Below are 56,302 nucleotides of genomic sequence, written 5' to 3'. Positions count from 1 at the left end.
AGGCGAACATCGCAGTCGCCGGAATGCCGTGGCACGCCGGGCTTGCCGCCTTCGAGACGCGGCTGGCGGAGCGTGACGCCGACACGGTGGCGCTGCTGCGGCAGGCGGGGGCGGCAATCATCGGCGTTCTCAACATGGAGGAAGCCGCACTCGGCGCGAAAACCGACAACCCGCATTTCGGCCCCGTCCACAACCCGCACCGGCTCGGCTATTCGCCGGGCGGCTCGTCAGGCGGGAGCGGGGCGGCGGTGGCGGCGGGGCTGTGCGATGCGGCTCTCGGCACCGACACGATGGGCTCGATCCGCATCCCGGCCAGCCATTGCGGGGTCTACGGCTTCAAGCCCGCCACCGCGAGCGCCAGCCAGCAGGGGCTCGAACCTGCCGACCTGACGCTCGATGCGATCGGGCCGCTGGCGCGCGATCTCGACACGCTGGAACGGGTGGCGCGCGTGATCTCGGGCTTCGGCGACGATTCGCTGGAAGGCCCCGGCGCGACGCTGACAGAGCACGGCGTAGAGTTGCATCCGGACGTCGCCAGCGCCTTCGCGGCGGCGCTGGCCGCATTGCCCGAGACGCCGGCGCGCGCCGTGCTCAGTCACCCCCTGTCCCGCATCCGTTTCGCCGGGTTCATCGGTGTCTCGCGCGAGATGGCGGCGCATCTCCGGGGTGTTGCCACGTCGGAACGGCTCGCCCGGCTCCTGACCTACGGCCCGCGCCGCAGCCTTGCCGACTGGGCCGAGGATCGCGCGATCCTCGAGCGGACCGCCGCCGAGGTGCGCGCTGTGGTGGAGGAGCACGGCTTCCTGATCCTGCCGACTGTCCCCAACCCGCCGTTCCCCCACAGCGATCCCGAGCCACCCGCGCAGGCCGATTTTACCTGTCTCGCCAACATCGCCGGCCTGCCGGCGCTGAGCATGCCCGCCGGATGGACCGCCGACGGCCTGCCGACGGGTGTGCAACTGGTGGGCAACGCCGGCGCGGAAAGCGGCCTGTTCGCGCTCGCCCGCCAACTCGACGACAGATTGCGGGCCTATCGCCCGTCCCAGCACCAGCAAGGAGCCTGACCGATGCGCATCATCTGCCTGTTCAACCTGAAGCCCGATGCCAGCATTGCCGAATACGAGGCATGGGCAAGGACCCGCGACATCCCGACGGTGAACGGCCTCGGCTCAGTCACCAGCTTCACCGTCCACAAGGCCACCGGCGTCTTCGGCGACGATGCCGCCACCCCGGCCTACCAGTATATCGAGGTGATCGACATCACCGGCATGGACGCCTTTGTCGCCGACATCTCGACCGCGGACTTCCAGGCCGCCGCCGCGCCCTTCCAGGGCTTTGCCGATGCGCCGCAGTTCATCCTGACCGAGGATCTGTGACATGACAGCCAGCTTCGCGGGCAAGACCATCGTCGTCACCGGATCGGGCAAGCAGAAGGGGCTGGGGCAGGGCATCCTTCAGGCTTTCGCCGATGAAGGCGCCAACTGCGTCGTCTCCGACCTTGCGATCGATGCCGAGGCCCTGGGCGTCGCCGAGGATCTGCGCGCCCGCGGAGCGGCGGTCGCGACCATCGCCTGCGACGTCTCGAAGGCCGACCAGTGCCGCGCCCTCGTCGATCAGGCGGTGGAGCGTTTCGGCGGCGTCGACATCCTCGTCAACAATGCCGGGATCGGCTTCAAGATGAAGCCCCTGCTCGAGGTCGACACCGCCGACGAGTGGGACCAGGTCATCGCCGTCAACCTGTCGGGCGCGTTCTACTGCACCCAGGCCGCGGCGCGGGCGATGGTGGCGGCCGGCAAGGGCGGGCGGATCATCAACATCGCCAGCCAGGCCGCCAAGACCGGCTTCCCGCATCTGCCGGCCTATGTCTCCTCCAAGCACGGGATGGTCGGGCTGACGCGGGCGAGCGCCGTGGAACTCGGCGCGCACAGCATCACCGTCAACGCGGTGTGTCCCAACCATGTGACAACCGGCCTCGGCGCGCAGCAGAACGAATATTTCTCCAAGCTGCTCGGCTTTGCGAGTGTCGAGGACTATCTCGCCAACATGGCAGCCAAGAACCCGATGGGCCGCCCGGGCCTGCCCTCCGACACCGCCGCCGCCTGCCTGTGGCTGGCGAGCGATGCCGCTTTCTACGTCACCGGCGAGGCGCTCAACGTCTCGGGCGGGGAGGAGATGCACTGATGCCGCTCACCGAAGAGAGAATGGATTGGCCGGGCGGGGCGAAGCTGGCGCTCTCCGTTGTCGTCAATGTCGAGGAAGGCAGCGAGATGACCATTGCCCGCGGCGATCGCGGGATGGAGCCGGTCGACGAGCTGGGCGTCTTCGTCAAGTCGAAGATGCGCAATTACTCGAATGAATCCAACTACCTCTACGGCATCAAGGCGGGTGCGCCGCGAATCGTGAAGCTGCTCAGGCGCTACGATATCATGGCGAGCTGGACGGTCGCGGCCATGTCCCTCGAGAACCACCCCGAGATCGCCGCGGCGATCCGCGCGCTCGGCCACGAACCCGTCAGTCACGGCTGGCGCTGGGTCCACCAGTTCAAGATGGACGAGGACGAGGAGCGCGACTTCATTCGCAAGGCCGTCACCAGTATCGAGGCGACCTGCGGTGTGCGCCCCTACGGCTGGCTCTCGCGCTACCTCCTCACCGACAACACCCGCCGCCTGCTGTCGGAGGAGGGCTTCACCTATCACATGGACGATTACAGCGGAGACGTGCCCTTCTGGGACCGCGACACTGTGCCGGGAAGGCCCATGTGCATCGTCCCCTACCAGCTCGACAGCAACGACATGAAGATGTGGACCGACCCGGCGCTGACCCCGCACCAGTGGCTCGACTATGCCAAGGCGAACTTCGACCAGCTCTACCGCGAGGGCGAGGAGGGCTTCCCCAAGATGATGAGCCTCGGCCTGCACCTGCGCATCATCGGTCGCCCCGGGCGGATCTGGGCGCTGGAGGAATTCTTCCGCCACGTCCGGGCGCACGAGGGCGTGTGGGTGACGACCCGCAAGGCCATCGCCGATCACTTCATGGCGGCCCACCCGGCATGAGCCTGCGCCTGACCCGCGAAGGCGCCGTGGCGCGCCTGCTGATCGACCGCGCCGACAAGCGCAATGCCTTCGACATGGCCATGTGGGAGGCGCTCCCCGCGCTGGTCGCCGAGGCGGCCGCCGATCCGGCGGTGCGGGTGCTCGAGGTGCGCGCCGCGCAGCCGGGCACGGCGTTCTGCGCGGGCGCGGATATCCGCGAACTGCTCGCCAACAAGGACGATGCCGCGTGGCGCGCGGCCAATCAGGCGGCGATCAACCGCGCGCAATGGGAGCTCGCGCGGGCCGAGGTGCCGACCATCGCCTTCGTCGAGGGCGACTGCGTGGGCGGGGGCTGCGGGATCGCGATGGCCTGCGACATCCGCGTGGCAACCCCGGCAGCGCGGTTCGGGATCACGCCCGCGAGGCTTGGCCTCGTCTACCCGCTGCACGATGTGAAGCTGCTGGTCGATCTGGTCGGGCCCGGGCAGGCGAAGCGGATGCTCTACACCGGCGAACTGCTTGCCGCCGAAGAGGCGCAGCGGATCGGGCTGGTCGAGATCATCGCCGGAAGCAGCGATGAAATCGCTTCCCGGATCGCCGCCGCCTCGGGCAGCAGCGCGCGGGCGATCAAGGGCTTCGTGCGCCGGGTGCTCGACGGGCAGGTGGCCGACGACGCGGAGACGCTCGCAACCTTCGCGGCGGCCTTCACCGGGCCGGACTTCGCCGAGGGCACCGCAGCCTTCGTGGAAAAGCGCCAGCCGGATTTCAAGGCATGACCATCCCGCACGGCACCATCCTCGGCGGCCTCTCGACCATCCCCGACCTTGCACAGGGCATTGCGGCCTATCACGGCGTGCTCGGGCTGGAGCTGTTGGAGGAGGGCGCGCTGCCTGCCGATCTCGCCGCAGGCTGGGGCTGTCCGGCGAGCGCAGGCGCGCCCTATGCCGTCCTGCGCCCGGCGAGCGGCGCGCCGTGCTGGTTCCGGCTGGTCGAGCAGCCCGCGCAACCCGCCTTTCGCCCGACCACCACCTTCGGCTGGGCCGCGTTCGAGACCACGGTCGAGGACGTGTGGCACTGGCCCGACGCCCTGCCGCCCGATCTGTGGGAGATTGTCGGCCCGCCGAAGAAGCTCGAGAATGTCGCGCCCGCCTTCATCCCCATGCAGGCACTGGGGCCGGGGCGCGAGATGATCTATCTCAACCAGGTGCTGGCCGACATGGGGGACACCGATCTGCCGCGGGCAGCGGCGCCGGTCGACCGGATCTTCATCACCGTCCTTGCCGCGCCCGATCGCGAAGCGGCGCTGGCGTGGTATTGCGATGCGCTCGGGCTGGAGCGGGGCGCGGACTACACGCTGCCCTATTCGATGATCAACAAGGCCTTCGCCCTGCCGGCCGACACGCAGACGACGATCTCGATGGTCAAGGCGGGACGGATGCCGATCGTCGAGGTGGACGATTACCCCGCCGCCGCCACCGTGCGTGCCCGCCATGAAGCGATGCTTCCGCCGGGCAACGCGCTCGTGACGCTGGCGGTGCGCGATCTCGATGCCTGCAACGCCCGCTGGATCGCACCGCCGGTGGTGCGCGAGGGGGCGCTCTACGAAGGCCGCCGCAGCGCCGCCGCCATCGGCGCGGCGGGCGAGCTGGTCGAGTGCGTCGAGGTCGGCGGGTGATGCTCTTCGCCTTCCGGTACCGTGACGGCGCGAAGGGCGCGGCGCTCCGGGCGGAACTGCTGGGGGCGCATCTCGCCCACGTCGAGGCGCATATCGATCACTATGCTGTCGCCGGGCCGCTGAGGGACGGGGATGTGACGGTCGGATCGCTGCTCGTGATCAAGGCGCGCGACATGGCCGAGGCGCGCGCGCGGTTCGAGGCCGACCCCTATTTTACCGGCGGGCTGTGGCAGTCGGTCGAGGTCGAGGAGTTCCGGGCTGTCGCCGGGGACTGGGTGGGCGGCGCGGCGTGGAAGCGGTGAGTCCGGCTTAGCGGGCGTCGGTCGCGTCGGGCGCGAGATTGTCGATGTCGCGCCACAGCAGCCACTGGCCGCCCTTCCACTTGTAGACCAGCATCGAGCGGCCCGCGACCGAGACGGGCGGCTTGCCGGGGAAGGTGATCGCCATCGCATACCGCGCGGTGACGAAGCCGTGCTCGCCCTCGGCGCGCGCTTCTTCGGGTGCGAAGTCGATCGTCGCGCTGCCGCCGGCATCGCGCACCCGGCGCAGATGGGCAATGATCGCGTCGGCGCCCATCAGCTTCGGGGTGCCATGCGTCATCAGCACCGCGTCCTCGGCATAGAGGCGCCGCAGCGCGTCCCAGTCGCCGGCTTCGTAAAGCGCCTTCCAGCGCGCGCCCGCCTCGACCAGCCCGGCTTCTCCAGCCTCGCCGGTCGGCGGCGGTGTGTCGGCGGCCGAGCAGCTGCCCTGCATCCAGCGAAGGTTGATCCCCACAAGGCGCGCATCGGGCGAGGCCCAGGCATAGCTTTCGGCGCGCTCGGGATCGTCCTTGTGGACGTAGAGCACCAGCGAGGGCTTGTTGCGGCTGCCCTTCGCCCAGGTGACGTTGCGCAGGCGGATCGAGAGGTCGGGAGCGATGCCTTGCCCGGGGATGGCGACCCGTCCGCCCTGATCGAAGCTCGCCAGCCCGCCGGCGAAAGTCCAGTCAGGCGTGCCGTCGGGCTTGGCGGCGAACTTGCGCACCGAGACCCAGCAGGTGAAGGGCTGCGCGCGGCGGATCTCGCTGCCCGCGATCTGCCAGCCCGAGCCGCCGGCGCGCGGTGCAAGTCCGGGAACCGGGCCGCGCTGCCATTCGCCCTTCGGCGCGCCGAAGGCATCGATAGGGCGCCAGCGCCCGTCCTCGCCGACCTCGACGAGAACCGGCTCGGGCCGCGCACGTCCCTCTTCCTCGGCGAAGTAGGCGTCCTCGGTGTTCGTCCAGATGCCGGCGGGCAGGGTGTCCTGCGCCCGAGCGGCGAAGGGCGCGGCGACGACGAAAACGGCGGCAAGTGTTCGAAGGCGGCGCATGGTGCTTGCCTAGAGCAATGCGGCATGGTTGAAAAGATGTCCGGACAAATTGGGGGGCGGGAGACGGGACATGCGCGGGATCATGGCGGCGGCGATCATCGCTCTGACGGGCCTGTGGAGCGGGCCGCTGCATGCCGAGCCGTCCCCGCCCGGGCCGCGCGCGATCGTCGAGCGCGCGGTCGCGGCGCATGGCGGTGCCCTCTGGCTCGATCCGGGGACGCTCGAACTGGCGGGGACGGCGACCTTCTACGACCCGCAAACCGGCGCCGTGCGCGCGCAGGCGGACGATTATCGCATGTGGCGCACCTTCGAGGAGGGCCGCACCGCCGCGCACGAGGCCTCGGGCAAGGTGCGGATCATCGCGAGGGCGGGCGACAGGGTGATCTTCGAGGTCGGCTATGACGGCGAGACCACCTGGACCGAACGCGGCATCATGCCCCGCGCCGAGGCCGACGCCTACTGGGCGAGCAATTTCGGCTTCGGGATCATCCGTTCCGCGCTTGAGGACGGCTTTGCCCTGCACAACGCCCCGCCGCGCGACATCGCCGGCCGCCGCACGACCATCGTGCGCATTCTCGACCCCGGGGGCGCGCAGACGCTGTTCGGCTTCGATGCCGAAAGCGGCTTCGTCACCTACATGGCCTTCACCACCCCGCGCGGCTTTCACGAGCGGTTCTATGGCGATTTCGTCCGGCTCGAGAACGGCTGGGTGCAGGCGCGGCGGGTGACGCTGGCCTATGACGGGCTCATCGCCAACACCGTGTTCTGGCGCGAGACCCGCATCGGTGCGCCGCTCGATCCGTCGCTGTTCCGCCCGCCCGCGCCCTGACCGCAGCGCGTGTCGCAAGATTGTCCAGGATTGGGCAATCTTCGGCCCGGAAGTGGCTATTCCTGCACATTCTTCGTTCCAGCAGGGGGATCATCATGGAACTTGATTGGGCAACCATTTCCGCCGCGGTGACAGGGGCCGCATTGCAGATCGCGGCGGGCTTTGCGCTCTACATGATCGGGCGCTGGCTGATCGGCTTCGCGATCGGGATTCTCGGCCGCGTGCTGACAGCGCGCAACTTCGATCCCACGCTGCAACGCTACATCGCCTCGATCCTCGCGGTGGTGCTCAACATCGTTCTGGTGGTGGCGATCCTCGGCTTCTTCGGGATTGAGACGACCAGCTTCGCGGCGCTGCTCGCCGGCGTCGGCCTCGCGGTCGGCGCGGCATGGTCGGGCCTGCTCGGCAATTTCGCGGCCGGGGCCTTCCTCATCATCTTTCGCCCCTACAAGGTCGGCGACTACATCGTCGGCGGCGGTGTCGAGGGCACGGTGACCGAGATCGGCCTGTTCAACACCGTCATCACCAGCCCGGACAACGTCCAGACCATCGTCGGTAATTCCAAGGTCTCGGGCGATGTGGTGAAGAACTTCTCGACCCACGCCTACCGCCGGGTCGACCGCACCGCGCAGCTCGCCTTCGGGGTCGATCCGCTCGACGCCATCGCCCGCCTGAAGCCGGCGCTGGCGGCCATCCCCAATGTGATGGCCGAACCCGCGCCCGATGTCGAAATCCTCGACTTCAACGAGCGCGGCACGGTGCTGGCGGTGCGGCCCTATTGCCATACCGACCATTACTGGCAGGTCTATTTCGACACCAACCGGCTGATCGCGCAGACCTTCGGCGAAGCGGGTTATGCCGCGCCGTTCACGGTCGAGTGCAAGACCACCGCCTGACACCCGGCCTGGGGCTTTCGCGCAACACCCGCTTGATCGGCGGTGCCATGCCGATAAGGTGGCGCAGGGCAATGATAATCTGGGGGCAAAGGGTGGCAAGACCGGTCTGGGCACTGGTGCCGGCGCTGGCGCTGCTTTCGGGCTGCGCGACGCTCGGCCCGGATTTCGCCCTTCCCGACGAAGACCGCTGGGCCGAGGACTGGCGCAGCGAAGCGCTTGTCCGGCTGCCGCAGGCGCCCGCGCCGGCTGCCCTGTGGTGGGAGCAGTTCGACGACCCGGCCCTCAGCGCCATCGTCGCTGCCGCCGAGGCGGGCAACAACAACGCCAAAATCGCCGGCCTCAGGGTGCTCGAGGCGCGCGCGCAGCTTGCCGGGGCCGAGGCGCTGCGCCTGCCGCAGCTGGTGAGCGGGACCGCCGGTGCCGGCTATGCCGCCGCGCCGCGCGGGCCGCTTGCGGTCGGCGATGCCGATTTCCTGTTCGGCAATGTCGGCGCGCAGGTCGGCTGGGAGCTCGACCTTTGGGGCCGCTTCCGCCGCGCCATCGAGGGTGCCGAGGCGCTGTGGCTCGAAAGCGAGGCGACGCGGCTCGACGTGCTCGTCATCGTCCGGGCCGAGGCGGCGCGGCTCTACCTCCAGCACCGCACGCTCGAGGAGCGCCTCGCGGTGATCCGCGACAATGCCGAGCTGCAGAAACGCAATGTCGCGATCACCGGGACGCTGTTCCGCGAAGGCGCGGCGAACGAGCTCGATCTACAGCAGGCCAAGGCCCAGCTGCTCGCCACCGAGGCGGCCATTCCGGCGCTCGAGGCGGCGATCCTCCAGACCCGCAACGCGCTGTGCGTGGTGCTGGGCAGGGCGCCCGGCGAGGTGCCGGAACTGGCCCTGTCGTCGCCGCGCCTGCCTGTCGTTCCCGAAGCGATCGCCGTCGAGGTGCCCGCCGACCTGCTGGTCCGCCGCCCCGATGTGCGGGCGGCCGCCTTTCGCGCTGCGGCCCAATCGACCCGCATCGGGCTGGCCAAGGCCGAGCTCTATCCTGCACTGTCCTTCGGCGGGTCCTTCCAGCTGACCCGCACCAGCCCTTCGATCGGCAACGGGATCGACCTCGGCATCGGCCCCGCTATCCGCTGGAACGTCTTCGATTTCGGGCGCATCCGGGCCGATGTCCGGGTGCAGGACGCCCGCTTTGAACAGGCCGTCTTCGCCTATCGCGACAAGGTGCTGCAGGCCGCCGCCGAAGTCGACAATGGCGCGATTGCCTTCGCCAAGGACCGGCAGGAGGACGCCCGCCTCGCCGAAGCCCGGCAGACTGCGCGGCGCGCGCTCGATCTGGCGAACCTGCTCTACCGCGAGGGCATGATCGATTTCCAGCGCGTGCTCGAGGCGCAGACGACGCTGCTGCAACAGGAGGAACGGCTCGTCGCCAACCGCGGCGAGATCGCGATCAGCCTCGTGCAGCTCTACAAGGCGCTCGGCGGCGGGTGGGTGGCGCCGGCCAGCGCCGATCCGGTCGATCCCGCCGCGCGCGAGCGGATGCGGGCGCGGACCGACTGGGGCAGGCTGCTCGACATTGCGCAAGGGGACGGCGATGACACAGAACGATGATGCGCCCGAAGCGGCCAAGCCCGCGCGCCCGGGCCTTGCGGCGCGGATCCTGCTGGTGGTGCTGGCGGTGCTGCTGGGACTGCATCTTCTCGGCGACCGCCTCACCCCCTTCACCTCGCAGGCGCGGGTCCATGCACGGGTGGTGCCGATCGCGAGCGAGGTTGGCGGACGGATCGAGGCGATCCATGTCCGCAACGACCAGATCGTGAAGCCCGGCGACCCGCTGTTCACGCTCGACGACAGCAGCTTCCTGATCGGGGTCGAGAAGGCCGAGGCCGATGTCTCGGCGACCATGCGCGAACTGGCGGCGCAGGATGCGGCGATCGACCTCGCGCTCTCGCAGCGGCGCATCGCGCTCGAGGAAAAGCGCAAGGCCGATCTCGACTGGGCGCGCCACCAGCGCATCCGCGCAGAGGATGCAGGCGCGATCTCGGAGCGGCGGATGGAACTTGCCCGGGCGAGCGCGATCGAGGCCGCGGCGCGGGTGGCGGCTGCCGATGCGCAGGTCGCGCAGGCGCGCGCGGCGCGCGGCCCCACCAGCGATGCCAACGACCGGCTCATCGCGGCGCGCAGTGCGCTCGCCAAGGCCGAGCTCGACCGCACCCGCACCACCGTGCGCGCGCCCGGACCCGGCGTCATCACCGACCTCAAGATCGAGCGCGGCCAGGTCGCCAATCCGGGCAGCCCGATCATGAGCTTCATCAGCCTCAACGACGGCTGGGTCACCGCCGACATGACCGAGAACAACCTCGGCCTGATCCGCCCCGGCGCACGGGCCGAGATCGTGCTCGACGCGCTGCCGGGACAGGTGATCACAGGCAAGGTCCGCTCGGTCGGCTACGGCGTGGCGAGCGGCGGGCGCAGCCAGCCGGGCGGCCTCACCGAGGTCGGCAACAACCGCGATTTCCTGCGCCAGTCGCAACGCTTTCCGGTGATCATCGACTTCGAGCGGCTCGATCCGGCCACCCTGCGCCAGCTGCGCGAGGGCGGGCAGGCGGACGTCATCGTCTATGCGGGCGAGAACACCGTGATGGACGCGCTCGGGAGCCTCTACATCCGCGCGATGGCCTGGGCCTCCTATGCCTATTGAGCGCGAGCGGCGCGCGACCTTGCGGTTTGCCGCCGGACTCGCGCTGGCGGCGCTGATCGGCTGGGGGCGGGGCGGGCCCTTCGCCTATGTCCTGCCTTTGCTGGCGCTGCTGCTGCTCGCCCCCGGCACGCCGCCGCCGGCGCCGCGCCAGGCGCTCGCGCTGCTGGTGATTACCGGCCTGTCCTGCATCTGGGGGCTGCTGCTCACGCCGCTCCTGACCTATGCGCCGCCTGCCGGTATGGCGGTGATCCTCGCCGGCGTCGCGCTGTCGTCCTTTCTCGCGGGGATGAGACCGGGGCTGGCGGTGCCGCTCAAGCTGTTCATCGTCGGCAACACGCTGATCGCGGTGGTGGCCTTCCATTCGCAGGCGCTCGCGCAGTTCGTGGCGGTGCAGATGGGCGTCGACATCGTGCTGGCGGTGGCGATCGCATGGGTGGTGGCGGTGCTGCTGCCCGACCGCCGCGACGAGCCCGCGCCGGTGCCCCTGCCGGTCCCCGAACCGCTGGCGGCCCCGGCCGCGGGCTGGGTGGGGCTGCGTTCGGCGCTGGTAATGGTGCTGCCGGTGGTGCTCGCGCTGCAGAACCCAGGCCTGTTCCTGATGACGCTGATGAACGGCGCGCAGCTTGCCCAGCAGCCCGATGCGCAGCGCCTCCACCAGAACGCGCTGGCGATCGTCACCAGCACGGCGGCCGGCGGCGCGATGGCGCTCGGCTTCTGGTGGGTGCTCGGCTTGTGGCCCGCTCTCCCGCTGCTGGTCGGCGGGATCGCGCTGGCGGCGCTTGTCACAGGGCCGTGGCTGCACGGTCCCGCCGCCAGCGAGACGAGCCGCCAATGGTGGCCGCCGGCGCTCTCGACGATGATCCTGGTTCTCGGAAGCACGGTCGCCGACAGCGACATGGGCACCGACATCCAGGTTCTGACCATCCGCCGCATCGCGGTGATGCTGGCGCTGGCGCTGCTAGCCGCGGTGCTGGTGCAGGGGCTCGACACATGGCGGACGCGCAGTTTCGCCAGACGACAAAAAACTGGGGCAATGGGGTAAAACAATCATGCAATTCAGCGATCTGCTGGTGATCCTTCTGATCACCGCCGGGGCCACCAAGGCGGCCGCCTTCTTCGTGGCCCAGGCCCGCGACATGAGCCGGCCGGAAAAGCTCACCGTGGTCACCCGCGCGCTCGCGATCCAGGCCGTGGTGCTCGGGATCTTCGCCCTGCGCGGCGAGAACATCCTCGACTTCTTCCACGTCTCGGTTGCCGCGCTCGAGGTGGCGGGCGGGCTGGTGCTGCTGCTCTTCGCGCTCCAGCTGGTGCTGGGCGAGGATCACGGCGACGAGCACGGTCCGCCGCCGGGGGTCAGCATGGCGGTCTACCCGCTGGGGATGCCGCTGCTGGCCTCGCCGCAGTCGATCGTCGCGGTGACCATCGCCTCGACCCGGATCAACGAGGCCGGCGGGAGCACGGGACCGCTGTGGCTGGCGCTGGCCATCGTCCTCGGGCTGAATGCCGCGATCCTTTACGGGATCGTCTTCCTCGGCGGGCGCAAGCAGCGCACCGAGGGCGGCTTCTCGGTCGCGCCGGTGCTGCTGCGCGTGGTTGCGCTGCTGCTGTGCGCGCTGGCGATCGAGATCATGGCGCTGGGGCTGCGCGGCTACGGCGTGCTCCCGCCGATGCCCGCAGCACAGCCGCAGGCCGCCGCCACCCACTAGCCCCCGGTCACGAGGGCCTGTGCCGGTGCCCTTGCGGGCGGCCGGCGCCGGGCTTGCGGCTGCGGTGCGGCTTGCCACCGGGCGCGCCGGAGGACGAGGCGGGGCGGTGCGGCTTGCGAGCGGCGCCCTGACCCACGGGCTTCGCCTTGACGAAACCCGCATCGGCATTGCTGCGCGAGGGACGGCGCTGGCGGTTGCTGCGCGCCACCTCGCGCGGGCCGGTGTCCGACCGGGCGATCGCCAGCGCGGCTTCCTCGCCCTCGGCCTCGCCGGTGCGCGCCGCGGCGGCGGCGAAGCGGTCGGCGATGGCGCGCGGAATCTGCACGAAGGTCTCGTGCTGGCCGATCCGGATCGCGCCGATCTCGCCGCGGGTGACATGGCCGCGGCGGCACAGCAGCGGCAGGATCCAGCGCGGATCGGCATTGTCGGCGCGGCCGACGTCGAGCCGGAACCACACCGTGTCCTCGAAGCCGGGGCGGTGATGCTCCTTGCCGGGCTCGCGGGTGACGGCGGTGAGCTCCTCCGGCTCGGGCAGGCGCGCGCGGTGGGTGCGCACCAGCATCGCGGCGATCTCCTCGGCTGGACGCTCGGCGAGCAGTCGCGCGGCGAGTTCGCGGTCGGCCTCGTCAGCCTCGACCGGCGCGAGCAGCCGCGCGAGCAGGCGCTCCCGGTCGCGTTCGAGGATCGCCTCGCGGTCGGGCACCTCCTGCCATTCGGCCTCGATCCGGGCGTGGCGCAGCATCGATTCGACCCGCCGCCGCCGCGCGAAGGGCACGATCAGCACCGCGACGCCCTTGCGCCCCGCGCGGCCCGTGCGGCCCGAACGGTGCTGGAGCGTTTCGGCATCGCGCGGGATCTCGACATGGATCACGAGGCTGAGGCTCGGCAGGTCGATGCCGCGCGCGGCGACATCGGTGGCGACGCAGACCCGCGCGCGGCGGTCGCGCAGCGCCTGGAGCGCCTGGTTGCGCTCGCCCTGCGAATGCTCGCCCGACAGCGCCACGACCGCAAAGCCGCGCTCCTGCAGGATGGCGTGGAGATGGCGCACATTGTCGCGCGTGGCGCAGAACAGGATCGCGGTCTCGGCCTCGTGGAAACGCAGCAGGTTGACCACCGCGTGCTCGATCTCGGTGGGCGGGACGGTGACGGCCTGGTAGGCGATGTCGCCGTGGCCGCGTCCCTCGGCGATGGTCGCGATGCGCAGCGCATCGTCCTGGTAGCGGCGGGCGAGCGCCTCGATCGGGCGCGGCATGGTGGCCGAGAACAGCAGCGTCCGGCGCCCGGGCGGGGTGGCATCGAGGATCGCCTCGAGCTCCTCGCGAAAGCCCATGTCGAGCATCTCGTCGGCCTCGTCGAGCACCGCCACCGCAAGCTGCGACAGGTCGAGCGCGCCGCGTTCCAAATGGTCGCGCAGGCGTCCCGGGGTGCCGACCACGATCGCCGGGCCCTGTTGCAGCGCGCGGCGCTCGGCCGAGGGGTTCATGCCGCCCACGCAGGTCGCGATCCGCGCGCCGGTGCGGCCATAGAGCCAGTCGAGCTCGCGGCTGACCTGCAGCGCCAGTTCGCGGGTGGGGGCGATCACCAGCGCGCGCGGGCTGCCGCCGGGCGCGATCCGCTCGCCGCCTTCGAGCAGTTCGGCCGCCATCGCGAGACCGAAGGCGACGGTCTTGCCCGAGCCGGTCTGGGCCGAAACCAGCAGGTCGCGCCCGGCCGCCTCGGGCCGCAGCACCTCGGCCTGAACCGGGGTGGCGGCGGCATAGCCGCGTTCGGCAAGCGCGGCTTCGAGCGGGGCGGGCAGGGCGGGGAATGTCATCGTCGGGGGCTCGTCTTCAGGAAATGCGCCGATGCGGCGCGGCGAACGCGGCTCGGGGGGAGCATGGCATCCGGCAGGAAGGGGGGCAGAGCCTGAGCGGCTGTGCGGGGGCGGTTCGCGCGCCCATACGCCAAAAGGCGGCATCGCGCTCGCGAAAAATGCGCAGGGGGCGCAGCGCGGGCTTATTGCCCGTCCGTGCGAGCCTCGTCGCCCTCGGGCGCCGCCGTGTCCCCCTCGTCGTCGGCGATGCGTTTCGCGACGGTCTCGGCGATGGTGCCGAAAGGGTCGAGCACGAGATCCGCCCCGGCAGCCTCGAACATCGCGACATCGGCGGCGTCGAAGGCGGTCATCGCCAGCTTGCCCTCGTAGCCTTCCATGTCGAGCACCTTCAGCAGGGTCCGGCGCGGGTCGGGTTCGTTGAGATTGGGGCCATGGTCCTTCAGCGCCGAGATGATCCATCGCGCCGTCGGCAGCGGCAGGCCGGCGAGATATTCGGGATCGCCGACATCGCCATAGAGCGCGTCGATGCCGCGCTCCTGCCATGAGCGCACGGTCGCCGGGTCGTGATCGACCCCGAGCAGCCGCACCCCGCGTGCCGTCAGCCTCTCGGCGATCATCCCGCCGGGTCCGCCGAGGCCGAACAGGATCGCCTCTGGCGGCGCGTCGTCCTCCTCGCGCTCGTCCTTCTTCTCCTGCTTGGGGTCGGCGCGCTCGAAGGGGCCGAGCCAGGGCTCGAACAGCGGATAGAGGTGGTGGGAATAGGTGATCATGTAGGTCGAGGCGGCGATGGTGATCAGCCCGACCAGCGTGACGAGGCCGAGCTCGCTTTCGGTCACGTGCCCCAGCGTCACCCCCATGCCGATGAAGATCAGCGAGAATTCGCTGATCTGCGCGACCGTCAGCCCGGCGAGAAATCCGGTGCGCTTGCGGTAGCCCAGAAGGCCCATGATCGTCAGCACGATCAACGGGTTGCCGATAAGCACGAAGGCCGAGAACACCAGCGCCGCGCCGACATTCTCGCCGAGGATGTCGAGCTCCAGCTGGGTGCCGAGCACGAGGAAGAAGAACAGCAGCAGGAAATCGCGCAAGGTCGCCAGCCGCGAGGCGATGGTATCGCGGTAGGGGGTCGAGGCCAGCGCCGCCCCGGCGAGCAGGCCGCCGATCTCCAGCCCCAGCCCGAGATATTCCCCCAGCGCCGCGAACAGCGCGGCAAGGCCGAGCGAGAACAGGATCAGCAGTTCCTGGCTCTCGGCGAGGATGCGCGTCACCGGGGTCGCGGCGAAGCGGATGATGAGGATCACCACGCCGACGAGGATCGCGCCCGCGGTCAGCGCGCCGGTAACGGACAGCCCCTCTCCCTCCGCGGCGGCGCCGACGCCGATGGTCGACAGCACCACCATCGACAGCACGACGACGATGTCCTGCACGATGAGGAAGCCCAGGGCGACCTTGCCGTGAAGGTCCTCGAGCTCGCGCTTGTCGCTCAGCAGCTTGACGATGATGATCGTGCTCGAGAAGGTCAGGGCAACGGCGATGTAGAGGCTCGCGACGGTGTCGAAGCCGAGGGCGAGGGCGATCAGGAAGCCGAAGCCCGAGGTGAACAGCACCTGCCCCAGCCCGGTGGTCAGCGACACCAGCCCGAGCGAGCGCACGAGGCGGTAATCGAGCTTGAGCCCGACGAGGAACAGCAGCACCGCGATCCCGAGGTCGGACAGCAGTTCGAGCGGCCCTTCCGAGCGCGCCAGCCCGAGCACCGAGGGGCCGGCGATGATCCCGACGATGATGTAGCTTACCACCAGCGGCTGCTTGAGCAGGTGGCCGGCAAGGCCGACCACGCCGGCAAGGATGAGGAGGCTGGAAAACTCGGTGAAGAGCGATCCGGTCAGGAATTCGAGCAAGGCAGGCTCTCCGCTGGGAGGAGAGCAAACCTGCGGGGCGGGAGGAATGTTGCTGTAACTCGCCGAGTGGGGCGGGAAATCGGCTGAACGACCCGGCGGGCGGGCTAGCGCGAGTTCAGCACGTGGAGCTGGTAGTAGCCGAGCGGCCCGCGGGTGCTGGCAAGGCTCAGGCCGCGCGCGGCGGCGATGCGGGCGGCGGCTTCGGGCAGGGCGGTGCGCGGTTCGACGTGGAACTTCGCCAGCCACGCCGTGAGCAGGTTCTGCAACGGACCGGGAAGCCCCTGAAGGTCGCCGAAATCCACCACATGGAGCGATCCGCCCGGCGCGAGCTTGTCCGCGGCGTGATCGAGCGCGCCCTGCCAGTCGGGGATCATCGAGAGCGAATAGGACAGCACGATCCGCTCGAAGGCGGGCTCGCCGAGCAGCGCCTGCGGATCGAAGGCGCAGGCATCGCCCTCGCCCAGCCGCGCCTCGACGCCCAGCGCGGCGCGCGCGCTCTTGAGCATTTCCGAGGAGATATCAAGGCCGTAGAGCCGCACCCCCGGCCAGGCCCTGCCGACCTTGGCAAGGTTGCGCCCCGTGCCGCAGGCGACCTCCAGCACCCCCATCCCCGGCCGCGCGGCCAGCCCCGCGATCAGGGTGTCGCGCCCGAACAGGTAATACTTGCGCGTGAAATCATAGATGTGGCGCTGGCCCCGATAGACCTCGTCCATCAGCGCGGCGTGCGAGGGGCGGGGAGAGGACGCCATCACGCCAGCTCGTAGACGTGGACGCCGCCGTAGATCGACGAGCGGTCGCGGCGGGTGAGATCGGCGGAGACCTCGTCGAGATAGCGCCATTTCGAGAGGATCGCATCGTCGAGCCGTCCCGGCAGCAGGCTGGGCTCGGCGGCGGTGCGGAACAGCACCCGCGCGCCGGGGCGGCTGGCGCGGGTGATGCGGTTCCACAGCCCGTCAAGTTGCTGGTTGTTCATCCAGTCCTGCGCGTCGAGCAGCACGAAGCGGTCCATGCTCGCTTCCTCGCGGCCGCCGATCCAGTCGACCATGTTGGCGCGAGTGACATCGAGCCGGTCGATCCGCTCGCGCATCGCCTCCCAGTTGGCGCGCTGGAGATAGGGGGGAAGGGCGGCGTTCTCCGAGCGGTTGTAGCCGCGCCCGAATGCCTGCCAGGCGAAGTAGTTGTCCTTGACTTCGAAATCGCAGGCGAGCTTTTCCAGCCGGCGGCGCAGCACCTCGGCCATGCGTTCGTCGCCCGCAAGATGCTCGAACTGCGCAGGCGGGATGCCGAGGCCGAAGAGCGAGGCGGGCTGGTCGGTCAGCCAGCGGATGAACTTTTTCTCGAAGACCGGGGCAAGCTCGCGCTCGAACACCGCGCGCTGTTCCTCCAGCGTCTGGGCTTCGAGCAGCTTGGCGAGGTCGATCTTGTAAAGCTTGGCAAAGACGTGCGCCAGGCCGATGAAATTGCCCAGCAATCCCTGCCGGTAGATTCCTGAAGTGAAGTAGCTGATGCGCCGCCGCCCGCGGATGTCGCGTTTTTCCCAATAGGCGCGGCTTTCCGCGTCGAGATGGGGGGCGATCATCGTCCGGTAGACCTCGGCATTCTCCTTGTGGTCGGCATGGGCGAAGAAGCGGTGGAACCGCTCGTAATTGGGCAGGTGCCGGATCGCCGCGATCTTGAGACGCCCAAGCGCCACATGGGCGCGGTTGAGATCGACCGCCGTCACGCTCCCGGGGCTCGCGGTGAGATAGGACAGTGCGTTGCACGAGCCCGAGGCGATGCACATCACCCGGCTGTCGGGCTGGATCGCGAGGCCCTCCATGTCGACCACCGGGTCTTCCCAGATCTGGGCATAGACCAGACCCTTGAAGGCGAGCGCGAAGGCCCTGTCGAGCAGCTTGTCGCCGACCTTTGCATCCTTGCGGACCACCGCGTCTTCGATGATCCGCTTTGCCTGGGTAGCCATGGGGGAGGAGCGTCCTTACGTTACGTCAAGCGCTTGTCGTATTCGGCTCGCGTTTCGTCAATGTGACGGTTTCCACAGCTATCCGCTGGCCGCGATCGTGGCGGCATAGGCGGCCGGGTCGGCATTGCCGCCGGTGATCATGATGACGGTGCCCGCATCGACCGGCACCTTCCCCGCCAGCGCCGCCGCCAGCGCCGCCGCGCCGCCGGGTTCGACCACCAGCCTGAGGTTGGCGAAGGCGAAACGCTGGGCGCTGCGCACCTCCTCGTCGGTCACGGTGACGCCCGGCTCGGCGCGGCCCGAAAGGACGGCAAGGTTGATCGGCTTGGTGACGGTCGGCTGGAGCGCGTCGCAGATGGTCCTGGGCGCGTCGGGCGCTGCGTGGACCAGCTCGCCACTCGCCATCGCCTGACCGACCATGTCCCAGCCCAGGGGTTCGACCGGGTGGATCGCGCTCGTCGGCGCACCGAGCGAGAGGCCCGCCGCCAGCCCGCCGCCACCGCAGCAGGCGACGATCCGCGACGGCGCGCGGCCCAGTTGTGCAGCGATTTCAACGGCTGCGCTGCCCTGACCTTCGATCACCCACGGGTCGCCGAAGGCGTGGACGAGGGTGCCGCCGCGTTCGGCAATCAGCTTCGCCGCCACTTCGTCGCGGTCCTCTCCGGGACGCTGGTAAAGTACCACCTCGGCCCCCAGTGCCCGGGTATTGGCGAGTTTCACCGCGGGCGCGTCATGCGGCATGACGATGGTCGCAGCGATGCCGAGCCGCCGCGCAGACCATGCAACGCCCTGCGCATGATTGCCCGACGACACCGCGACGACCCCGCCACGCCGCTCCGCTTCCGACAGGTTCGACAGCCGCCACCACGCACCCCTGATCTTGAACGATCCGATGGGCTGGAGATTGTCGGCCTTGACCCAGGCCCGCACCCCGTCGAACTCCACCGGCAGCAGCGGGGTCGGGGGCAGGATCGCGGCCACCGCGGCGGCGGCGGCGTGCACGCCTTCGGTGGTGGGCATTCTGACATCGGGCTGGATCATTTGTCCCCTGCTCTGCGTTGCATTAAGGGCGTGCGCAAGATTCGCATCGCTTCACGAAAGGTTCCTATCATGTCGGCAGCAAAGTCCAGCACCGTCCTTGTCATCGGTGCGGGCGGGGTGAGTTCGGTGTGCGTCCACAAGATGGCGTTCAACCCCGACATCTTCCCCGAAATCCACCTCGCCAGCCGCACCAAGGCCAAGTGCGACGCGATCGCCAGGAGCGTCAAGGAACGCTGCGGGCGCGATATCGCCACCTACGAGATCGACGCCGAGGAAGTGCCGGCGATGGTCAACCTGATCCGCAAGACCGGCGCAGGTCTGGTGGTCAACCTCGCGCTCCCCTATCAGGACCTGCCCATCATGGACGCGTGCCTCGAGGCCGGTGTCGACTACCTGGACACCGCGAACTACGAGCCCAAGGACGAGGCCAAGTTCGAGTACAAGTGGCAGTGGGCCTATCACGAGCGTTACAAGGATGCAGGGCTCATGGCGCTGCTGGGGTCGGGCTTCGATCCGGGCGTCACCAGCGTCTTCACCATGTGGCTCAAGAAGCACAAGCTCAAGACCATCCGCCAGTTGGATATCCTCGACTGCAACGGCGGCGACCACGGCCAGCATTTCGCCACCAACTTCAACCCGGAAATCAACATCCGCGAAGTGACCGCGCCCGCGCGCCACTGGGAGAACGGGGAGTGGGTGGAAACCCCCGCCATGTCGAACAAGGTCGCCTTCGACTTCGAGGCGGTCGGCCCCAAGAACATGTACCTGATGTATCACGAGGAGCTCGAAAGCCTCGCGAAGTTCGTCCCCGAGCTGGAGCGCGCCCGCTTCTGGATGACCTTCGGGGACCAGTACATCACCCACCTGACAGTCCTGCAGAACGTCGGCATGACCTCGATCGAGCCGGTCAAGTACCAGGGTCGCGACATCATCCCGCTGCAATTCCTCGCCGCCGTTCTCCCCAAGCCCGAAACGCTGGGCGAGACCACCAAGGGCAACACCAATATCGGCGTGATCGCGACCGGCGAGGCGCTCGACGGCAGCGGCGAGAAGACGTTCTACATCAAGAACATCTGCAGCCACGAGGCGGCCTATGAAGAGACCGGCAACCAGGCGGTCAGCTACACCACCGGCGTGCCCGCCATGATCGGCGCGGCGATGATGGTGCAGGGCCACTGGCAGGGCGAGGGCGTGTTCAACATCGAACAGCTCGATCCCGATCCCTTCATGGCGATGCTGAACGAACACGGGTTGCCGTGGACGGTCGAGGAAATGGCCGGGCCGGTGGAGTTCTGATAGAGTTAAGGGGGTTTCACGCAGAGGCGCAGAGGAAGCAGAGGCGCGGAGGGGGTGTGCTCGTGGATATTGATCACATCTCCGCTGCCGTCGTTGATGAAGCCATTGCGATCCATCGCGAGCTTGGCCCCGGTCTGTTCGAGAGTGTTTATGAAGCCGTCCTTGCAGGACGTCTTGAAGCACGCGGCTTCGAAGTCGTCCGGCAGTTTCCGGTTCCGCTGATTTTCGACGGGCAGACATTTGACCCCGCATTCCGGGTCGATATTCTCGTCAATCAGAGTCTAGTTCTGGAGATCAAGGCGACCGACCAGCTCAGCAAAGCACACGCCAAACAATTGCTGACCTACCTTAGATTGCTCAAACAGCCCGTAGGGCTGCTGCTCAATTTCTCGCAAGAAACGATGAGGGACGGCATTCGCCGCGTCGTGAACGATTACCGCCCGCACTGATCCTCTGCGCCTCTGCTTCCTCTGCGCCTCTGCGTGAAACAACAAAAGGCACCAGTTTCCGGATGCGATCGATACGTCATTTTGAAGTAAGGCTGAGCGCGATTGCAGCAGCCGTTATTGCGCTTGCGGCCTGTGATGCTTTCGCGCCGCCGTCCCAGGATGTGCCCACGCTGGCGGTCGACACCGGCTGGCCGACGATCCCGGCGGGCGCGACATTCGGGGAGGTCAGCGCGGTCGATATCGATGCGCAAGGCAATGTCTGGGTGCTTCACCGCGCCGGGCGCAAGTGGGAGGAGCCGTTCCCCGTCGAGCCGATCGCCGACCCCACCGTGTTCAAGTTCGCGCCCGACGGCACCCTGCTCGCCAAGTGGGGCGCGGGGCTGTTCGTCATGCCGCACGGCATCTCGATCGACCCCGAGGGCAAGGTCTGGATCACCGATGTCGCGCATGAACAGGTGTTCCGCTTCAGCCCCGAAGGCCAATTGGAACTCACGCTTGGCGAGAGGGGCGTCACCCGTCAGGACGCGGGCCATTTCGGCCGCCCTGCCGACGTCGCCTTCTTGCCCGGCCGCGTGCTGGTCGCGGATGGCTACGTCAACACCCGCATCGCCGAGTTCTCGCCCGAAGGACCGTTCATCCGCGACTGGGGCGCGTTCGACATCGCCCACGCCGTCGCCGTGGACGACACCCGCATCTACGTCGCCGACCGCGAGAATGCGCGCATCCAGATCTTCGACCATGGCGGAAAGCTGGTCGAAAGCCGCGTCTCGGCGGCGGGCAACCACACCTACAGCCTCAAGCCGCTCGCCGGAGGGCGGCTGCTCGCGGTCGAGGGGCGCGACGGGGCCGACCGCAAGGGCGCGGTGATCCGCCTCTATGCCGAGGACGGCACGATCGAAGCCAGCCACGACATCAGCCTGCCCGGCAAGGATGCAAGCCTCGGTCACGACCTTGCGATAGGGCCGGACGGTCATATCTACGTCACCGACGTGGCCGGCGGCCGCGTGGTGCGTTTCTCTCTCCCCAGCAAGTCGGACAAATAGCCATGCAGACCAAGGCCGGTGATCCGGGCGCCTTTGCCCATTTCGATCTGTCGCGCGTCGACAGCCCCGCCTTCGTGGTCGATGCCGCGAAGCTGCGCGCCAATTGCCGGACGCTGGCCGCTGTGCGCGATGCGGCGGCGGCGGACGGGGGCGACATTCGCGTGTTCGCCGCATTGAAGGCGTTCAGCATGTGGTCGGCGGCGCCCATCATCGGCGAATATCTCGACGGCGTGTCGACCTCGGGCCTGTGGGAAGCGCGCCTCGCCTCGGAGTTCTACGACGGCGAGATCGCCACATACTCCGCCGCCTTCAAGCCCGAGGAGCTGGAGGAGATCTGCCGGCTTTCGGATCACGTGATCTTCAACTCGCCCTACCAGCTTGCACGCGCCCGGCTGATCCTCGAACAGGCCGCAGCCAATGGCGCGCCCGTCAGCGTGGGCCTGCGCATCAATCCGCAGGTGCCCACCGGCGAGGTCGCGAAATACGACCCCTCGGCGCCCGGATCGCGGCTCGGCTTCCCGCTCGACCAGCTCACCGAGGAGCACATGGAGGGCGTCGAGGGCATCCACTTCCACAACCTGTGCGAACAGGATTTCGAGCCGCTGAAGGCCACCTGGGACCGCGTGTTCGACGTGATCGAGCCGTATTTCGACCAGCTCAAGTGGATCAACATGGGCGGCGGCCATCACATCACGCGGGCCGATTACCAGCGCGAGGAACTGGTCGAGTTCCTCAAGGATGCGGCCGAAGACACCGGCTGCCAGATCATCCTCGAACCCGGCGAGGCGGTGGCGCTCGATGCCGGGATTCTGGTCGGCACGCTGCTCGACACCCATTTCAACGAGATGCCCGTCGGCATCACCGATATCTCGGCAACCTGCCACATGCCCGATGTGCTGGAGGCGCCCTATCGCCCGGCGATGCTGGGCGAGCTGACCGATCCCGACCTGATCCCGATCCGCCTCGGCGGGCCTTCGTGCCTCGCGGGCGACGTGATCGGCGATTACCGCCTGCCGGTCGCCGCCGAACCCGGCGCGCGTTTCGCCTTTCTCGACCAGGCGCATTACTCGATGGTCAAGACCAACACCTTCAACGGCGTCGCGCTGCCGAGCATCTGGATGTGGGACTCAGAGACCGACGCGCTCGACTGCATCAAGCGCTTCGACTACGAGGATTTCCGGGATCGGCTGAGCTGAGGCGCAGGGCCCGCGGGTGGGCGCAAGGGGGAGACGCATGAGGATTATCGGGGCTGTCGCTGCAGCGGTGTTCGCCGCAACGCCGCTTGCGGCGCAGGACTATGCGGCCGGACGGGTGGTGAAATCGGTCGGCCAGGCCGATCTGCTCGCGCTGGTCGGCTCGCTCGGCCATCAGGTCAAGGAAGAGGGCGAGGCGGGCGAGGTCTTTATCGCCGCCGAGGATGCCGACGGCGTTACCTATCTCCTCTACGGTACCGCCTGCGAGGTCAACGGGGTGAGCGGCTGCCAGGGCGTGATGATGCAGGTGCGCTTCGATCTGCCCGCGACCACCACCTTCGAGAGCCTCGCCAAGGCCAATCTCGAACAGGCCGCGATCAACACCTGGGCCGATTTCGAGCGCAGGACGCTGGGCTTCACCCGCTATGTCGTGCTCGATCACGGGGTGACGATGGCCAATATCCGCGAGAACGTGAACGTGATGCTGGCGATCGTCGCGGAGGTCTACCCGATCGCGGCAGGCGAGCCCGAAAGGCCCGCGCCCGGCGTCTAGAGCCTGCCCGCCGGTTGCGGGTCGGCGCGCAGCACGCGCCCGCGCTCGTTCTGGTTGATCGCCAGCGCCAGACCCGCCAGCGCCCCGAACTGGCGCGCGGCGCGCTCCGCCTTCTCGCGGTCCTTGCCCTCGTCCATCCCGCCGCTCTCGAACAGGTCGTCCGCCTCGAGCGCGACGATCACCTCGCCGCCCGCGAACAGCGCCCGCAGCTCGCGTGCGCCGAAGGCGCTCTCGAGACGCAGCAGGTGCTCGACATAGGCGGGGTGGACCAGCACCCGCGCCTCGACCTGATCGTCGGAAAAGAGCGCGAAGGTCTCGCCGAAGGCCGGGTGCACCTGGTCGACGCGCTCGAGCCGCTTGCCCCCCATCGCGACATGATCGCTCATCCCGCCGAGCCCGAGCCACTTGCGGTGCTTGCCCGCGCGTTCGAGCAGGGTGGTGGAGCGGAAGGGGCGGCCGAAGGCCATGCGGATCAGCGGGCCGCGGAACACCGTCACCCAGCGCTGGTGCTTGCCCGATCCGCGCCGCTCCTCGAGATGGCATTCGTAGAGTTCGAAGGCATGGCCCTCGAGCGTGCCGTGCCAGCGATCCTCGAAGGTCGAGCGGTCGAAGCCGGGGACCAGCCCGAAGGTGCGCGCCGCGGCGAATTCGGGGCCGGGGGTGACCTCGTGCTCGTAGGCGAGGCCATAGGCCGCGGCGATCGCGGAATTGATGCCGATCTTGATCGCCTGCTTGGCCGCGGCGATCGGCACATAGCCCCACCACGCAGCCCCTCCGATACCTCCGATCGTGAGCAGCGGGGCGAGGGCGGTCTTGGCCGCGGGGCTGAACCACACGAAGGCGAGCACCGGCATCAGGATCGCCGCGCTCCAGACCCAGCGGCTTGTCGCCTTCTCCTTCGCCTCGGCGCGCATCGCCCCCTGTCCGGCGAGCCAGTCTTCCAGCCCGCCGGCCATGAGCGTGTCGATGTCCGTTTGCGCCGTCCCCGTCATTTCGTCCAACCTAGCGTGTCTCTCTTAACATTTGTGCTTTATCCTGTGCGGCCTTGGCAATGGAGACACGCGTCGTGATCGAGATTTTCGGCTGGTTCTGGACTTCGGCAATCGTGGTTATCGCGGTGGCGGTGGTGCTGCTGCTGATCGGCATCTACAACAAGCTGGTGCGCCTTAGGCAGGGCGTGCGGCAGGGCGTGGCCGACATCGACGCACAGCTGCGCCAGCGCCACGATCTGATCCCCAACCTCGTCGAGACCGTGAAGGGCTATGCGGGGCACGAATCCGCGACGCTCGAGGCGGTGATCGCGGCGCGCAATGCTGCGGCTGCTGGGGCCCCCTCCGCCGGGAGCGAGGCGCAGCTTCGCGGCGCGCTCGACAATCTGCTGGCGCTGGGCGAGGCCTATCCCGATCTCAAGGCCTCGGCGAACTTCCAGTCGCTCCAGCACGAACTCGCCGATGTCGAGGACAAGCTGGCCGCCGCCCGCCGCGCGCTCAACGCCGCGGTCGCGCGCTTCAATGCCGCGCGCGAATCCTTCCCCGCGGTGCTCTTTGCCGGACTGCTCGGATTCGCCGAGGCGGACTTCCACCGCCTCGACGCGAGCGAGCAGGGCCGGGTCGACCAGACCCCGAAAGTCGCCTTCTGACGCGGGAAAAATCCAGGCTTTTCCGTCACAATCCGGTCGTGTTTCCGGGGGTGTCTTCGTAAAGTAACATTTCGTCCCGGCGGGGTGCATTTTTCGATTGCATTTCCCCCCCCAAGCCCTATCTGCGCGCTTCCGCTGCCCCAAGGGGACTTCCAAACCGCAAGGCAGCTTGTCGTTTTATGGTTCAACAGAGCCGTTTTGGGGGTCCCTTGAGTTGCACATCTATCCCGACGCAAAGGCTGTAGTCCGCGACCTTCGTCCGGACGAACCCGTCATCCTCAACCGCCCGCACGCCGCGCGGCGCGCCGCCCGTTTCTTCGTCGAGAAGTTTCCGGGCAAGGTGCTCTATGCGGTGAAGGCGAACCCGGCACCCGACCTCATCCAGGTGCTGTGGGATTCGGGGATCACCCATTTCGACGTCGCCTCGATCACCGAGGTGCGGCTGGTGCGCGGCATCCTGCCGGAAGCGGTGCTGTGCTTCATGCATCCGGTGAAGACCCCGCAGGCGATCCGCGAGGCCTATTTCGAGCACGGCGTGCGCACCTTCAGCCTCGACACCTTCGAGGAGCTGGAGAAGATCATCGCCGCCTGCACCGATCCCGCGACCGGCGAGGCCCCCCGTGACCTGCGCCTGTGCGTGCGGTTGCGCGTGTCTTCGGAGTATTCCGAGCTGAGCCTCGCGTCGAAGTTCGGCTGCGACCTCATCGAAGCGCCCCAGCTGCTCCAGCAGGCCCGCCAGCATTGCGACTGGCTGGGCGTGTGCTTCCACGTCGGCAGCCAGGCGATGACCCCCTTCGCCTTCGTCCAGGCCCTCGACCGCACCCGTGCGGCGATTGCCGAGGCATCGGTCGTGATCGACATGATCGATGTCGGCGGGGGCTTCCCGAGCGCCTATCCGGGGCTCGAGCCGCCGCCGATGGAGGATTACTTCGCGATCATCGCCAAGCACTTCGAGAGCCTGCCGATCGCCTACAACGCCGAGCTGTGGTGCGAACCCGGCCGCGCGCTGTCGGCCGAGTATTCCTCGATGATCGTCCAGGTGAACAAGCGCCGCGGCGAGGAGCTCTACATCAACGACGGTGCCTACGGCGCCCTCTACGATGCCGCCCACGTCGCGTGGCGCTTTCCGGTGCGCGCGCTCGAGGACGACCTGATCGAGGAGGACGAGGACTTCGCCTTCTACGGGCCGACCTGCGACGATGCCGACTACATGAAGGGCCCCTTCGCGCTGCCCGCCGACATCCAGGCCGGTGACTACATCGAGATCGGGATGCTCGGGGCTTACGGCGCGGCGATGAAGACCGGCTTCAACGGCTACGGCAACGCGGTCGCTGTGACCGTGCAGGACGAGCCGATGATGAGCCTGTTCAACGGCACCCGCGTGCGCGAGGCGACCGACAACGTCGTGTCCTTGCGCTGATCTTCCGGCCGCCGCCCCGCTCGTGAAGGGCGGGGCGGCGCCTGCTTCCCCCTGTCGATTCTGCGCCTTTGCAACAAGCCCGTTGCCCGCCCGCGCCGCGCTGCTACCCTCCCGGCGGGAGAGGGACGAATGGACGGATTTCCGGCGCATCCGGATGCAATCACCGATGACTGGTGGCAGGCGGTTCTCGGCCGCGTGCCGGATGCCTGGCGCTGGGAGCCGATCGGCACCGGGCAGGTCGGCGATTCGGTGCGCTTCACCCTGCGTTTCGGTGCGGAGACGGTCACGCTCGCGGGCAAGTTTGCCGCCGCCGATCCCACCAGCCGCGCGACCGCCGCGATGCTCGGGCTCTATGCCAAGGAAGTGCGCTTCTACCGCGACATCGCTCCCGGGCTGGCGGTTCGCACCCCGCGCGTACTGTGCGCCGAAATCGCCGGAGACGGTGCAAGCTTCGTCCTGCTGTTCGAGGACCTCGGTCCGGCACGCGGCGGCAACCAGCTGGCCGGATGCTCGCTCGCCGAGGCGCGGCTCGTGGTCGAACAGGGCGCGGCGCTCCATGCGCCTAGCTGGCAGAATCCCGATATCCTCGACCTCGACTGGCTCCAGCCCAATCCCGCCGCCAATGCGCAGGTGAAGGCGCTCTACCCCCAGGCGCAGGCGATCTTCCGCGAACGCTATGCGGACGCGCTCGAACCCGAATACATGGCGCTGTGCGAGGAACTGGCGGAGATCACCGCTGCCACTGATCGCCACACCGAGAAGGTCAGCCTCGTCCACGGCGATTTCCGGCTCGATAACGTGCTGTTCGATATCAGGGGCGGGGCGGAGCCCATCGCGGTGCTCGACTGGCAGACGCTGACCATCGGCAACGGCCTCACCGATATCGGCTATTTCCTCGGCTGCGGGATTGGCGATGCGCTGCGCCGCGAGGCCGAGGGCGAGTTGCTCGATCTCTACTGCACCGCCATGACCGCGCGCGGCGTGCCCCTGACCCGCGAGGCGATCTGGGACGACTACGTCCTCGGCGCGCTCCACGGGGTCTCGACCGCCGTGTTCAGCAGCGCCTTCGTGGTGCGCACCGAGCGGGGCGACGCCAACTTCCTGTCGATGGCGCGCGGCGCCTGCGCGCTCGCCCGCCAGCACGGCAGCCTCGACCTTCTCAAGCGAAAGGGATGACGCGATGGTCCTGACCCGCGGCGACGATTACCCGATCCACCAGACCCCCGATCCGGTCGCCTATTCCGGCACCGACCGCAATTTCTACGACCGCTATTTCTTCAACGGCTATGCGCCCGACGGCAGCAGCTTCTTCGCGGTGGCCTTCGGGGTCTATCCGCATCTCGATGTTGCCGACGCACATTTCTGCGTGGTCAGGGACGGGGTGCAGCATTGCCTCCACGCCAGCCGCCGGCTCGGCATGGAGCGCATGGATCTGTCCTGCGGGCCGGTCCGGATCGAGGTGCTGGAGCCGCTCCAGCGACTGCGGGTGGTGGTGGAGGGGGAAGGGATCGCCGCCGATCTCACCTTCACAGGCCGCGCCTTCCCCATCGAGGAGCCGCGCTTCACCTGGCGCGTGGGGCCGCGCACGGTGATGGACTACACAAGGCTCACCCAGAACGGGCATTACGAGGGCTGGATCGAGGTCGACGGGGTGCGCGAGGCCTTGCCTGAAGGTAGCACCGGCACCCGCGACCGCAGCTGGGGCGTGCGGCCCATCGGCGCGGCCGATCCGCAGTTCGCCGGGAAAACCGTCCCGCAGTTCTTCTGGCAGTGGACCCCGGTCAACCTGCCGGGGCGGAGCCTGTTCTTCCATCTCAACGCCCATGCCGACGGCACCCCGTGGAACACCCGCGCGGTGATCGCGCCCGACGGGGCCGGGGCGGAGGCGTTCCGCGACGATCACGCGCCGGTGATGACGACGCGGCTCGAAGACGGCACCCGCTGGCCGGCATCGGGCGAATTGCAGGCGGACGGGGAGACCTTCCGGCTCACCCCGCTGTCGCGGTTCCAGATGCGTGGTCTGGGCTACACCTCGCCGAAGTGGGGCCACGGGCTCGATCACGGGCTGCTGGAGGTGGAGCGCGAGACCATCGTTCTCGCCGCCATCGACCCCGCGCGGCCCGACAATCTCCACGTGCAGATGCTCTGCCGGGTCGAGGGGCCGGGGGACGAGAGCGGGCTGGGCGTCTTCGAGCAGCTCGCCATCGGCGACTATGCGCCGCTCGGCCTCAGGGGGATGACGGGGCGGGAATGAGCCTCCCGCCCGCGCGCGGCTAGAGCTTCACCTCGGCGACCTTGTCCTTGTAGTCCTGCTTGGGATCGATGCCGATCAGCATCTTGATCCCCGCGACCAGCGAGGAGGCGTCGATCCAGATCTCGGCATCCTCGGGATCGAGGCGGATCAGCGCTATCTTCGGATCGTCCTTGCCCTCGTACCAGGCCGCGACGAAGCGGTTCCAGAGCCGGTCGATGGTGGCGCGGTCGCGGGTGGTGGACAGGCCGCCGTGGAGCGTTGCCCAGACATCGTGCCCCTTGGAGGCGAAATGCGCCATCGCACGGGGCTGCCCGCCGCCGGTCCCGGCCTGCTGGATCATCTGGTAGAGGTTGTTGTCGGTGGCGGTGAAGAACCACAGCGGGCCGTGGTATTCGCCATCCCTGTAAAGCTCGTCATCGAGCTGCGCGGTCATCGGACGGGCGTGGCCGTCCTCGCCCTCGGCCATGCCGAGGAACATCGTCATGTCGCTCTTGAGCGCCTTCCAGAACTTCGAACGGATCTCCGCGTCGGTCGCCATGCCTGTCTCCTTTGAATGGGACAGGCGCTAGCGCCGACGCGGATGAAAAGTTCCGTTTAGAAGACCTCGAAGAGACCGGCCGCACCCATGCCGCCGCCGACGCACATGGTGACGACGACATACTTGGCGCCGCGGCGCTTGCCCTCGATCAGCGCGTGGCCGGTGCAGCGCGCGCCGGTCATGCCGTAGGGGTGGCCGATCGAGATCGAGCCGCCGCTGACGTTCAGGATGTCATTGGGGATGCCGAGCTGGTCGCGGCAGTAGAGCACCTGCACCGCGAAGGCCTCGTTCAGTTCCCACAACCCGATGTCGTCCATCTTGAGGCCGGTCTGCTTGAGCAGCTTCGGGATCGCGAAGACCGGGCCGATGCCCATCTCGTCAGGCTCGGTGCCCGCGACCGCCATGCCGACATAGCGGCCGAGCGGCTGGAGCCCGCGCTGTTCGGCAAGCTTCGCTTCCATCAGCACCGCGGCCGAGGAACCGTCGGACAGCTGCGAGGCGTTGCCGGCGGTGATGTTCATGCCCGGGCCCATCACCGGCTGGAGGCTCTGGAGGCCTTCGAGGGTGGTCTCGGGACGGTTGCCCTCGTCCTTCGAAAGAGTGACTTCCTTCTGCGAGACTTCCTTCGTCTCCTTGTCGACCACGTTCATGGTCGCGGTGACGGTGACGATCTCCGCGTCGAAGCGCCCTTCGGCCTGCGCCTGCGCGGTGCGCTGCTGCGACTGGAGGGCGTATTCGTCCTGCGCCTCGCGGCTGATGTTATAGCGCTTGGCCACGGTCTCGGCGGTGCCGAGCATCGGCATGTAGACGTCCTTGTGCATCGCGATCAGCGAGCGGTCCGGCGAGACGCGCATCTCGGGGGTCTGCACCATCGAGATCGAGTCCTGACCGCCGCCGACGACGATGTCCATGTTGTCGACGATGATCTGCTTGGCCGCCGTCGCGATCGCCATCAGGCCCGAGGAGCACTGGCGGTCGATGGTCTGGGCCGAGACGGTCACCGGGCAGCCGGCGCGCAGGGCGACTTGGCGGCCGATATTGCCGGCCTGGGTGCCCTGGGTGAGGACCGCGCCCCACACCACGTCGTCGATCTGGCCGGCCTCGATCCCGGCGCGTTCGATCGCGGGGGCGAGGCTGAGCGCGCCGAGCGTGGCGCCGGGGGTGGCGTTGAAGGCGCCCTTGTAGGCGCGCCCGATCGGCGTGCGGGCGGTGGAGACGATGACGGCGTCACGTGCCATGATGATATTCCTTTTGAGAGAGGTGTCCCCCGCCGGCGCGGCGGGGGGACAGGTCATGCCGGGCGGCGCGGGGCAAGGGCCCGCACGGCCGCGATCACACGAAGAACTGCGTGATCCACTCGCAGATCAGGGCGGGCTTTTCCTCGCCTTCGATCTCGATGGTGATCTCGCAGGTTTGCTGCCACTGGCCGGGGCGCTTTTCGACCATCTCGACCAGCTTCCAGTGCCCGCGGATGCGCTTGCCGGCGCGCACGGGGGCGATGAAGCGGGTCTTGTTGCCGCCGTAGTTGACGCCCATCTTCACGCCGTCGACCCGCGGGGCACCGCCCTGCGCGCCGAGATAGGGGATCATCGACAAGGTCAGGAAGCCGTGGGCGATGGTGCCGCCGAAGGGGGTCATCTTCGCCATCTCTTCGTTGACGTGGATGAACTGGTGGTCACCGGTCGCCTCGGCGAACTGGTTGATGCGCTCCTGGCTCATCTCCACCCATTCGCTGGTGCCGATCGTTTCGCCGACCTTGGCGGCCAAATCCTGTGCGTTCATCGGGGCTCCTCCTTGTGTCCGTGCCGCCGCCCGATCCGGAGCGGGGCCGCTGTTGCGCGGGCTTCATGGCGCAACACAAGGGGGAGCGCAACGCCCCCAAAAGAGGCAGGGGCTATGCCGCTACGGCACCGCGCACCTTGCCAGCGGCCGCCGCCTTCCTCGAGGCGCTGCGCGCGAGCGCCGAGCGCGCCGAATCGATCCGCGCGCAATAGCTCGCAAGGCCCGTCTGGAGGCCGACCAGCATCAGCATCACCGGCTGGTGGGCGATCCCCTGGAAGGTCGCGCCCACAAGATAGATCAGCGCCCCCATCTGCAAGGCCGCCGCGAAGGGCGCGATCCAGCGTTCCGCCTCGTCCTCCACGCCCTTCCAGCGGCGCTGGATGCGTTCCATCTGCCACAGCCCCACCGCATGAAGCGCGAGCCAGATGAACAGCCCCGGCCAGCCCTGTTCGCCGAGCATCTCGAAGAACGAGGAATGGAAGGCGCGGCCCTCGTCGACCACCGGCTGGTAGGTGACGGTGGTGGTGTTCCCTTCGGTCTGCTTGACCGGCATGACATAGGTGAAGCGGTTGCCGCGGTAGGAATCGAACCCGCCGCCGAAGGGCTTCTCGGCGACGTAATCGAGCGTCCACTTCCACACCGCCACGCGGGTGGAGGCGCTCTCGTCGCCGCTCGGCTGGCCGAGGGTCGCCATGCGCTCGTAATAGGACTGGGGGAGGAAGGGCAGGGCGGCCAGACCCAGCAGGCCCGCGCCGGCGATGAACAGGAAGCGCCGTTTGGTGTAGCGCAGCATCAGCCCGGCCAGCGCGGCGATGCAGAGTAGGCCCGTGCGCGCCTCGGTGCCGATGGGGACGAGCAGGCAGGCGAAGGTCAGCGCCGCCGCGAAGGCGGTCACCATCCAGTGCGGGCGGAACACCGTTCCGTGGCGGGTGAACCACCAGATCATCGGGATCAGCCCGATCGCGACCGTGGCGAGGGTCGAGCTCTCGTAAATCCCCGAGTTGTCGTTGACGAAGAACTTGAGGTTCTCGTAGCCCCCGCCGCCCAGCACGGTCTTCATTCCCGTCCCGATCACGATGGTCGCGACCGACAGCACCAGCACCAGCGCCAGCGCCTCGATCCGCGCGCGGGTGGTGAGGGTGAAGGGCAGGAAGATCGCGAACAGCAGCGCCTTCCAAACCCATTCCCACTTGGTCTGCGCGTCCTCCGGGAAATCGGCGTTGCCGGTCGTCCAGAAGCAGTAGACCAGCAGCAGCAGCAGCAGCCCCTGCCTGAGGGAGAAGCGCGCGCCTTCCTTGCGGTCGAGCGCGACCCAGCCGCCGAAGGCCGCGGCAAAGGCGATCAGCGAGACCGGCAGGCTGGTGATCAGCGAATAGCCGATCCGCTGCGGCGCGAGGATGTCGATATAGACATAGAGCAGCACCCACAGGAACGGGCGCTTGAGACCGAGCACCAGAACGTAGCCGATGAAGGCGAGGAAGACGAGGTCGAGCATCTTTGTCGCGCTACCGCTGCGCTGCTTGAGCGCGGGGAGGGTCATCCGGCTCGGAGTTTTGCGAAGTTCCGGTCTTCTCGCGGCGCGCGGCGTTGCGGCCCGAGGGGCTTGCGGCCTTGCGGTTGCTGGTCGTCGTCTCGGTAATATCGCCGATCAGCGGATCGGCATCGAGGTCCGCCCGCAGCACCAGCCGCAGCAGGGCGATGGCCAGAAGGCCATGTCCGAGAGCGAGCGCGAGGTAATCGATCATGGTCCAGCCGTTCCGGTGCGGGGCAATGGCTCCGTTTACAGGTGGGCAGTTGACGGCGCGTTAAGCACGCCTGCGATAGGGCCCTGCGCCATGACCCGCGTTCTCCACGTCCTCGATCACTCGCTGCCGCTCCACAGCGGCTACACCTTCCGCACCCGTGCGATCCTGAAGGCGCAGCAGGGTCACGGGCTGGAGGTGCGCGGGATCACCGGGCAGCGGCACAATCTCGAGGCGGCGGTGACGGGCGCGCGGGAGGAGGCCGACGGGCTGGTCTTCCACCGCACCCCCGGCACGCCCTCCGGCCCGCCGGCCCTGCGCGAACTGGGCGAGATCGAGGCGCTGGCTTCGGCGATCATCGCGCTGGCCGACGAATGGCGGCCCGACATCATCCACGCCCATTCGCCCGCCCTGTGCGGCGCCGCCGCCGAGCGGGCCGCGCGGGCGCTCGGGGTGCCTTTCGTCTACGAGATCCGGGCCTTCTGGGAGGATGCCGCGGTCGGCAACCTCTCGGGCACCGAGGGCAATCTCAAGTATCGCCTGACCCGCGCGCTCGAGACCCGCGTGGCGCGCAGCGCCGACGCGCTGTTCACGATCTGCCACGGATTGAAGGACGATCTCGCCGCGCGCGGCATCCCTGCCGACCGCATCCGCGTGATGCCCAATGGCGTCGACCTGACCCTGTTCGGCGACCCGCCGCCCCGCGATGCGGCGCTGGCGGCAGAACTGGGCATCGACCGCCAAGCGCCGGTGATCGGCTATATCGGCAGCTTCTACGCCTACGAGGGCGTCGACGACCTCATCGCCGCCATGCCGTTGCTGCGCCGTACGCATCCCGATGCGCGGTTGTTGCTGGTCGGTGCGGGGCCGATGGACGCCGCCTGGCGCGCCGCGGCAGCCGCCTTGCCGGAGCCGGAAGCGGTGATCTTCGCCGGCCGCGTGCCGCACAGCGCGGTCGAACGCTACTACTCCCTGGTCGACGTGCTCGCCTATCCGAGAAAGGCCCAGCGCCTGACCGACCTCGTCACGCCGCTGAAGCCGCTCGAGGCGATGGCCCAGCGGCGCCTCGTCGCCGCCTCGGGCGTGGGAGGGCACCGCGAACTGATCGCCGACGGGATCACCGGCACGCTCTTCGGGCCCGACGACCCGGCGGCCTGCGCCGCGGCGCTCGCAGGGCTTCTGGGGGGCCGCGTCGAGTGGGAGGCGATCAAGGACCGCGCGCTCGCCCATGTGCGGGAGCGCCACGACTGGGCGCTCAATGCGCGCGATTATCTCTCTGTTTACCATCTGTTGCTAGCCGGAGACGACCGCGGGGGCGCGTTGCGCCTCGCCGCAAGCACGGGGTGACAGACGCATGAAGCCGGGGAAACAGGGGCGCAGGAACAAGGGCACGCGCCGCAAGGCGAAGGCCCGCAACAAGGTTCCTCTGAGCGCGCATCCCGCCTTTGCCCCGTTGCTCGGCCTGTGGGGCGCGCTGCTCGGCGGTCTGCCGGTGATGGTGCTGCCGCCCGCGCTGGTCGCCGATGCCACCCGCGGCTCGCTGATCGGACTGTGGAACATCCCCGTCCAGCCGGTGCTCGCAGGTCTCAGCGGAATGCTGCTCGGCACGATCGTTTTCGTCGCTGCCGTTCTCAAGTCGGGCGGTTTCCGCCGCCATGCCAGTCCGCAAACCATCATCGAGGCCGCCGCCCGCCGCGTGCGGCCGATCGATCCCCTGCGCGATCTGGGCACGCGGAGCATCGACGATCCGATCGAGACCATGCCCTTTGCCACCCCCGCCTGGCGCGACGCGGCCATCGAGGAGGAAGAAACCCGCGAGGAGGCCGAGGCCGATCTGGAGGCGGCGCCTGCCCCGCGCGAGCTTGACCTTGCGGAATTCGCCCAGCTCCCGGGCCGCGATGCGGTGTGGGTCGAGGAGCCCGGTGAGGCCGAACCCGCCGCTGAACCCGCCCCTGAGACCGTTGCACCCGCCGCCCCGGTGACCGAATTGCGCCGCGCGGTCCCGCCGCCGCCGCCCGAGCCGGGCACCGCCGCGCTCGCCCGTCTGCGCGCCGTCCCGCCGAGCGAGCTCAGCCTTGCCGAGATGGTCGAACGCTTCGCCGCCGCGCTCCACGAACATCGCGAAACCCCGCCGGCCCGGGTGCTGGGCGGCGCCGACATCGCCGCGCGCGAGGCGGCGCTGGCCGAGGCGCTCAAGGCGCTTGCCGCCCTGAGCGGCGGCGCGGCCACCGAGGGGGAGGCGGCCGGCCGCGATGCGCCGCTGCGCGCCGCTCTCGCCCAGCTTCAGACCCGCCGCGGCGTTGCCTGAACGTCTCCGGGGGCGCAAAAGCTGCAACCGACGCCCGCCGCCGGTGCAGGGTGCGCAATCAAGTGATAGTCTGAATAGGTCTGCGAGAAATAAAACTTCGCGCAAAGCCATTGCCAAACCCGCTTCCTGTCGGCATGAGGGCCGCGAAAACGGACCCGGCCGGATCCTGAGCCAAGGCTCCGGCAGGCCCGTGCGACCTGCCCAAGGCGTGTTCCCCTGCATGAGCGATCATGGCCGGGGTGCGCGCCTGTCGGCATCTGACAGAACGGACTTGATGCATGGGATACCCTTCCTCCCAGGGTCTCTACGACCCCGCCAACGAACATGACGCCTGCGGCGTCGGCATGGTTGCGCATATCAAGGGAGAGAAAAGCCACGCGATCATCGCGCAGGCGCTGGAGATCCTCGAGAAGCTCGACCATCGCGGCGCGGTGGGTGCCGATCCGCTGCTGGGCGACGGGGCGGGGATTCTCATCCAGATTCCCGACCCGCTGATTCGCCGCTGGGCGGAAGGCGAGGGCCACGATCTGCCGCAGCCGGGCGAATATGCCGTGGGCATGTGCTTCCTGCCGCAGGACGAGGCGGCGCGCGTCTTCGTCAAGGAGCGGATGGAGGCCTTCACCGCCAAGGAGGGCCAGCGTTTCATCGGCTGGCGCGAGGTGCCGACCACGATGGACGGGCTTGGCAAGGCGGTGATCGCCTCGATGCCGGTGATCGAGATGGCGGTGATCGGGCGAGGCGCGAACTGCCCCGATCAGGACGCCTTCGAGAGGAAGCTGCTGACCATCCGCAAGCAGGTCCAGAACCCGCTCGCCCAGCTCGCCGAAAAGCACGGCCTGCCGGGCGTGACCGAGACCTACATCCCGAGCCTCTCGACCCGCACGCTGGTCTACAAGGGGCTGCTGCTGGCGACACAGGTGGGCAGCTTCTACGACGACCTGCGCGATCCGGCCTGCGTCTCGGCGCTGGGGCTGGTCCACCAGCGCTTCTCGACCAACACCTTCCCGAGCTGGCGCCTCGCCCACCCGTTCCGCTTCATCGCCCACAACGGCGAGATCAACACGGTGCGCGGCAACGTCAACTGGATGAACGCCCGCCGCCGCACGATGGAGAGCGAGCTGCTCGGGCCGGACCTCGACAAGATGTGGCCGATCATCCCGCACGGGCAATCGGACACCGCGTGCCTCGACAACGCCCTCGAACTGCTGATCGCGGGCGGATATTCCCTCGCCCATGCGATGATGATGCTGATCCCGGAAGCCTGGGCCGGCAATGCGCTGATGGACCCGGCACGGCGCGCCTTCTACGAATATCACGCCGCGCTGATGGAGCCGTGGGACGGCCCGGCCTCGGTTTGCTTCACCGACGGGCGCCAGATCGGCGCGACGCTCGACCGCAACGGGCTGCGTCCGGCGCGCTTCTGCGTGACCAAGGACGACATCGTCTGCCTCGCCTCCGAAAGCGGCGTGTTGCCGTTCCGCGAGGAGGACATCGTCCGCAAGTGGCGTCTCCAGCCGGGCAAGATGCTGCTGATCGATCTGGAACAGGGTCGCATCATCGAGGATGACGAGCTCAAGGCCGATCTCGCCAATGCCGAGCCCTATGCCGAGTGGCTGCACCAGGCGCAGTACAAGCTGTCGGACATCACCGACATCGTGCCCGAGCTTGCCGCGATTCCGGCGGAGGAATCGACCCTGCTCCAGCGCCAGCAGGCCTTCGGCTACACGCAGGAGGACGTCTCGCGCTTCCTCGAGCCGATGGCGGTGGAGGGCGACGATCCGGTCGGCTCGATGGGCACCGACACGCCGATCGCGGTGCTCAGCAACCGCGCGCGGCTGCTCTACGACTATTTCAAGCAGAACTTCGCGCAGGTGACGAACCCGCCGATCGACCCGATCCGCGAGGAGCTGGTGATGAGCCTCACCAGCATGATCGGCCCGCGCCCGAACCTGCTCGGCCGCGATGCGGGGACGCACAAGCGCCTCGAGGTCGACCAGCCGATCCTCACCAACGAGGATCTCGCCAAGATCCGCTCGGTCGAGGAGGCGCTCGACGGCGCGTTCCGCTGCGCCACCATCGACATCACATGGGATGTCAAGAGCGGCGCCGAAGGCCTTGAAATGGCGTTGAAGGAGACGTGCTGGGCCGCGACCGAGGCGGTGCTTCAGGATCACAATATCCTCGTCCTGTCCGACCGCGGGCAGAGCGAGGGCCGCGTGCCCATGCCCGCGCTGCTCGCGACCGCGGCGGTGCATCACCACCTCGTCCGGCAGGGCCTGCGGATGCAGACCGGCCTCGTCGTCGAGACCGGCGAGGCGCGCGAGGTGCACCATTTCTGCGTGCTCGCGGGCTACGGCGCGGAGGCGATCAACCCCTATCTCGCGCTGGAGACCATCGAGACCCTGCGCGCCAAGCGCCACCCCGATCTGCCTGCCGCCAAGGTGCAGGCGAACTTCATCAAGGGCGTAGGCAAGGGCATCCGCAAGGTTATGTCCAAGATGGGCATCTCGACGTACCAGTCCTATTGCGGCGCGCAGATCTTCGATGCGGTGGGGCTGTCCTCCGCCTTCGTCGAGAAGTATTTCACCGGCACCGCCACCACCATCGAGGGCATCGGTCTCGCCGAGGTCGCCGAGGAGGCGCTGCGCCGCCATGCGCAGGCTTACGGCGACAACCCGCTCTATGACGGGATGCTCGATGTCGGCGGCATCTACCAGTACCGTCTGCGCGGAGAGGAGCACGCCTGGACGCCGCAGAACGTCGCCCAGTTGCAGCACGCGGTGCGCGGCAATGATCCGAAGAACTACGAGGAATTCGCGAAGTCGATCAACGAGCAGTCCGAAAGGCTGCTGACGATCCGCGGGTTGCTCGAATTCAAGAAGGCCGACCAGCCGATCCCGCTCGAGGAGGTGGAACCCGCCTCCGAGATCGTGAAGCGGTTCTCGACCGGCGCGATGAGCCTCGGCTCGATCAGCCACGAGGCGCATTCGACCATGGCGATCGCGATGAACCGCATCGGCGGGCGCTCGAACACGGGCGAGGGCGGGGAGGAGCCGTTCCGCTTCAAGCCGCTTGCCAACGGGGATTCGATGCGCAGCCGGATCAAGCAGGTTGCTTCGGGCCGCTTCGGCGTCACCACCGAATACCTCGTCAATTCCGACGACATCCAGATCAAGATGGCGCAGGGTGCGAAGCCGGGCGAGGGCGGGCAGTTGCCGGGGCACAAGGTCGACAAGCGCATCGGCGCGGTGCGCCACTCGACTCCGGGCGTGGGCCTGATCTCGCCGCCGCCGCACCACGACATCTATTCGATCGAGGACCTCGCGCAACTCATTCACGACCTCAAGAACGTGAACCCGGTCGCGCGGATCTCGGTCAAGCTGGTGTCGGAAGTGGGCGTCGGCACGGTCGCGGCGGGCGTCTCCAAGGCGCGTGCGGACCATGTGACCATCGCGGGCTATGACGGGGGCACGGGCGCCTCGCCGCTGACCTCGCTGACCCATGCGGGCAGCCCCTGGGAGATCGGCCTTGCCGAGACCCAGCAGACGCTCCTGCTCAACGATCTGCGCGAGCGGATCGCGGTGCAGGTCGACGGCGGCCTGCGCACCGGCCGCGACGTCGCCATCGGCGCGCTGCTCGGCGCGGACGAGTTCGGCTTTGCCACCGCCCCGCTGATCGCGGCCGGGTGCATCATGATGAGGAAGTGCCACCTCAACACCTGCCCCGTCGGCGTCGCCACGCAGGACCCGGTTCTGCGCGCGCGCTTCACCGGCCAGCCCGAGCACGTGGTGAACTACATGTTCTTCGTCGCCGAGGAACTGCGTCAGATCATGGCCGAGCTGGGCTTCCGCACCGTGGCCGAGATGGTGGGGAGGGTCGACCGGCTCGACACCCGCCGGATGGAGCGCCACTGGAAGGCGCGGGGCATCGACCTTTCCCGCATCCTCCACCAGGTGCCGGTCAAGGAAGGCGCCTCGCTGCGCCAGATCGGGGTGCAGGACCACGGGCTCGAAGGCGCGCTGGACAACAAGCTGATCGCCGATTGCCGCAGCGCGATCGAGACAAAGCAGCCGGTGCAGCTCGAATACGCGGTGCGTAACGTCAACCGCACGGTCGGCGCAATGCTTTCGGGCGAGGTTGCCAAGGCGCACGGGCACGAGGGCCTGCCGACCGACACGATCCGCATCAACCTCACGGGCGTCGCCGGCCAGAGCTTCGGCGCATGGCTCGCCCACGGCGTGACGCTCGATCTCGTCGGCGATGCCAACGACTATGTCGGCAAGGGGCTCTCGGGCGGGCGCATCATCGTGCGCCAGCCTGCCGAGGCCCCGCGCGCGGCGCAGGAGAACATCATCGTCGGCAACACCGTGCTCTACGGCGCGATCGCGGGCGAGGCCTATTTCAACGGCGTCGCGGGCGAGCGCTTCGCGGTGCGCAACTCGGGCGCCATTGCGGTGGTCGAGGGCACCGGGGACCACGGCTGCGAATACATGACCGGCGGTGTCGTCGTCGTGCTCGGCAAGACTGGGCGCAACTTCGCGGCCGGCATGAGCGGCGGGGTCGCCTATGTCTACGATCCGGAAGGGCGCTTCACGGACCTCGTCAACCACGCGCAGGTCGATCTGCTGCCGGTTTCGGCCGCACCGGATGCCGATGAGGGAACGGGCCGCCCGGCCCAGCGTCCGCGCTCGGTCACCGATTTCGGCATGGGCGACATGCTGCGCCACGATGCCGAGCGGCTGCGCATCCTGGTCGAGCGTCACCAGCTCCACACGGGCAGCAAGCTCGCGGGCGAGCTGCTGGCCGACTGGGACGCGGCGCTGGGCAAGTTCGTCAAGGTGATGCCGCGCGATTACGCCGCCGCGCTGAAGCGCCTCGAGGCCGAGCGCCACGAAGCCGCCAGCGTCGCTGCCGAATAGACCTTCAGGAACGAGATGTAAGTATGGGCAAGGAAACCGGATTTCTCGAGCTGGACCGCCGCGAGCGGGACTATCTCGATCCCAAGGAACGCCTGAAGAACTACCGCGAGTTCGTCATCCAGCCGGATGATGCGACGCTGACCGGGCAGGCCTCGCGCTGCATGAACTGCGGCATTCCCTACTGCCACAACGGCTGTCCGGTGAACAACATGATCCCGGACTGGAACCACCTCGTCTACGAGGCGGACTGGAAGCGCGCGCTGGCGAACCTCCATTCCACCAACAACTTCCCCGAGTTCACCGGCCGCATCTGCCCCGCGCCCTGCGAGGCGGCCTGCACGCTGAACATCATTGACCAGCCGGTCACCATCAAGTCGATCGAATGCGCGATCGTCGACCGCGGGTGGAAGGAAGGCTGGATCACGCCGCAAATCCCCGAGAAAAAGACCGGCAAGTCGGTCGCCATCGTCGGCTCGGGCCCCGCGGGCCTCGCCTGCGCCCAGCAGCTCGCGCGGGCTGGTCATTCGGTCACCGTGTTCGAGAAGAACGACCGCGTTGGCGGGCTGCTGCGCTACGGCATCCCCGACTTCAAGATGGAAAAGCACCTCATCAACCGCCGCTGCGTGCAGATGGAGGCGGAAGGGGTGACGTTCAAAACCTCGAAGGAGGTCGGCGTGGACATCTCCTTCAAGAGCCTTCAGGAGAATTTCGACGCGGTGGTGCTGGCAGGCGGTGCGGAAGACGCGCGCTCGCTTCAGATCCCCGGCGCCGAGATGCCCGGCGTGCGCCTCGCGATGGAATTCCTGACCCAGCAGAACAAGCGCGTTGCGGGTGACGACGAGCTGCGCGCCGCGCCGCGCGGCAGCCTCACCGCCACCGGCAAGCACGTCGTGGTGCTCGGCGGCGGCGACACGGGGAGCGACTGCGTTGGCACCTCGAACCGGCAGGGGGCGCTCAGCGTCACCCAGCTCGAGATCATGCCCAAGCCGCCCGAGAAGGAAGACAAGGCGCTGACCTGGCCCGACTGGCCGATGAAGCTGCGCACCTCCTCCAGCCACCAGGAAGGCGTGGAGCGCGACTGGGCGGTGCTGGCGAAGCGGGTGCTCGGCGACGGCGAGACGGTCACCGGCCTCGAATGCGTGCGCGTGGAATGGATCGACCGCCAGATGCGCGAGATCGAGGGCAGCGAGTTCGTCATCAAGGCCGACCTGATCCTCCTCGCGATGGGCTTCGTCGGGCCGAAGAAGGCGGGCCTGCTCGAACAGGCGGGCGTGACGCTCGATGCGCGCGGCAATGTCGCGGCGGACACGAACAGCTACGCGACCAGCGAGCCCAATGTCTTCGCCTGCGGCGACATGCGGCGCGGGCAGAGCCTCGTGGTCTGGGCGATCCGCGAGGGCCGCCAGGCCGCGCGCGCGGTCGACGAGGCGCTGATGGGGGTCTCCGAACTCCCGCGCTGAGGCGTCTGGCCCTAGGTCCGGCGCGGCGCGAGATCGACGAAGGGCGCGAATTTCAGCTCGCGCTTGACGAAGCTCGTCTCGTAGCGGCGCACGATCGGCTCGCTTTCGAGCAGGGTTTCGACGAGGTGGTTGAACTCCGCCATGTCGCCGCAATCGAGCAGCAGCAGCAGATCGACCGTGCCGGCAAGCTCATAGCAGAACTGCACCTGCGGCGCGGCGTCGAGCCGCGCGAGTAGCGCCCGCTTGCCCTCCTGGTCGGCATGTTCGGTGAGCTGAAGCGTCACGATCGCGCGCAGCCGCTGCGCCGTCAGCCGCCGCGACAGCAGCGCAACCGTCGCGGTGATCCAGCCCTCGCTTCGCAGCCGCCGGAGCCGCCGGGCAATCGCCGACGGCGAGAGCGGAACGCTCTCGGCCAGCCTTTCGGCGGTCGCGGTATCGTCGCGTTGCAGGAGGTTGAGCAGGGCGCGGTCGAAGGAATCCAGCATGGCCTCTGTGTGCCAGATTTTGGCACGCGGTGCACGAAACTTGCGCAGACTTGCCCCGGCGATGGCGGTAGTGTGCTGCTGGACTAACACAGTAGAGGTTCGCAGATGTATCGTGTCCTGCTGGCGGCCGCGGTCGCCGTTCTTCCGTTTTCCCCTGCTTCCGGCGAGGCCCCGGCCGCTCCCGCCGCGGCACAGGCGCCGGCGTTCGATCGCGCCGTGGCGCGCGAGGCGGTCGGCAGCCTCGCCGAGCGGCTCGAGGCGGATTTCGTCTTTCCCGAGGCAGGCAAGGCCTATGCAGCCATGCTGCGCGCCCGCCTCGCCGAGGGCGCCTATGACAGCTTCCCCGATCCGCGCGCCTTTGCCGAGGCGGTGACCACGGACCTGCAGAAGGTCCACCGTGACGGCCACCTGCGCGTCCACGTGGTCCCGCCCGAGGCGCGCAGCGGCCCGCCGCAGGAAGGGCCGGGCGGCGGCGGCCCGGACCCAGCGCTCAACACCATCACCCGTTCGGGCTGGGAGGCGGACGGGGTGGCCTACATCGCCTTCGACGCCTTCTTCGGGACGCCCGCCACGATGGCCGCGCTCGAGCGGTTCATCGCCGAGCATGCCGGTGCCCGCACGCTGATCATCGACATCCGCGCGCACCGCGGCGGCGGGCTCGCCGAGATGGACCTGCTCTTCCCGCACCTTTTCTCCGAGCCGACGACGCTGGTGACTATGGACACGCGGGCCAGCGTGGTCGCGCGCATGGGCGGCCAGAGCCCGGCGGAGGGCCGCCTGCGCCGTGTCGCGGCGCCCGAGGGCGTGGTGCGCGACGAGCACTATGTCGAGCCGGCGGCGAACGGCGCCTTCCAGCGCAGCGCGGTCTATGTGCTGACCTCGAAGCGCAGCGCCTCGGCAGCCGAACACCTCGCGCTGTCGCTGAAACGGGCGGGCCGCGCCACGCTGGTGGGCGAAACAACCTATGGCGCGGGCAATTTCGGGGGCATGGTGCCGCTCGACAAGGGCTTCACCTATGCCGCCTTCGTGCCGAACGGCCGCACCTTCGATCCCGACACGGGGCAGGGCTGGGAAGGCACCGGGGTCGCGCCCGATGTCGCGGTTGCGGCCGGCGACGCGCTGGCGAAGGCGCTGGAACTCGCGGGCGTAGCCGCTCCTGCCGTCGGGCACGCGGCGGGCGAATAGGGCAGCGCCGGGTGTGACGTGGCGGCGCGCTCAGTCGAAGCCGACGAACCGCGCCGCTTCGGCCACGCTGCGGCGGGTGATCTTCACCGGGTTGGCCGGGAAATCCGGATCGGGCCAGCCCATCGCGACCGCCTTCATGATCACCTGATCGTCAGGGATGCCTGCATGTTCGCGCACCACGGGTGACTGCATGATGCCTTGCGAGTTGATCACGCAGCCCAGTCCCTTGCTCCAGGCCGCATTGACCAGCGCGGTCGTCACCGCGCCGCAATCGAAGGGGGTGTCGTCTGAGCCGTCGAGCTCGCGGTCATAGGTGATGATGACGCAGACCGGCGCGTCGAACTGGCGGAAGCCGCGCAGCACCCAGTCCTGTCGTGCCTCCTTGTCCTCGCGGGCGATGCCCATCGCCTCGAACAGCTGGATCGCGCAGCCGACCTGCCGGTCGCGGTGGACGCCCTTGAAAGGTTCCCCCCGGCGGAATTCGCGGCTGTCGGGCTCGCCCGCCAGAATGCGCTCGGTGTTGCCCTGGCGGATGCGGTCGAGCGGCTCGCCGGTGATAACGTGGAAGTGATAGGGCTGGGTATTCATCGACGAGGGCGAGCGCATCGCCAGCGTCAGGATTTCCTCGATCAGTGCGCGCGGCACGGGCTTGTCGAGATAGCCGCGAATGCTGCGCCGTCCGAGGACGACCTCGGCGTAGGTCTGGTCAGGCGTTCCGCCCATTGCTCTCTCGCTTTTCCAACATTCGTTTCAGGATTGGTTTCAAGGTACCGACGTCGCGATAGTCCTGCTTATGGCCGACAATCACACGCACTGGATCAGAACGGTCAAGTCGCATCTCGGTCGGAAGCCCTTGTAAGCCGCGTTTGTCAACAATCACCCAGAAGCTGAATCCAAGGATGGTGAGTTTCCATCCATTCTTCCCAAGGAACTTGATTCTGTGGGGATGTGTATTGAATTCAATGGGGTGATCGCCGCCGAGTGTGAAAAAATCTCGTGATATGATCATTGGCCAATCTAACGGTTCACGATCAAAGATATGCTTAGCAGCTGGGCCTTCAAAGGGTCCCAAAGATAGCCCACCACTAGAATTGACCTCTCGCCAAATGATGCTCGCTACAAATCTCGACAAATCATCTGGCCGAGGGTTGGAAACCAAGAAAGACTCTTCAGAAGAAGGACGAAATTCCGCCTTGGCTCGTCGAATGAACGCGATCCCGTAGGTATCGAGTTTTGAGGTTATGCTTTCATGGTGATGACATAGCAGGTCATCGTCGAAAGTGCCGCCTTGAGTCTTGCGAATGCCACTGTGGCTGCGGGAGCCTTGAATTGCGTTAGGTGCCCCGCGCCTAAGTTCAATCGTCGCAGCCTTTGGCAAAATGTGGCTGCGCACCGTATCTGGCGAATTGCAAATCTTACAAGGCAAACGAAATCACGCAGCCTCGGCCAGCCCCAGCTCCAGCCGGTCCCAGATCTCGACCAGCGCCGCGGTGAGCTCGTCCATCATCTCTTCGGTGTGGTGAGGGCCGGGGGTGAAGCGCAGGCGCTCGGTGCCGCGGGGGACGGTGGGGAAGTTGATCGGCTGCACATAGACGCCGTATTCGGCGAGGAGGATGTCGCTGATCTTCTTGGCGCGCACCGGATCGCCGACCATCAGCGGGACGATGTGGGTGACCGAATCCATCACCGGCAAGCCGGCTTCGGCGAACTTGAGCTTCAGCAAGGCGGCGGCGCGCTGCTGGGCGTTGCGCTCGACCGAAGACTCCTTGAGGTGCCGCACCGAGGCAAGCACCCCCGCGACCAGCACCGGCGACAAGGAGGTCGTGAAGATGAAGCCGGGCGCATAGGAGCGGATGCAGTCCACCACCTTGGCGCTCGCGGCAATGTAGCCGCCCATCACCCCGAAGGCCTTGCCCAGCGTGCCCTCGATGATGTCGATGCGGTGCGCCGCGCCGTCACGCTCCGAGATGCCGCCGCCGCGCGCGCCGTACATGCCGACCGCGTGGACCTCGTCGATATAGGTGAGCGCGTTGTACTTCTCGGCCAGGTCGCAGATCGCGTGGATCGGGGCGACGTCGCCGTCCATCGAATAGACGCTTTCGAAGGCGATCAGCTTGGGCGTGTCGATGTCGACGCTCGCGAGCAGCTCTTCCAGATGGGCCACGTCATTGTGGCGGAACACCTTCTTCTCGCAGCCCGAATTGCGGATGCCGGCGATCATGCTGGCGTGGTTCAGCTCGTCGGAGAAGATCACGCAGCCGGGAAGCAGCTTGGCAAGGGTCGAGAGCGTCGCGTCGTTCGACACATATCCGCTGGTGAACAGCAGCGCGGCGTCCTTGCCGTGGAGATCGGCGAGTTCGGCTTCCAGTTCGACGTGAAGGTGCGTGTTGCCGCCGATGTTGCGGGTGCCGCCCGAGCCCGCGCCGACATCGTGGAGCGCGGCTTCCATCGCGCCGATCACCTTGTCGTGCTGGCCCATGCACAGGTAGTCGTTCGAGCACCACACCGTGATCGGCTTGGGGCCGTTATGCCCGTGGAAACAGCGCGCGTTGGGATAGGCGCCCTTGTTGCGCATGATGTCGATGAAGACGCGGTACCGGCCTTCCTCGTGCAGACGGTCGATCGCGGAATCGAAAATCTGGTCGTAGTTCACTCGCGTCTCGCTGCTCTCGCGGCCACCTTGCCGGGGCGGGCGCGGCTCCTGCTGTGCTGTTATCGTCCCGCCCAAACGTGCCAGAGGGCGGAAGGTTTCAGACCGCGTATTTAAGGGCGGGCGGGCCCATTTGCTATCACGATCTTTGCGAGCGGCTCGCAAGGCGCCGCGGGTTCAGAAGGCCTCGGCCACCCCGAATCCGCGTGCGGCGAGGGCCTCCTCCAGCCCCTCGGCACCGGCCAGCGGGCCGGTGACGACGAAGCGGTCGGGACCGGTTGCGGCAAAGCCCTGTCCTTCGAGTAGGTGGGCGATGCGCCGAGCGATCCCGTCGGCGCCGTCGATCTGCCGCACCTCGTTGCCGAAGGCGGTCGCAAGCTCGTCCGCCAGCAACGGGAAGTGGGTGCAGGCGAGCACCAGCGTGTCGATTTCGTCCGCACCCGCCATCGTCGCGAGGCGCGCATGGACGTCGGCGATCAGCGCCGGGTCGACGGGCCGCCCGCGCAGCTTGGCCTCGGCGGCCTGCACGAGGCCAGGGGCGGCGACGCGCAGCAGCCGCTTGCCGGCGGCGAACTGCGCCTCGAGATCGTCGACATAGCCTTGGCGGATCGTGGCTTCGGTGCCGACGAGGCCGATGGTGCCGGTCTGCGTCAGCGCCGCAGCCGGCTTGATTGCGGGAACGGTGCCGACAACCGGGATCTCTAGCACGTCGCGCACCATGCCGAGCGCGATGGTGCTGGCGGTGTTGCAGGCGATGCAGGCGAGGCGCGGTTGCCAGCGTTCCGCCATCCGGCCGAGCAGGCCCGCGACCCGCGCGGCGATCTGCGCCTCGGTCTTGGTGCCGTAGGGCAGGCCCGCAAGGTCAGCGGCATAGATCACAGGCGCTTGCGGCAGGACCTTGCGCAGCGCATCGTAGACGGTGAGCCCGCCCACGCCGGAATCGAACAGCAGGATGGGGGAGGCAGCTTCGACGTTCAAAATAATCTCCGTTCGGGCTGAGCTTGTCGAAGCCTCGTCCTTTTCTTTTCAGGTCACGCCATTAGAAGAAAGTCCGGCCCTTCGACAAGCTCAGGGCGAACGGGATGGGATTTGATGAACGCTGCTTTCGCCGCCCTTCTGGGCTTTGTCCTCGGCTCGATCCCCTTCGGCCTGATCCTCACCCGCGCGGCGGGGCTGGGCGATGTGCGGAACATCGGCAGCGGGAGCATCGGGGCGACCAACGTGCTGCGCACCGGCAACAAGGGGCTGGCGGCGGCGACGGTGCTGCTCGATGCGGCCAAGGCGGTGATCCCGGTGCTGGTCGCCAAGGCCGTCTGGCCGGGCACCGAAGGGATCGCTGCGGTCGCGGCGGTGGCGGGGCACTGCTTCACCCCGTGGCTCGCCTTCAAGGGCGGCAAGGGCTTCGCCAGCGCCGCCGGAGCCTTGGGCGCGCTCGCATGGCCGGCGATGCTCGCCTGTGCCGTGATCTGGGGCGCTACGCTGTTTCTCAGCCGGATTTCGAGCGTATCCTCGCTCGTCAGCGTCATTGCCGCGCCGGTGGTGGCGTGGGGCCTCGGCTATCCGGAGGTGATCCCGCCGCTGATCGCCATCGCCGCGATCGTGATCGTCCAGCACCGCGCCAATATCGGACGGCTGATGCGGGGGGAGGAGCCGAAGGTCGGTTCCTCGGGCAAGGCGTGACGGGGGCGCTAGTCTGATGGAGCACCAGGGGTCGCAGCCGGTGCTCAGCCAAGCCGAGGCCTTCGCGCGCATCCGCCTGCTGCGCTCGCCCAATATCGGGCCGGTCAGCTACCGCCAGCTCATCGCCCGTTTCGGCAGCGCGGGGGCGGCGCTCGATGCGCTGCCCGATCTCGCCAGTCGGGGCCGCGCCCCCTATCGTCCGGCCAGCGCCGAAAGCATCGAGCGCGAGGTTCTGAGCGTTCGCAAGGCGGGGGCGCGCTACCTGTTCCACGACCAGCCCGATTACCCCGCGCTGCTCGGCGAACTCGACTCCGCCCCGCCGATCCTCACCTGCCGTGGCCGGCTGGCGCTGGCGAGCGAGCCCTGCGTTGCCCTCGTAGGTGCGCGCAATGCCAGCGCCGCCGCGGTCAAGCTCGCCCGCGATTTCGCCGCCGCGCTGGCCGAGGCGGGCTTCACCGTCGTCTCGGGCCTTGCGCGCGGCATCGACGGGGCAGCGCACGAAGGCGCTTTCCCGCAGACCATCGGCGTCATCGCCAGCGGCATCGACATCGCCTATCCGCCCCAGCACGCCGAGCTTCAGGAACGCATCGCGACAGAGGGCCTCCTGATCGCCGAACAACCCCCCGGCACCGAGCCACGCGGACGGCATTTCCCCTCGCGCAACAGGATCATTGCGGGCCTCGCCAGCGGCACGCTGGTGATCGAGGCCGCGCCGCAATCGGGCAGCCTCATCACCGCGCGGCTGGCGGGCGAGGCGGGGCGCGAGGTGATGGCGATCCCCGGCTCCCCGCTGGATGCCCGGGCGAGCGGGTGCAACCAGCTGATCCGCGAGGGCGCGGTGCTGGTGCAAGCGCCCGATGAGGTGATCGAACTGCTCCAGAGCTTCACCGGCGCGCCGCGTTCGCGCTTCCGCGTGAGCGACGGGGCCGACCTGTTCGACTATGCCGAACTCGCAAAACTCGACTGGGGCGAGGCGCGGGCGGACTTCAGCCACGACATCGCGCACCTCTTAACCAACGCGCCGGTGGAGGTGAACGAACTCATCCGGCAGACGCAGGCAACCCCCGCCGAGGTGCACATGGCGCTGCTCGAGCTGGAACTGGCGGGCGAACTGGTGCGCGAGGCGGACGGGACCGTGCGGCGCGCCTAACCCTTGGGGACGATCACCCCGCAGGCCTGCCGCCCGCCGCTCGAGTCCATCGTGCGATAATCGTCGGTCGCGGCGTGGATGATCACCGCCGCGCCGTCGGCATCGCTCAGGCTGTGGGGCAGGGCATCGCTGGCGGGCCCCTTGATCGTCACCTTGGGCACGAAGAACTCCGCGCGCGCCGTGCCATCATCGGCGACGTCGAGATTGGGCAGGTCGCCCGCGTGATAGCCGCCCGCTGTGTGGAAGCCGTGCTCGGTGTCGGCGGGGTTGAAGTGCCCGCCGGCGGCGTCGAAATCGGGCGTGCAGGCGCCGGTCTGGTGGATGTGGAGCCCGTGCTTCCCGGCGGTCAGCCCGCGCACGTCGACGCGCATCACCACGCCGTGCTCGGCCTGGGCGAGGCTTATCGTCCCCACCTCGCTGCCGTCGGCAAGGCGCATCTCGGCCACCGTGGCCTCGTCGGTGGGGGCGGGGTCGTTCGCGAGCGCGGGCGCAGCGGCGGCGAGCAGGGCGGCGGAAAGGGCAAGGGGGCGGTTCATCGTCAGGGGCTCCTTCGTTTCACCCCGGGCGCTACGCTGCCGGGCAGGGCAGGGTTCCGGACCGGCACGGCAGGGCGGGCACGCCTGTCGGCAGGGCGATCATGCGCGCCTCACCCGCCGCGCGGCTTTCCAAGGCTCGCCGCAGCCCGCCCCCTCGCGCAAGGCGGCTTGACTTGGCGCGCGCTTCCTCGCCACCCTCGCGCACACGTACACGTAAGGGACAGTCCTCCTCTCATCATGCAACTCGTCATCGTCGAATCCCCCGCCAAGGCCAAAACCATCGAGAAATATCTCGGGCAGGACTTCAAGGTCCTCGCCTCCTACGGCCATGTCCGCGACCTGCCGGAGAAGGACGGCAGCGTCGATCCGGAGGACGGCTTCGCGATGCAGTGGGAGCTCTACGGCGACAAGCAGAGCCGCTTCCGCGAGATCGCCGATGCCGCCAAGGGGGCCTCGCGCCTCGTGCTCGCCACCGACCCCGACCGCGAGGGCGAGGCGATCAGCTGGCACGTGCTGGAGCTCTTGAAGAAGCGCAAGGCCTTGCCCGCTCAGGTCCAGCGCGTCACCTTTAACGCGATCACCAAGCAGGCCGTGACCGAGGCGATGGCCCGCCCGCGCGAGCTCGACCAGCCGCTGATCGACGCCTACCTCGCCCGCCGCGCGCTCGACTACCTGTTCGGCTTCACGCTTTCGCCGGTGCTGTGGCGCAAGCTCCCGGGCGCCAAGAGCGCGGGCCGCGTGCAATCCGTGGCGCTGCGCCTCATCGTCGAGCGCGAGCGCGAGATCGAGGCCTTCCGCGCGGAGGAATACTGGAGCGTCGTTGCCCATATGCAGCACGACGGCACGGCCTTCGATGCGCGGCTGGTGAAGTTCCGGGGCGAGAAGCTCGAACGCCTCAGCCTCGGGGCGGAAGGCATTGCGATGGAGGCCAGGGCCGCGGTCGAGAACGGGCGCTTCCTCGTCGAGGGCGTCGAGACGAAGCCCGTCAAGCGCAACCCCGCACCGCCGTTCACCACCTCGACCCTCCAGCAGGAGGCCGCGCGAAAACTCGGCTATTCGGCGCAGCACACCATGCGGCTTGCCCAGACGCTCTACGAGGCGGGCGCGATCACCTACATGCGCACCGACGGGGTGCAGATGGACATGAGCGCGATCATGGCGGCGCGCGATGCCATCGCGGCGCGCTTCAGCGAGGATTACCGCCCCGAAAAGCCGCGCTTCTACAGCACCAAGGCCAAGAACGCGCAGGAGGCCCACGAGGCGATCCGCCCTACCGATTTCACCCGCGAACGCGTCGGCAGCGGCGACGAGGCCAAGCTCTACGACCTCATCTTCAAGCGCGCGATGGCGAGCCAGATGGCGACCGCGCAGCTCGAACGCACCACCGTCACCCTGCGCGATGCCACCGGGCAGCACGAGCTGCGCGCCACCGGGCAGGTGATCCGCTTCCCCGGCTTCCTCGCGGTCTACCAGGAAGGCCTCGACGATGCGGACGACGACGAGAGCGGCCTCCTGCCGGTGATGAAGGCGGGCGATAGCCCCGCCAAGCTCGGCGTCGATGCCACCCAGCACTTCACCCAGCCGCCTGCGCGCTTCTCCGAGGCGAGCCTCGTCAAGCGGCTCGAGGAGCTCGGCATCGGGCGCCCGTCCACCTATGCCTCGACCATCCAGACCCTCAGGAACCGTGCCTATGTGCGCATGGAGAAGAACCGCTTCTTCGCCGAGGAATCGGGCCGGCTGCTGACCGCCTTCCTCGAACGCTTCTTCCCCAACTACGTCGCCTATGATTTCACCGCGGGGATGGAAGACGAGCTCGACGTCGTCTCCGACGGGCGCGAGGACTACAAGATCCTGCTCGAACGCTTCTGGCGCGATTTCAAGCCTAAGGCCGACGAGGTGATGGCGAAGATGCCCTCGGAAGTGACCGAGGCGCTCGACGAATATCTCTCCGACTTCCTCTTCCCGCCGCGCGAGGACGGTAGCGACCCGCGCGCCTGTCCGCTGTGCGCGGCCGAGGGGCGGGCGGGTGGCCGTCTGTCCCTGCGGGGTGGGCGCTACGGCGCCTTCGTCGCCTGCGCCAACTACCCGGAGTGCAAATACACCCGCCGCTTCGCCCAGCCGGGCGGCGAAGGCGGGGCCGAGGACGGCGTCATCGGCCAGCACCCCGAAACCGGCGAGGACATCACCCGCAAGACCGGCCGCTTCGGCCCCTATGTCGAGATGGGCAGCGGCAAGGAGGCCAAGCGCGCCAGCATCCCCAAGGACCTCGACGACTTCGATCTGGATTGGGCGGTAAAGCTGCTCGATCTGCCGCGCATCATCGGCGCCCATCCCGACACGGGACTCGAAATCGAAGCAAATATAGGGCGTTACGGCCCTTATCTCAGGCATGACGGCAAGTACGGCAAGCTGTCGAACACCCGCGAGGTGTTCGAGGTCGGCATGAACCGCGCGGTCGATATCCTCGCGCAGGCCGCCAATCGCGGCGGTGCGGGGGCGTCACGTGGCAAGGCCGAGGCGATCGCCACGCTCGGCCAGCACCCGACCAGCGGGGGCGAGATCAAGGTCATGCCGGGCCGCTACGGCCCCTATGTCACCGACGGCACCACCAACGCCACCATCCCGCGCGACACCAAGCCCGAGGACGTGACGCTCGCCGCCGCGATCGAACTGATCGATGCGCGCGCGGCCAAGGGGCCCGCCAAGGGCAAGGGCAAGAAGAAGGCCCCGGCCAGAAAGACGGCCGCCAAGAAGGCCCCGGCCAAGAAGGCCCCTGCCAAAAAGAAGGCGGCTGCGACGAAATGAGGGTCGGGGCGGTGCGAAACGCCGCCCCGGGCCTACCGGCGTTGAGAAAACATAAAGCATTTGCCCCCTAGAACCGGTGCCAGACGAGGGCTGCGCCGTGATCGAAATCGAAGTCCAGAACGAGACCCACCAGACCCAGAGCCGGATCCGCTTCGCCGCGGTCCCGCGCATCGGCGAAGGCCTGCGCCTGCGCGAGCCGGACGGCATGTGGGCAAGCTACGATGTGCTCGACGTGTGGTACCAGAAGGCCGAGTTCGGCGATGTCTGGATGCCCTATCTCCATGTCCGCGTGACCCCGGGCGAGGTGGTCGGCGCCATCGAGGCGGACCCCTATTCCGACGATTACGCCGCGCAGGCCTACGAACAGGGCTATGCGGCGATGGGCGGGGGGCGCTGACGTGCAGAACCTGATCAAGCGCCAGACCGGCCCCAACCGCCGCCCGGCGATGGAGGGCAAGACGCTCGCCGAGAAGCTCGCCCAGAATGAAGCCATGCTTGCCGCCGCCGCCGAGGATGACGCTGCGCGCGTCGCCGCTGCTGCCGCCGCCCCGGCGCCTGCCGCTCCCGCCGGGTCCCCCGAACCCGACGACACCGCAGCGATCGTCGCCGCCGCCAAGGCGATGCGCGACCGCTATCCCGGCCGCGAGGCCCAAGCCGCGCCGCAGCGTACCTGCCTGATCGTCGACGACAGTCGGGTGATCCGCAAGGTCTCGAGCAAGATCGCGCTCAGCCTCGGCTATGTGCCGGTGGAGGCCGAGAACGGCGAGGAGGCGCTCGCGCGCTGCAAGAAGTCGATGCCCGATCTGGTGCTGACCGACTGGAACATGCCCGAGATGGACGGCATCGAATTCGTCACCAAGCTGCGCGCCATCCCCACCCCCAAGGAGCCGGTGGTGGTGTTCTGCACCTCGAACGGCGAGGCCAAGGATATCCACGACGGCATCGCCGCGGGCGCGGACGATTACATCGTCAAGCCCTTCGACGAGGCGGCATTGCGGGCGAAGCTGGAGCGGCTCGGGCGGGGGTGATTTAGGTCGATGAAGCTATTGATAATTCTATCGCTCCATCAAGTTAGTCGTCAGCCGATCCAAAAAGGTGTCCTTGAGCAGGAAAGCGGAGAATAGCCTTGGCAGCGTCGTTCACCATGCCGTCAGCGATACCCTTCATGAGGACGTAGGGCTGCATAGTCGGTTCAATAAAACGAAAGCGGTAAGCTCTCGGCTCGCCTGTTCGCTGCAAAATCTGGCCCCTCTTTGTGGTATGCCAGTCGCCCAGATGGTTCTGATACTGAGCAATTTGCATCGGCCGCCCAAGTATCTTTTCTAGAGGCTCTCGAACAGCGGCAGGAGTGAAATAGCCGTTGTCATCAGCACGTGCTAAGGCGCACGCAAGCAATATCTCCTTGAAGAGATTTCCAGGTTGGTTGCTTGCGGTTGCGGCCTCGTACTTATCTCGAAGAGATTGCAACGAACCTCTAAGAATATCTTGAATGGCGTCATCAACGTCAGATTCGGTAATTGTTCGCCGCAGATCCTTGACCGCCGAAAGAGCAGCGTGCTTGCCAAGACGATGGACGTATGTTGGAAGTCCGCGAGATAGAATGATTATCTTCCAGCGAGCATCCTCGTCAATCTGCATCCCTAGCTGCTTGAGGCGTTTGTCCAAGATGTCTCCGAGTTCAGGACGCGACATCCGAGGCATCAAAACTTCCTCGGTGCATCTCTCAATCGACGCATGATCCGAGAAAAGTTGGGTGACATTATCTCCAACTCCAACCACTACAATCGTAGCCGAGACACCTTCGTCCGACAGCGCCTTAAGGGTATTCGCCATTAGGCGAGAAGTAGTGCCATCATCACTGATTTCGTTGAACTCATCAATGACAAAAATCGGGATGTCCGAAGCAGAAAAATGCTTCATTTCGCGCAAAACATCATCTGGCGAAATCGTCGTAGGGTAAAGATCAATGACGGTAACGTCTTTGCCTTCTTCTGATATCGTAAATCGAATATCCTTGAAAAACTTCCTCCATATCGAGTCAAAGCTGTCGCCCGGCGTGCATGCCTTGCGACTATGAACGACAGTTTGTGGCCCTGCCGGCACTAGATGTTCGAGGATCTGGGATAATGACGTCTTGCCGACGCCGCGTTCACCATACAACACGACATGACGTCCCGGCTCCGCCACTGCCTCGATCATTTGGTCGATCTTTTCACGCCGCCCAGCAAACATGTCGGCCAAACGAATGGGCGTGGACGGAGTGAAAAGTTGGTTGATCTCGTACCGGAGTGGTCCGACTTCGTCAGGATGTAGTTTTTTCATCTGAAAAAGCTAACACAAAGGGCAGCAATGATACAAGTACCATCCTAACTCAAACCTCACCGCACCCAGTCCAGCCCGATCTCCTCGAAGATCTCGCGGTCCTCGGCCCAGTTCTCCAGCACCTTGACGTGCAGGTAGAGGTGCACCTTCACCCCCAGCACCTCGGCCAGTTCCGCGCGGGCGGCGGCGCCGATGGCCTTGATCTTCGAGCCGCCCTTGCCGAGCACGATCGCGCGCTGGTTGTCGCGGGTGACGACGATCTGCTGGTGGATTTCCACGCTGCCGTCGGGGCGGACCTCGTACTTCTCGGGCCGCACCGCGCTGTCGTAGGGCAGTTCCTCGTGGAGCTGCTGGTAGAGCTGTTCGCGGGTGATCTCGGCGGCGAGGAGGCGTTCGGAGGCGTCGGAGACCTGGTCCTCGGGATACATCCATTCGCCCTCGGGCATCATCCGCGCGAGGTTGTCCTTCAGCTCCGGCACGCCCTCTCCGGTCAGGGCGGAGACGAAGAACACCTCGGCAAAATCGACCTTGCCGGTGAGCTCCTGCGCCAGCACCAGCAGCGGCTCCTTCTTGGCGCGGTCGACCTTGTTGAGGACGAGGATCTTGCGCTCGGGCCGCCCCGCCAGCGTCTCCAGCAGCGGTTCGAGCTCGTGGCGGCGCTGCTTGATCGGATCGACCAGCAGGAGGACGGCATCGGCGGCCTCCGCGCCCTCCCATGCGGCGCTCACCATCGCCCGGTCGAGGCGGCGGCGCGGGGCGAAGATGCCGGGGGTGTCGACGAGGATCATCTGTACCGGCGCGCCGTCGGCGAGGTCGTGCAGCGCGATCCCGAGCATGCGGGCGCGCGTCGTCTGGGCCTTGGCGCTGGTAATCGCGACCTTCTGGCCGACGAGGGCGTTGACGAGGGTCGACTTGCCGGCATTGGGCGCGCCGAGCACGGCGACGACACCGCAGCGGGCGGCGGGGGCAGGGGGGGTGGTTTCGGTCATCGCCCGCTCATACCGCCGCGCGCCGGGAATGTCGAAGGCTGTGCGCGCGCATGGGCGGGCCGTGCCGCGGTCATCGTGCGGTCATCGCGCGGTCATCCCGCTGCCGTCCCGTGGCGGAAGCGGTGTTCCACGTGGAACATCCCGGGGGATGGCGGTCAGCCGAACCGCTCGATGAAGGCCTTGGCGGCGAGCCTTTCGGCCTCGCTCTTGCTGGTCGCGGTCGCCTCGGCGTGACCGACATTGCGGACCGTGACGCGGACGGTGAAGCGCGCCGCATGGTCGGGGCCTGAGCGGTCGGTGACCTCGTAGACCGGGGTGGCGCGGCGGTTGCCCGCAGCCCATTCCTGAAGCGCGCTCTTGGGGTGCTTGGCCTTGCCCTCGTCGCCCTCGAGCTCCCTTGCCCAGAGCCGGTAGATCAGCGCCTGCGCGGCATCGAAGCCGTGCTCGATGAAGCAGGCGCCGATCAGCGCCTCCATCACGTCGCCGAGGATCTTGTCGCTGTCCGCCCCGCCATCGTCGCGCGCCTGCTTGCCGAGGCGGATGTGGACGGGCAGGCCGATGGAGCGCGCGATCCGGGCGCAGGTGGCGCCGCTGACAAGGGCGTTGAGCCGCTGGGACAGCCGGCCCTCCGGCGCATCGCCCGCGCGGAACAGCCAGGCCGCGACCGACAGGCCGAGCACCCGGTCGCCGAGGAATTCGAGCCGCTGGTAATCGGCGGCATCGGCCGGGCCCGATCCGTTGAAGCTGCCGTGGGTCAGCGCCTCGAGCCAGGTCGCCTCGTCGACCGGCGCAAGGCCCTGCTGCGCAAGCCATTCACGGGTCGCGGGATCGAGCGTCCCGGTCACAGCAGGTCCCCGATCCGGTCCCAGCGCGCGGCGGTGAACCAGGTCCAGGGCTTGAGCCAGTCGGCGCTGCCGTCGGTCGACCACACGATCACCGCCGCACGGCCGACCAGCAGGTCATGCGCGACGAAGCCCACCCCCTCGCCGGACGAGGCGGGGAAGCGGCTGTCG

Annotated in this window: 54 protein-coding genes (2 of these 54 running past the window's edge); 32 read left to right on the top strand and 22 right to left on the bottom strand. The window is 68.0% G+C overall.

The features are described 5' to 3' along the window. The 7 genes in view from ACMX37_RS09330 to ACMX37_RS09300 are tightly spaced (at most 3 nt apart) and all read left to right on the top strand, a layout consistent with a single transcriptional unit that may run on beyond the window. A protein-coding gene (locus ACMX37_RS09330; protein ID WP_483145666.1) for an amidase crosses the window boundary here: on the top strand, positions 1–1,064 show its 3' portion. 115 nt of this gene lie to the left of the window's left edge; only the last 1,064 of its 1,179 coding nucleotides appear in the window; its start codon lies off the left edge, out of view; the stop codon is at positions 1,062–1,064. A 3-nt stretch (positions 1,065–1,067) separates the two neighbouring features. Next, positions 1,068–1,376: an REDY-like protein HapK gene (locus ACMX37_RS09325; protein WP_483145665.1), complete on the top strand. Its 309-nt coding sequence runs from the start codon at positions 1,068–1,070 to the stop codon at positions 1,374–1,376. Position 1,377: 1 nt separating this feature from the next. Then, positions 1,378–2,181, top strand: a complete 804-nt coding sequence (locus ACMX37_RS09320; protein WP_483145664.1) for an SDR family NAD(P)-dependent oxidoreductase — start codon at positions 1,378–1,380, stop codon at positions 2,179–2,181. Beyond that, positions 2,181–3,053, top strand: coding sequence for a polysaccharide deacetylase family protein (locus ACMX37_RS09315; protein ID WP_483145663.1), 873 nt, complete (start codon positions 2,181–2,183; stop codon positions 3,051–3,053). Before ACMX37_RS09320 ends, ACMX37_RS09315 begins: the two co-directional genes overlap by 1 nt. After that, positions 3,050–3,808: an enoyl-CoA hydratase/isomerase family protein gene (locus ACMX37_RS09310; protein ID WP_483145662.1), complete on the top strand. Its 759-nt coding sequence runs from the start codon at positions 3,050–3,052 to the stop codon at positions 3,806–3,808. The genes ACMX37_RS09315 and ACMX37_RS09310 overlap by 4 nt, the downstream gene beginning before the upstream one ends. Then, a complete protein-coding gene (locus ACMX37_RS09305) occupies positions 3,805–4,707 on the top strand; it encodes a VOC family protein (RefSeq protein ID WP_483145661.1) in 903 nt (300 codons plus the stop codon). Before ACMX37_RS09310 ends, ACMX37_RS09305 begins: the two co-directional genes overlap by 4 nt. Continuing rightward, a complete protein-coding gene (locus ACMX37_RS09300; RefSeq protein WP_483145660.1) occupies positions 4,707–5,009 on the top strand; it encodes a YciI family protein in 303 nt (100 codons plus the stop codon). The genes ACMX37_RS09305 and ACMX37_RS09300 overlap by 1 nt, the downstream gene beginning before the upstream one ends. 7 nt (positions 5,010–5,016) lie before the next feature. On the opposite strand, the gene ACMX37_RS09295 is transcribed toward ACMX37_RS09300, so the two are convergent. Next, on the bottom strand, positions 5,017–6,054 hold the full coding sequence (locus tag ACMX37_RS09295) for a YybH family protein (protein WP_483145659.1): 1,038 nt from the start codon (positions 6,052–6,054) through the stop codon (positions 5,017–5,019). 70 nt (positions 6,055–6,124) lie between these two features. Here ACMX37_RS09295 and ACMX37_RS09290 point away from each other — a divergent pair, with 70 nt between their 5' ends. The 6 genes from ACMX37_RS09290 to ACMX37_RS09265 all read left to right on the top strand — a co-directional run bounded on the left by ACMX37_RS09290 (position 6,125) and on the right by ACMX37_RS09265 (position 12,176). Next, positions 6,125–6,883: a hypothetical protein gene (locus ACMX37_RS09290; protein ID WP_483145658.1), complete on the top strand. Its 759-nt coding sequence runs from the start codon at positions 6,125–6,127 to the stop codon at positions 6,881–6,883. A gap of 95 nt (positions 6,884–6,978) precedes the next feature. Continuing rightward, positions 6,979–7,779: a mechanosensitive ion channel family protein gene (locus tag ACMX37_RS09285; protein ID WP_483145657.1), complete on the top strand. Its 801-nt coding sequence runs from the start codon at positions 6,979–6,981 to the stop codon at positions 7,777–7,779. Positions 7,780–7,871: 92 nt separating this feature from the next. Then, entirely contained in the window at positions 7,872–9,380 is a 1,509-nt protein-coding gene (locus ACMX37_RS09280; RefSeq protein WP_483145656.1) for an efflux transporter outer membrane subunit, read from the top strand. Then, complete coding sequence (locus ACMX37_RS09275; protein WP_483145655.1) at positions 9,364–10,470, top strand: HlyD family secretion protein; 1,107 nt, start codon at positions 9,364–9,366, stop codon at positions 10,468–10,470. Before ACMX37_RS09280 ends, ACMX37_RS09275 begins: the two co-directional genes overlap by 17 nt. After that, positions 10,460–11,512: a DUF2955 domain-containing protein gene (locus tag ACMX37_RS09270; protein WP_483145654.1), complete on the top strand. Its 1,053-nt coding sequence runs from the start codon at positions 10,460–10,462 to the stop codon at positions 11,510–11,512. The genes ACMX37_RS09275 and ACMX37_RS09270 overlap by 11 nt, the downstream gene beginning before the upstream one ends. Before the next feature lie 7 nt (positions 11,513–11,519). Continuing rightward, positions 11,520–12,176 (top strand): MarC family protein, encoded by a 657-nt coding sequence (locus ACMX37_RS09265; protein ID WP_483145653.1) that lies wholly within the window; start codon positions 11,520–11,522, stop codon positions 12,174–12,176. Between the two features lie 7 nt (positions 12,177–12,183). On the opposite strand, the gene ACMX37_RS09260 is transcribed toward ACMX37_RS09265, so the two are convergent. The 5 genes from ACMX37_RS09260 to ACMX37_RS09240 all read right to left on the bottom strand — a co-directional run bounded on the left by ACMX37_RS09260 (position 12,184) and on the right by ACMX37_RS09240 (position 18,891). Next, positions 12,184–13,989, bottom strand: a complete 1,806-nt coding sequence (locus ACMX37_RS09260; protein WP_483145652.1) for a DEAD/DEAH box helicase — start codon at positions 13,987–13,989, stop codon at positions 12,184–12,186. 182 nt (positions 13,990–14,171) lie between these two features. Continuing rightward, a complete protein-coding gene (locus ACMX37_RS09255) occupies positions 14,172–15,887 on the bottom strand; it encodes a cation:proton antiporter (RefSeq protein WP_483145651.1) in 1,716 nt (571 codons plus the stop codon). A 104-nt stretch (positions 15,888–15,991) separates the two neighbouring features. After that, positions 15,992–16,636, bottom strand: coding sequence for a class I SAM-dependent methyltransferase (locus tag ACMX37_RS09250; protein ID WP_483145650.1), 645 nt, complete (start codon positions 16,634–16,636; stop codon positions 15,992–15,994). Then, complete coding sequence (locus tag ACMX37_RS09245) at positions 16,636–17,850, bottom strand: BtaA family protein (protein ID WP_483145649.1); 1,215 nt, start codon at positions 17,848–17,850, stop codon at positions 16,636–16,638. Before ACMX37_RS09245 ends, ACMX37_RS09250 begins: the two co-directional genes overlap by 1 nt. A 78-nt stretch (positions 17,851–17,928) precedes the next feature. Then, on the bottom strand, positions 17,929–18,891 hold the full coding sequence (locus ACMX37_RS09240; protein ID WP_483145648.1) for a threonine ammonia-lyase: 963 nt from the start codon (positions 18,889–18,891) through the stop codon (positions 17,929–17,931). 69 nt (positions 18,892–18,960) lie between these two features. Between ACMX37_RS09240 and ACMX37_RS09235 the strand changes: the two genes are divergently transcribed. The 5 genes from ACMX37_RS09235 (at position 18,961) to ACMX37_RS09215 (ending at position 23,425) form a co-directional block, all read left to right on the top strand. Then, positions 18,961–20,187, top strand: a complete 1,227-nt coding sequence (locus tag ACMX37_RS09235) for a saccharopine dehydrogenase family protein (RefSeq protein ID WP_483145647.1) — start codon at positions 18,961–18,963, stop codon at positions 20,185–20,187. 62 nt (positions 20,188–20,249) lie between these two features. Further along, a complete protein-coding gene (locus ACMX37_RS09230) occupies positions 20,250–20,636 on the top strand; it encodes a GxxExxY protein (protein WP_483145646.1) in 387 nt (128 codons plus the stop codon). Between the two features lie 161 nt (positions 20,637–20,797). Then, entirely contained in the window at positions 20,798–21,679 is an 882-nt protein-coding gene (locus ACMX37_RS09225; protein ID WP_483145645.1) for a peptidyl-alpha-hydroxyglycine alpha-amidating lyase family protein, read from the top strand. Positions 21,680–21,681: 2 nt separating this feature from the next. Continuing rightward, positions 21,682–22,875, top strand: coding sequence for a carboxynorspermidine decarboxylase (locus ACMX37_RS09220; RefSeq protein WP_483145644.1), 1,194 nt, complete (start codon positions 21,682–21,684; stop codon positions 22,873–22,875). A gap of 37 nt (positions 22,876–22,912) precedes the next feature. Continuing rightward, complete coding sequence (locus ACMX37_RS09215; protein ID WP_483145643.1) at positions 22,913–23,425, top strand: type III secretion system chaperone family protein; 513 nt, start codon at positions 22,913–22,915, stop codon at positions 23,423–23,425. Here the strand turns inward: ACMX37_RS09215 and ACMX37_RS09210 are convergent. Next, positions 23,422–24,417, bottom strand: coding sequence for a DUF3137 domain-containing protein (locus tag ACMX37_RS09210; protein ID WP_483145642.1), 996 nt, complete (start codon positions 24,415–24,417; stop codon positions 23,422–23,424). The genes ACMX37_RS09215 and ACMX37_RS09210 overlap by 4 nt on opposite strands. A gap of 59 nt (positions 24,418–24,476) precedes the next feature. Between ACMX37_RS09210 and ACMX37_RS09205 the strand changes: the two genes are divergently transcribed. From ACMX37_RS09205 to ACMX37_RS09190, 4 genes are all read left to right on the top strand, one after another. Continuing rightward, the gene (locus ACMX37_RS09205; protein ID WP_483145641.1) at positions 24,477–25,064 is read left to right on the top strand and encodes a LemA family protein; all 588 of its coding nucleotides are present in this window, start codon (positions 24,477–24,479) and stop codon (positions 25,062–25,064) included. 214 nt (positions 25,065–25,278) lie between these two features. Then, a complete protein-coding gene (locus ACMX37_RS09200; RefSeq protein WP_483145640.1) occupies positions 25,279–26,484 on the top strand; it encodes a type III PLP-dependent enzyme domain-containing protein in 1,206 nt (401 codons plus the stop codon). Between the two features lie 129 nt (positions 26,485–26,613). Continuing rightward, entirely contained in the window at positions 26,614–27,660 is a 1,047-nt protein-coding gene (locus tag ACMX37_RS09195) for a phosphotransferase family protein (RefSeq protein WP_483145639.1), read from the top strand. A 4-nt stretch (positions 27,661–27,664) separates the two neighbouring features. Then, positions 27,665–28,738, top strand: coding sequence for an Rv3169 family protein (locus ACMX37_RS09190; RefSeq protein WP_483145638.1), 1,074 nt, complete (start codon positions 27,665–27,667; stop codon positions 28,736–28,738). 19 nt (positions 28,739–28,757) lie between these two features. On the opposite strand, the gene ACMX37_RS09185 is transcribed toward ACMX37_RS09190, so the two are convergent. The 5 genes from ACMX37_RS09185 to ACMX37_RS09165 all read right to left on the bottom strand — a co-directional run bounded on the left by ACMX37_RS09185 (position 28,758) and on the right by ACMX37_RS09165 (position 32,803). Next, a complete protein-coding gene (locus ACMX37_RS09185) occupies positions 28,758–29,276 on the bottom strand; it encodes a pyridoxamine 5'-phosphate oxidase family protein (RefSeq protein ID WP_483145637.1) in 519 nt (172 codons plus the stop codon). 56 nt (positions 29,277–29,332) lie between these two features. Next, entirely contained in the window at positions 29,333–30,514 is a 1,182-nt protein-coding gene (locus tag ACMX37_RS09180; RefSeq protein ID WP_483145636.1) for an acetyl-CoA C-acyltransferase, read from the bottom strand. 94 nt (positions 30,515–30,608) lie between these two features. Next, complete coding sequence (locus tag ACMX37_RS09175; RefSeq protein ID WP_483145635.1) at positions 30,609–31,058, bottom strand: MaoC family dehydratase; 450 nt, start codon at positions 31,056–31,058, stop codon at positions 30,609–30,611. Between the two features lie 112 nt (positions 31,059–31,170). Beyond that, positions 31,171–32,553, bottom strand: a complete 1,383-nt coding sequence (locus tag ACMX37_RS09170) for a DUF5935 domain-containing protein (RefSeq protein WP_483148389.1) — start codon at positions 32,551–32,553, stop codon at positions 31,171–31,173. A 10-nt stretch (positions 32,554–32,563) separates the two neighbouring features. Then, positions 32,564–32,803: a hypothetical protein gene (locus ACMX37_RS09165; RefSeq protein WP_483145634.1), complete on the bottom strand. Its 240-nt coding sequence runs from the start codon at positions 32,801–32,803 to the stop codon at positions 32,564–32,566. Between the two features lie 90 nt (positions 32,804–32,893). Between ACMX37_RS09165 and ACMX37_RS09160 the strand changes: the two genes are divergently transcribed. The 4 genes from ACMX37_RS09160 (at position 32,894) to ACMX37_RS09145 (ending at position 41,487) form a co-directional block, all read left to right on the top strand. Beyond that, positions 32,894–34,147 (top strand): TIGR04063 family PEP-CTERM/XrtA system glycosyltransferase, encoded by a 1,254-nt coding sequence (locus ACMX37_RS09160; RefSeq protein WP_483145633.1) that lies wholly within the window; start codon positions 32,894–32,896, stop codon positions 34,145–34,147. 7 nt (positions 34,148–34,154) lie between these two features. Continuing rightward, on the top strand, positions 34,155–35,108 hold the full coding sequence (locus ACMX37_RS09155; RefSeq protein WP_483145632.1) for a hypothetical protein: 954 nt from the start codon (positions 34,155–34,157) through the stop codon (positions 35,106–35,108). Between the two features lie 278 nt (positions 35,109–35,386). Next, entirely contained in the window at positions 35,387–40,027 is a 4,641-nt protein-coding gene (gene gltB, locus ACMX37_RS09150) for a glutamate synthase large subunit (RefSeq protein WP_483145631.1), read from the top strand. Between the two features lie 23 nt (positions 40,028–40,050). Continuing rightward, positions 40,051–41,487 carry a glutamate synthase subunit beta gene (locus ACMX37_RS09145; protein WP_483145630.1) on the top strand — a complete coding sequence of 479 codons (1,437 nt, stop codon included), beginning with the start codon at positions 40,051–40,053 and terminating at the stop codon, positions 41,485–41,487. 11 nt (positions 41,488–41,498) lie between these two features. Here ACMX37_RS09145 and ACMX37_RS09140 read toward each other — a convergent pair whose 3' ends face one another. Further along, the gene (locus ACMX37_RS09140; RefSeq protein WP_483145629.1) at positions 41,499–41,972 is read right to left on the bottom strand and encodes an Lrp/AsnC family transcriptional regulator; all 474 of its coding nucleotides are present in this window, start codon (positions 41,970–41,972) and stop codon (positions 41,499–41,501) included. A 105-nt stretch (positions 41,973–42,077) separates the two neighbouring features. Here ACMX37_RS09140 and ACMX37_RS09135 point away from each other — a divergent pair, with 105 nt between their 5' ends. Beyond that, on the top strand, positions 42,078–43,157 hold the full coding sequence (locus ACMX37_RS09135; protein WP_483145628.1) for a S41 family peptidase: 1,080 nt from the start codon (positions 42,078–42,080) through the stop codon (positions 43,155–43,157). 30 nt (positions 43,158–43,187) lie between these two features. Here the strand turns inward: ACMX37_RS09135 and ACMX37_RS09130 are convergent, their stop codons facing one another. From ACMX37_RS09130 to murI, 4 genes are all read right to left on the bottom strand, one after another. Beyond that, entirely contained in the window at positions 43,188–43,880 is a 693-nt protein-coding gene (locus ACMX37_RS09130; protein WP_483145627.1) for a nitroreductase, read from the bottom strand. After that, positions 43,864–44,550 (bottom strand): hypothetical protein, encoded by a 687-nt coding sequence (locus ACMX37_RS09125; RefSeq protein WP_483145626.1) that lies wholly within the window; start codon positions 44,548–44,550, stop codon positions 43,864–43,866. Before ACMX37_RS09125 ends, ACMX37_RS09130 begins: the two co-directional genes overlap by 17 nt. Before the next feature lie 39 nt (positions 44,551–44,589). Beyond that, the gene (gene hemA / locus ACMX37_RS09120) at positions 44,590–45,810 is read right to left on the bottom strand and encodes a 5-aminolevulinate synthase (RefSeq protein ID WP_483145625.1); all 1,221 of its coding nucleotides are present in this window, start codon (positions 45,808–45,810) and stop codon (positions 44,590–44,592) included. 174 nt (positions 45,811–45,984) lie between these two features. Beyond that, complete coding sequence (gene murI / locus ACMX37_RS09115) at positions 45,985–46,785, bottom strand: glutamate racemase (protein ID WP_483145624.1); 801 nt, start codon at positions 46,783–46,785, stop codon at positions 45,985–45,987. Positions 46,786–46,899: 114 nt separating this feature from the next. Between murI and plsY the strand changes: the two genes are divergently transcribed. After that, positions 46,900–47,487 carry a glycerol-3-phosphate 1-O-acyltransferase PlsY gene (gene plsY / locus ACMX37_RS09110; protein ID WP_483145623.1) on the top strand — a complete coding sequence of 196 codons (588 nt, stop codon included), beginning with the start codon at positions 46,900–46,902 and terminating at the stop codon, positions 47,485–47,487. 16 nt (positions 47,488–47,503) lie between these two features. After that, positions 47,504–48,637 (top strand): DNA-processing protein DprA, encoded by a 1,134-nt coding sequence (dprA, locus tag ACMX37_RS09105; RefSeq protein WP_483145622.1) that lies wholly within the window; start codon positions 47,504–47,506, stop codon positions 48,635–48,637. On the opposite strand, the gene ACMX37_RS09100 is transcribed toward dprA, so the two are convergent. Further along, on the bottom strand, positions 48,634–49,173 hold the full coding sequence (locus ACMX37_RS09100; RefSeq protein WP_483145621.1) for a superoxide dismutase family protein: 540 nt from the start codon (positions 49,171–49,173) through the stop codon (positions 48,634–48,636). The genes dprA and ACMX37_RS09100 overlap by 4 nt on opposite strands. A gap of 237 nt (positions 49,174–49,410) precedes the next feature. On the opposite strand from ACMX37_RS09100, the gene topA reads away from it, so the two are divergent. The 3 genes from topA to ACMX37_RS09085 all read left to right on the top strand — a co-directional run bounded on the left by topA (position 49,411) and on the right by ACMX37_RS09085 (position 53,006). Then, a complete protein-coding gene (gene topA, locus ACMX37_RS09095; protein WP_483145620.1) occupies positions 49,411–51,978 on the top strand; it encodes a type I DNA topoisomerase in 2,568 nt (855 codons plus the stop codon). A 97-nt stretch (positions 51,979–52,075) separates the two neighbouring features. Next, positions 52,076–52,375: a hypothetical protein gene (locus tag ACMX37_RS09090; RefSeq protein WP_483145619.1), complete on the top strand. Its 300-nt coding sequence runs from the start codon at positions 52,076–52,078 to the stop codon at positions 52,373–52,375. Position 52,376: 1 nt separating this feature from the next. Beyond that, the gene (locus ACMX37_RS09085; RefSeq protein ID WP_483145618.1) at positions 52,377–53,006 is read left to right on the top strand and encodes a response regulator; all 630 of its coding nucleotides are present in this window, start codon (positions 52,377–52,379) and stop codon (positions 53,004–53,006) included. Positions 53,007–53,049: 43 nt separating this feature from the next. Here the strand turns inward: ACMX37_RS09085 and ACMX37_RS09080 are convergent, their stop codons facing one another. The 4 genes from ACMX37_RS09080 to lepB form a co-directional block, all read right to left on the bottom strand. Next, positions 53,050–54,300, bottom strand: a complete 1,251-nt coding sequence (locus ACMX37_RS09080) for an nSTAND1 domain-containing NTPase (RefSeq protein WP_483145617.1) — start codon at positions 54,298–54,300, stop codon at positions 53,050–53,052. Positions 54,301–54,356: 56 nt separating this feature from the next. Continuing rightward, positions 54,357–55,289 carry a GTPase Era gene (gene era / locus ACMX37_RS09075; protein ID WP_483145616.1) on the bottom strand — a complete coding sequence of 311 codons (933 nt, stop codon included), beginning with the start codon at positions 55,287–55,289 and terminating at the stop codon, positions 54,357–54,359. 155 nt (positions 55,290–55,444) lie between these two features. Further along, the gene (rnc, locus tag ACMX37_RS09070) at positions 55,445–56,134 is read right to left on the bottom strand and encodes a ribonuclease III (protein ID WP_483145615.1); all 690 of its coding nucleotides are present in this window, start codon (positions 56,132–56,134) and stop codon (positions 55,445–55,447) included. Continuing rightward, on the bottom strand, positions 56,131–56,302 hold the 3' end of the coding sequence (gene lepB / locus ACMX37_RS09065) for a signal peptidase I (RefSeq protein WP_483145614.1). It continues 668 nt past the right edge of the window; 172 of the gene's 840 nt are visible here — the last part of the coding sequence; the start codon falls outside the window, past its right edge; it ends in the stop codon at positions 56,131–56,133. Before lepB ends, rnc begins: the two co-directional genes overlap by 4 nt.

The organism is Porphyrobacter sp. THAI-01a (assembly GCF_056868655.1).
The sequence above is the reverse complement of the archived record's forward strand: the minus strand, read 5'-3'. Positions and strand labels throughout refer to the sequence as shown.

Coding starts and splice junctions, on each gene's coding strand:
- ACMX37_RS09210 (WP_483145642.1), bottom strand. CDS start 24,417: ATGACGGGGACGGCGCAAACGGACATCGACACGCTCATGGCCGGCGGG.
- topA (WP_483145620.1), top strand. CDS start 49,411: ATGCAACTCGTCATCGTCGAATCCCCCGCCAAGGCCAAAACCATCGAG.
- ACMX37_RS09295 (WP_483145659.1), bottom strand. CDS start 6,054: ATGCGCCGCCTTCGAACACTTGCCGCCGTTTTCGTCGTCGCCGCGCCC.
- ACMX37_RS09220 (WP_483145644.1), top strand. CDS start 21,682: ATGCAGACCAAGGCCGGTGATCCGGGCGCCTTTGCCCATTTCGATCTG.
- ACMX37_RS09155 (WP_483145632.1), top strand. CDS start 34,155: ATGAAGCCGGGGAAACAGGGGCGCAGGAACAAGGGCACGCGCCGCAAG.
- ACMX37_RS09325 (WP_483145665.1), top strand. CDS start 1,068: ATGCGCATCATCTGCCTGTTCAACCTGAAGCCCGATGCCAGCATTGCC.
- ACMX37_RS09140 (WP_483145629.1), bottom strand. CDS start 41,972: ATGCTGGATTCCTTCGACCGCGCCCTGCTCAACCTCCTGCAACGCGAC.
- ACMX37_RS09145 (WP_483145630.1), top strand. CDS start 40,051: ATGGGCAAGGAAACCGGATTTCTCGAGCTGGACCGCCGCGAGCGGGAC.
- dprA (WP_483145622.1), top strand. CDS start 47,504: ATGGAGCACCAGGGGTCGCAGCCGGTGCTCAGCCAAGCCGAGGCCTTC.
- ACMX37_RS09305 (WP_483145661.1), top strand. CDS start 3,805: ATGACCATCCCGCACGGCACCATCCTCGGCGGCCTCTCGACCATCCCC.
- ACMX37_RS09180 (WP_483145636.1), bottom strand. CDS start 30,514: ATGGCACGTGACGCCGTCATCGTCTCCACCGCCCGCACGCCGATCGGG.
- ACMX37_RS09160 (WP_483145633.1), top strand. CDS start 32,894: ATGACCCGCGTTCTCCACGTCCTCGATCACTCGCTGCCGCTCCACAGC.
- ACMX37_RS09165 (WP_483145634.1), bottom strand. CDS start 32,803: ATGATCGATTACCTCGCGCTCGCTCTCGGACATGGCCTTCTGGCCATC.
- ACMX37_RS09300 (WP_483145660.1), top strand. CDS start 4,707: ATGCTCTTCGCCTTCCGGTACCGTGACGGCGCGAAGGGCGCGGCGCTC.
- ACMX37_RS09215 (WP_483145643.1), top strand. CDS start 22,913: ATGAGGATTATCGGGGCTGTCGCTGCAGCGGTGTTCGCCGCAACGCCG.
- ACMX37_RS09175 (WP_483145635.1), bottom strand. CDS start 31,058: ATGAACGCACAGGATTTGGCCGCCAAGGTCGGCGAAACGATCGGCACC.
- ACMX37_RS09245 (WP_483145649.1), bottom strand. CDS start 17,850: ATGGCTACCCAGGCAAAGCGGATCATCGAAGACGCGGTGGTCCGCAAG.
- ACMX37_RS09130 (WP_483145627.1), bottom strand. CDS start 43,880: ATGGGCGGAACGCCTGACCAGACCTACGCCGAGGTCGTCCTCGGACGG.
- ACMX37_RS09135 (WP_483145628.1), top strand. CDS start 42,078: ATGTATCGTGTCCTGCTGGCGGCCGCGGTCGCCGTTCTTCCGTTTTCC.
- ACMX37_RS09315 (WP_483145663.1), top strand. CDS start 2,181: ATGCCGCTCACCGAAGAGAGAATGGATTGGCCGGGCGGGGCGAAGCTG.
- ACMX37_RS09170 (WP_483148389.1), bottom strand. CDS start 32,553: ATGCTCGACCTCGTCTTCCTCGCCTTCATCGGCTACGTTCTGGTGCTC.
- ACMX37_RS09260 (WP_483145652.1), bottom strand. CDS start 13,989: ATGACATTCCCCGCCCTGCCCGCCCCGCTCGAAGCCGCGCTTGCCGAA.
- ACMX37_RS09190 (WP_483145638.1), top strand. CDS start 27,665: ATGGTCCTGACCCGCGGCGACGATTACCCGATCCACCAGACCCCCGAT.
- ACMX37_RS09270 (WP_483145654.1), top strand. CDS start 10,460: ATGCCTATTGAGCGCGAGCGGCGCGCGACCTTGCGGTTTGCCGCCGGA.
- ACMX37_RS09310 (WP_483145662.1), top strand. CDS start 3,050: ATGAGCCTGCGCCTGACCCGCGAAGGCGCCGTGGCGCGCCTGCTGATC.
- ACMX37_RS09275 (WP_483145655.1), top strand. CDS start 9,364: ATGACACAGAACGATGATGCGCCCGAAGCGGCCAAGCCCGCGCGCCCG.
- ACMX37_RS09205 (WP_483145641.1), top strand. CDS start 24,477: ATGGAGACACGCGTCGTGATCGAGATTTTCGGCTGGTTCTGGACTTCG.
- ACMX37_RS09100 (WP_483145621.1), bottom strand. CDS start 49,173: ATGAACCGCCCCCTTGCCCTTTCCGCCGCCCTGCTCGCCGCCGCTGCG.
- ACMX37_RS09185 (WP_483145637.1), bottom strand. CDS start 29,276: ATGGCGACCGACGCGGAGATCCGTTCGAAGTTCTGGAAGGCGCTCAAG.
- ACMX37_RS09265 (WP_483145653.1), top strand. CDS start 11,520: ATGCAATTCAGCGATCTGCTGGTGATCCTTCTGATCACCGCCGGGGCC.
- era (WP_483145616.1), bottom strand. CDS start 55,289: ATGACCGAAACCACCCCCCCTGCCCCCGCCGCCCGCTGCGGTGTCGTC.
- ACMX37_RS09320 (WP_483145664.1), top strand. CDS start 1,378: ATGACAGCCAGCTTCGCGGGCAAGACCATCGTCGTCACCGGATCGGGC.
- plsY (WP_483145623.1), top strand. CDS start 46,900: ATGAACGCTGCTTTCGCCGCCCTTCTGGGCTTTGTCCTCGGCTCGATC.
- ACMX37_RS09250 (WP_483145650.1), bottom strand. CDS start 16,636: ATGGCGTCCTCTCCCCGCCCCTCGCACGCCGCGCTGATGGACGAGGTC.
- ACMX37_RS09240 (WP_483145648.1), bottom strand. CDS start 18,891: ATGATCCAGCCCGATGTCAGAATGCCCACCACCGAAGGCGTGCACGCC.
- ACMX37_RS09285 (WP_483145657.1), top strand. CDS start 6,979: ATGGAACTTGATTGGGCAACCATTTCCGCCGCGGTGACAGGGGCCGCA.
- ACMX37_RS09290 (WP_483145658.1), top strand. CDS start 6,125: ATGCGCGGGATCATGGCGGCGGCGATCATCGCTCTGACGGGCCTGTGG.
- ACMX37_RS09080 (WP_483145617.1), bottom strand. CDS start 54,300: ATGAAAAAACTACATCCTGACGAAGTCGGACCACTCCGGTACGAGATC.
- gltB (WP_483145631.1), top strand. CDS start 35,387: ATGGGATACCCTTCCTCCCAGGGTCTCTACGACCCCGCCAACGAACAT.
- ACMX37_RS09195 (WP_483145639.1), top strand. CDS start 26,614: ATGGACGGATTTCCGGCGCATCCGGATGCAATCACCGATGACTGGTGG.
- ACMX37_RS09235 (WP_483145647.1), top strand. CDS start 18,961: ATGTCGGCAGCAAAGTCCAGCACCGTCCTTGTCATCGGTGCGGGCGGG.